Source organism: Hymenobacter defluvii, assembly GCF_017589435.1.
GTDB lineage: Bacteria > Bacteroidota > Bacteroidia > Cytophagales > Hymenobacteraceae > Hymenobacter > Hymenobacter profundi.
Window position 1 is genome coordinate 230,686 of record NZ_JAGETX010000005.1, and the last position, 56,450, is coordinate 287,135.

A 56,450-nucleotide genomic window follows, 5' to 3' on the forward strand; every position below is an offset into this window, starting at 1 on the left:
GGTCGTTGGTGGGCTCATCAAGCAGCAGCAGGTTAGCGCCTTGCTTGAGGGTCGTGGCCAGGTGCACGCGGTTCCGCTCCCCGCCCGAGAGGCTACCTACTTTCTTTTCCTGGTCGCCGCCGCGGAAGTTGAAGTTGCTTACGTAGGCGCGGGCATTCACGGGGCGGCCGGCCAGCAGCATGGTTTCAGTACCACCCGAAATCGACTCAAACACCGACTTGGCTGGGTCCAGCGTGTCGTGCTGCTGGTCTACGTAGGCGGTCTGCACGGTAGGGCCTACCTCGAACGTGCCCGCATCGGGTTGCAGTTGGTCAGTGATGAGGCGGAACAGCGTGGTTTTGCCGGCGCCGTTTGGCCCGATGATGCCCACGATGCCGCCCTGGGGTAGGGAGAAGCTCAGGTTCTCGAACAGCAGCTTATCGCCGAAAGCTTTGGTCAGCCCCTCGGCCTCAATCACCTGGGCGCCCAGGCGCGGGCCGTCGGGGATGAACAGCTCCAGCTTCTGCTCCTTCTCCTTGGCGTCTTCACTCACCATTTTGTCGTAGCCAGCAAGGCGGGCCTTGCTCTTGGCCTGGCGGGCCTTGGGCGCCATGCGCACCCACTCCAGCTCGCGCTGGAGGGTTTTCTGGCGCTTGCTCTCGGTTTTCTCCTCCTGGGCCAGGCGGTTGGATTTCTGCTCCAGCCAGCTGCTGTAGTTGCCCTTCCACGGAATACCTTCGCCGCGGTCCAGCTCCAGAATCCAGCCGGCCACGTTGTCGAGGAAGTACCGGTCGTGGGTGACGGCAATGACGGTGCCTTTGTACTGCTTGAGGTGCTGCTCCAGCCACAGCACGCTTTCGGCGTCGAGGTGGTTGGTGGGCTCGTCCAGCAGCAGCACGTCGGGCTCTTGCAGCAGCAGGCGGCACAGGGCCACGCGGCGCTTTTCGCCACCCGAGAGGTTGCTTACCACGGCATCGGCCGGGGGCGTGCGCAGGGCGTCCATGGCACGCTCCAGCTTGCTATCCAGGTTCCAGGCATCGAGTTGGTCGAGGCGTTCCTGTACTTTTCCCTGTCGTTCGAGCAGTTTATCGAAATCTGCATCCTCGGCACCAAATGCCTCGTTAATTTCGTCGAATTCCTTAAGGAGGGCCACGGTTTCGGCCACGCCCTCTTCCACTACCTCCTTTACCGTTTTGGAGGCATCCAGCTGCGGCTCCTGCTCCAGATAGCCCACCGTATAGCCCGGCGACCACACCACTTCGCCCTGAAACTGCTTGTCGACACCGGCAATGATTTTCAGCAAGCTGGATTTACCGGAGCCGTTCAGACCCAGCACGCCGATTTTGGCACCGTAGAAAAAGGATAGATAGATGTTTTTGAGAACCTGTTTCTGGGGCGGAAACACCTTGCTAACGCCCGCCATCGAGAAGATAATCGTCTGGTCGCTCATATGACTAAAAAAAGTGGAAATGAAACAAATGATTAGCGGCACTGCCGGAAGTAGCTCTTACCCTGGCAGCAACTCCGGTACCACAGCCCGCAACCGGGTTTTGCAGTGGCTTCTGCGGAAGTATACTACAGATGCCCTATTTTGCGTATGATTGATTTGAAACAATAACATGACAGGAGGTTTTCTCCACTCATTTTTCACCTTATTGCCTGATCTACAAATGCTGTTTGGCTGGCTGGTAGTACCTTGCCGGCATACCACCTGATAGGGCCGGAGTTGCCGCAAAGGTAGCGTCCTGCGTGGCTTTTTGCCCTATATTATGCTAAGCGCGTGGGCATTTCTGCCCGGCATGCCGTAAACTTGTGCACTTAGTCTAGCTTCACATTCCGCTCGCTCCTCCCTCCACTTATTCGCTTCCGCGCTATCCCAATTATGGAACAACACGACCACCTCCTCGCTACCGCCCGCCAATACGGCTATGTCGAGGATGACCAGGTGTGGCTCCGTCCGTTTATGACGCTGCCTGCCCGCCGGGTAGGTCAGGTTAAAGACTCTCCCGACACCTCCCTCATCTACTTCGCCCAGCGCTTCGAGCTGTTTCGGGCCAAGGTAGAAGACCTGCTGGCCAAGATGGCTGCCTCCGACAACAAGGGCTCTTTCCTGATGAAGGCCCTGCACCTGAAAGAACAGATAGCCAGCTATGATGGGCTAGGCGATTTTGAGAGCCTTTACCACCGCCTCACCGAGGCCGAAGAAGGCATCAACGTAACCATTGCGCAGAACCGGGAAAAAAACATGGCCACCAAGCTGGGCGTGTTGCAGGAGCTGGAAGAGCTACGCGATACCCTGGATTTTCAGACCGCTACGGAGCGGGTGAAAGCCCTGCGCCAGGTCTGGATCAAGACTGGTCCCGTTGACAAGGATCTGATTGAGGACATGGAGGACCGCTTCCGGGCGGCTGTGGATGCCTTTATGCAGCGCAAGCGCGATTTCCTGGCCGATAAAAAGGCCATGACCAACCGTGTGCAGGACAAGTACATGGCGCTCATCCGGCAGTCGGAAGCCTTGCAGGATTCCGACGACTTCGAGAATACCACCCGCAAGCTCAAGCAGCTGCAACAGGAGTGGAAAGACATTGACGCCTCCCTACCCCGCAAGCAGGCCAACGACTTGTGGACGCGTTTCCGGGCAGCGCACAACCACTTCTTCGAGCGCCTGAAGGTGCACATCAACACCAAGCGTACTGAAAATCAGCCCGAAGACAATCTCGCCCGCAAGCGTGGTCTGGTGGCGGAGGCGGAGGCCCTGCTGCACCGCCCCATGTCGGAGGCGGTGGCCCGTGCCAAGGAGCTGCAAGCCGCCTGGAAGAAGGTAGGCCCCGTGCGCGGCGAAGAGTCGGACCGAGTGTGGGAGCAGTTCATTGCCGCCTGCGACAAGGTGTTTGAACTCAGCTCGTTGGAGCACTACATCCGCAAGCGCCACGGCGGCGCCCCTGAGCCCGGCACCCGCGACGACCAAATAGCCGCCCGCGTGCAGGCCCTGCGCGAGTTCGTGAAAAGCGACCGGCAGGAGCAACTGGTGCTGGAAGAAAACCTGAGCAAGCTCAACGTGTCGCCCGGCAATGAGTCGTTTCGGACCATGTTACAGGGGAAAATCCGGGCGTTTGAGCGGAAAATCCGCACCAAAAATCATTTAATTGAGCTTCTACAAAAAGGAGTGCTTGTATAAGCAACCTTCAGTTGTATTTTACGTTGTCGGCAAGGAGCAACGTTTTGCCGGCCTCCGTGTCTACCTTCACATCGTCGTAGACCAGCGAGCTTGCGACGTGCCACCTTTTGCCAACCTTTTTTTATAGTACACGACTATGTATTGGACGCTGGAACTGGCTTCCTATCTGGAAGATGCCCCCTGGCCTGCCACCAAGGATGAACTCATCGACTACTCTATCCGTTCGGGCGCCCCGATGGAGGTAGTGGAGAACCTGCAGGCCTTGGAAGACGATGGTCAACCCTACGAGAACATCGAGGAAGTATGGCCCGATTATCCGACCAAGGAAGACTTCATGTTCAACGAGGACGAATACTAAGAACTGTTGAATATTAAGTGTTGAGTACTGAATGAGTGATTTTGAATTAACCGACAATCATTCCTCACGCAGCATTCAACATTCAGCACTCGACATTTCCGGATTGGTTGCGGGGTACGAACAGCGCGTTCTGCTCCGCAACCTTTTTTTTGTGGTACCCGAGCCGGCTTTCGTGGCAATTATCGGGCACAACGGCTGCGGCAAAACCACACTGTTTCGGGCCCTCACGGGGCGCATTCCCTACCAGGGCACCATCCGGGTAGCGGGGCGTGATTTGCGCACCGTAGCGCGGCCCGCCGCCGAAGGCCTGCTGGCCTACCTACCCCAGCGCACTACCGTAGGCTTTCCCATTGCCGTGCGCGAGTTGGTAGTGATGGGGCGCTACCGCCACCACCGTTTCCTAGGCGGCTACTCCCCTACCGACTATGCCCTCTCCGACAGCGCCTTGCAACAGGTAGGCGCCGCCCACCTCGCCACTCGTGATTTCACGCTGCTTTCCGGCGGCGAACAGCAGCTGGTGTGGCTGGCGCAGCTCTCCTTGCAGGAAGCAGGGTTGTACCTGCTAGACGAGCCCACCCAGCAGCTGGATGTGTACTACCGGCGTCGCGTGTTTGCCTTGCAACAGCAGTGGGTAGCCGAGCAGGGCAAAACCATCCTCTGCATTACCCACGACCTAGACAACCTCACTGCCTTCCCACCCGGCGGCCACCTGCTCAACCTCTCCCGCCCCACGCCTACCCTCCTCCCCCTCACGCCGGAGGTAGTGTTAGCCGAGAAGGCGTATCTAGAAAGTGAGGAAAGCTTTGTGAAGAGGTGAGTAGTGAGTAGAAAATACGACTGTCATCCTGAGCTTGCGAAGGACCTTCTCACGTTAGGACGAGTCGTTATCATGCTTGTCGTTCCAGCGTAAGAAGGTCCTTCGCAAGCTCAGGATGACAGACGCTTTGCATTCACAACTTCACAAACTCACAATTTCACTACTCACCATCTCACCGCTTCCCCGGCCGGCCGCGGAGCACGTGCCAGATGGAGCGCAGAAACGGCCACGGCTGCACCGAATTCATGATCTGGAAATTTTCCCACCAAGAGGTGCGCTCGTCCAGAAACCGTAGTACGCGTTCCAACGGGTTGTTGGTAAACAGATCGGAGAAGATGCGGCTGGTGATTTCGCCGCGGCGCTGCATGATGTCGAGTAGCAGGGTGTCGAACAGGTGAAACTGCCACCGGTCGCCGGTGAGGTGGCGGGGCGGGGCGCCCGTTTCGGCCAGGGCCGCCACCAGCCGGGCTGTGTGCGCCTGAATGCGCTGGAAGGCGTAGCCGGTGCTGGGCTTGGCCCGTCCCGCGCGCGTGCCCAGGTTGATGATGCGGGCACCCGCCCGCGCCGGCAGTGGGTGGTCGGTCATGGGAATGGCACCTACCTCTTCGGCCTCAATCTGAAAGTTCTCTACCCCCAGCGTATCGCGCAGATAGCCGCGCATGGCTTCTTCGTACTCGGCTTTGGGCAGGACTTCGGCCGAAAACAGCGTGTACTCCACCAGCGCTTTGGTAGGGCTGAAGGGTAGCACGTAGATGAAGCGCGCCTCCTGGTGCTGCGCCCCCCGGAAGTCCATGAACTCCACCGTGGCCGGATCGAACACGGCGCGGTCGGTTGTTACTTCCCAGCCTACAAAGTGCTGGAGCAGGTAGCGGTGCTTGTCGGGCCGGCGCGTGAGGGTAGGCGGGCGACTATCGAAAGCGTAGCGAGCCGTGAACTCGCCGGCCGTGGTGGTAGCGCGCACGCCGTTGGGCAGCTCCGTAAGTGTTTCTACCCGGCCGCGCACTTGCGTTACTTGGGGAGCCGTACCCAAAGCCTTCCGCGTAAACTGGTAGAAATCCAGCCCCCGAATCATTTTATACGTGTACTCCTCCAGCGGAAACACCTGGTTTAGCCAAGGACTGCGGAACGCCAGCCGCCGCCATTCGTGGGCCACGATACTGTCGAAGGGGGTAGGCGCGGCCGTCCAAAACGACCACGTGCGGTCGTTCTGGTCTTTGGCTTCGGGCTCAATCAGCAGTACCCGCTTGCCGCTAAGGCGCGGCTCTTGGGTAATGGCATAGGCCAGGCTGAGCCCAGCGGCACCGCCACCCACCAGCATGTAGTCGAAATCAGAGCTTTCCAAACGCAAACGGCGGCCGGAGTAGACCGGCCGCCGCTGCAAGTTAGACTTCCTGACGTAACTACTACGCCATCATGGGGTACAGTTTAAGGCCGCCGGCCAAGTCGCGCACGGCGTCGCGCACGTCCAGGTCCAGTTCAGCGCTGAAGTGCTGTCGCCCTGACAGGATGCTTACCTGCGACTGGAGGCGCTCCACCCACAGCTGCTCGTTTTCTTTGTAACCGGAGGTATACGGGTCGTCGTCAGAGAGCAATACCATCAGCTTGTCCTGCGGAATCAGGGTGCGGGCCGCCTCGTAGTCCACGGGGGCGTGCATCCAGTTCAGAATATCCTGCCAGGGACTATCTACCGAAAACCAGCCGGCTACACACAGCACACCGCCTATTTTCCGGGGTTTTTCTTCTTCTTTCGCCACGCTGGCCAGATAGTGCAAAATAGCTAGGCAACCCACGCTATGGCCTACCAGAATCACGTTTTCGTTGAGTTGAGATGGGGGCAGCACCTCGCGCAGATACTCCACGGCCCGCTCAATTACGGGTAAATCCCAAGCGGGCATATTTAGCGCCCGCACTTGGTAGTTAATGTCATCTTCTTCGGCAGCCGCCGCCAGTTGACTGCCCAGCCAGGGGTACCAATCGTTGTTGGCAGCACCCGCCCAGCGCGGAACGATATAAACGGTTTTAGTTATAGGAGTAGTGGTAGGCATGGTGGGTACAGTTTGTTTTAGAGGACGTATATACTACAAAACCATTACGGTCGGATTCCCGCTTTGCAAAAAAGATTCCATTTTTGAAGTAGAAAACTTAATAAAGTTATCCGCTTAAAATCCTGTTTCCCACTTTTATAACCTGAAAAAAACGGACTTTCCATACTTAAAATAATAACTTATCAGCATTAAGCTAGTTGAATATCTTTTTATAATTATATAAAAGCAACAAAGCCTACTATTCTTCATACCAGAAGAATAGTAGGCTTTTTCCTATACAGAGAAATAGACTTCTGCTTAGAAGTTGGGCGAAAGCAGGTACTTGGAGTAGAAGTCGTCGATAATCTTCACAGCCGATTCGGCGTCGTCTACGATCTGCACCAGTTGCAAGTCCTCAGGCGAGATGTTGAACTCCTCATGCAGCATCACGTCTTCAATCCACTTAAACAAGCCATTCCAATAAGCCGAGCCTACCAGCACGATAGGGAAACGGCCGATTTTCTTGGTTTGAATCAGCGTCATGGCCTCAAACAACTCGTCGAGCGTGCCGAAGCCGCCGGGCATGCCAATGAAGCCCTGCGAGTACTTCACGAACATCACCTTGCGCACGAAGAAGTAGTCGAAGTTGATGATCTTGTCGGAGTCGATGTAGACGTTGTGGAACTGCTCGAAGGGCAGTTCGATGTTGAGGCCCACCGACTTGCCGCCCTCGGAGCGGGCGCCTTTGTTGCCGGCTTCCATGATGCCGGGGCCGCCGCCCGTAATCACGCCGTAGCCGTGGCGCACCAGCTTGGCCGCAATTTCCTCGGCCATCTTGTAGTAAGGATTCTCGGGCTTGGTACGTGCCGAGCCGAAGATGCTCACGCACGGGCCGATTTTGCTCAGCTTCTCGAAGCCCTCTACAAACTCGGCCATCACCTTGAAGATCTGCCAGGAGTCGGCAATCTTGATTTCGTTCCAGTCCTTGTCTACAAACGCTTGGCGGATACGCTGCTCGTCATCAACCTGCACCGTGCGCTGGCCATGGGTTTGCTCGCGGATATCGCTGATGGTCTTGGCCTTATTGTCGTTTACATCGGGCCTTACAATGGTTTTGCCGCTACCCGCATTCAGGGTTTCATCGGCAATCTTGGTTTTGCTGTTCTTAGTAATCTTTGACATAGCCTGTACTGAAAAACCGTCGGACCGGGCTTAATCGGCCAGATGGCAAAAGGGGTAAAATAAAAACCGCCCGCGCTGGGGCGGGCGGCCAAATGTAGGCCTAGGCAAGTTAACAATTTGTTAACAATAGGTGGCCGATTTGTTACGGGTAGACTGATAGGGGCAAGATGGTAGAATGTCATGCTGAGCGCAACGGAGCGAAGTCGAAGCATCTCGCGCGCAACGGTACTCCCAACTATCAGGAATTACTTACGGTAGAGATGCTTTGACTCCGCTCAGCAGACGGCCTACTACCTTACCCCGCTTACTGCTTGCTACTCTCTAATTCACTCTCTACCCTATTTCGCCCGGATGGCAATAACGGGGTCGAGGTTAGCAGCCAGCACGGCGGGGATGATACCGGCCAGCATGCCAATCACCACCGACACGGTGAGGCCCAGCGTGATGTTGCCGGCCGACAGGAACAGTGGCATGGCATCCTGCGGAATGGCCGTTATCAGAAATACCAGGAAGATGCCGGCGCCACCACCTAGCAAGCACAGGAAAACGGCCTCAAACAAGAATTGAAACAGAATGAAGTAGTTCTTGGCGCCCAACGACTTCTGAATGCCGATGATGTTGGTACGCTCCTTCACCGACACAAACATGATGTTGGCAATACCGAAGCCGCCTACCAGCATGGCAAAGCTGCCGATAACGGCCCCGGCCACGCCAATTACCGAAAACAACGAGGTAATGGCGTTGGCCAGCATCTCGGGCCGGTTGAGGGAGAAGCTGTCTTCCTCACGCGGCTTAAGCCCCCGGATATTCCGCATCAGCCCCTGCATCTCCGACTCTAGGTTGAGTAGACCGGGGTCGGAGTCGACGCCTTTCACGCCGATGGTAGGCGTGACGCCACCCCCGCCCCCGCTGGCAATGGCAAATATCTTGGTGAACATACCAAACGGAATCAGGCAGTTGGCGTCGTTGCTGGGTGTGTCGAGCAGCTTCTTGCCTTCCTTCTGTAACACCCCGATAACGGTGAACGTGAGGCCCTTGGCCTTGAACGTCTGCCCCACGGCCGAGGTATTAGGATACAGGTTAGCGGCAATATCAGCCCCGATGATAGCCACACTCCTAGCCGACTCTACCTCCTGGGGCGTGAAGTAGCGCCCCTCGGCCAGTGGCACGTCCGACACAATGTAGAAATCGTAGCTAACGCCCTCCAGGCTACAGCTTGTCATGCTATTGCTGCCTGCTTTAAAGGTGTTGCCGCTGGTGTTGGCGAAGATGGCTACCCCACGGTTGCTGCCGGGGCTGAGGTTGCGCTGCAACGCCCGGAACTCGCGCACGGTAGGCACGGGGCGGTTGAAGTATTTCCACCACGGGACGCCCGGCCCGAAGGACCACGGCCACTTGTTTACGTAAATCACCTTATCTCCCACAAAGCTCATGCTCTGGCGCACGTTGGCCTCCAGCGAATCGACCACCGCAAACACCGAGATGATGGAGAAAATACCCACCGTGACGCCTAGCAGCGACAGAATGGTGCGCAGCAAGTTGCCCTTCAACGCGTCCCACGCAAACCGAAAACTCTCGAAGGTCAAACGCAAGGCTTTCATAGGATATAGGTAGAAAAGGACCGATGGAAAAATAAAGATGGCTGCAAGGAATGAATTTATAGCACAAAGCGCCCTGCAATCGTGTTGAATACAGTAGAGCTTGGCAGGCAAGCGCTGTGAAAGCCATTGCCTACCTGCCTGGCTCCGTGCTTATCCGGCGAATTTATGTACTTTTGCCGGCTCAAATTTTCGTTACTTCCCCTACTATTGCCCATATCTGCCCATGAAACTTTCTGAGTTCAAATTTGATCTGCCCGAAAACCTAGTGGCGCAGCATCCGGCCAAAAACCGCGACGAGTCGCGCCTCATGGTGCTGCACCGCGACAGTGGCAAGATCGAGCACCGCGTTTTCAAAGATATTATCGAGTATTTCGACGAAGGCGACGTATTTGTACTCAACGATACCAAGGTATTTCCGGCCCGCCTGTACGGCAACAAGGAAAAGACTGGTGCTAAAATCGAGGTATTTCTGCTGCGCGAGCTGAACCGGGAAATTCACCTGTGGGACGTGCTGGTAGACCCCGCCCGCAAAATCCGGGTAGGCAACAAGCTGTACTTCGGCGAGTCGGATATGGTGGCTGAGGTGATTGACAACACCACATCGCGCGGCCGTACCATCAAGTTTTTGTTTGATGGCTCCGACGAAGAATTCTACAAAGCCCTGCACGACCTGGGCGAAACGCCCCTACCCCGCGAAATCATCACGCGCGATGCCGACGCCCAAGACAAGGAGCGTTACCAGACTATTTATGCTGCGCACACGGGTGCCGTGGCCGCGCCGTCGGCAGGCCTGCACTTCACCCGCGAGGTGATGAAGCGCCTGGAAATCAAAGGGGTAGACACTGCTGCCGTAACGCTGCACGTGGGCTTGGGCACTTTCCGTCCGGTAGACGTGGAAGATCTAACCAAGCACAAGATGGATTCGGAGAACTTTATTGTACCTCAGGAGGCCGCTACCATCGTGAATAAGGCGCTGGATGCCAAGAAACAGGTGTGCTCGGTGGGTACTACCACCATGCGGGCGCTGGAGTCGTCAGTATCGGCGCACGCCCGCCTGAAGGCCAACCAGGGCTGGACTGACCGCTTCATATTCCCTCCCTACGAGTTCAAGATTGCTACCTCGCTGCTTACCAACTTCCACACTCCGGAGAGCACGCTGATGATGATGGCCTCGGCCTTCGCCGGCCACGAGTTCCTGATTGAGGCCTACCAAACAGCCATTAAGGAGAAGTATAAGTTCTTCAGCTACGGCGACGCGATGCTGATTCTGTAGTAAGATTTTAGATTTCAGACTCGTTGTTCTGATTCTTTAACCTGACTTATATTCCGCCTGTCATTCTGAGCTTGCGAAGGACCTTATCACAGTAGAACGATTATCGAAATAACGACTCGTTCCACTGTAATAAAGTTCTTCACAAGCTCAGAATGACAGGCGGTTTTTATTTTTGCTACCCTACCCGATTTTATGCCTACCGATAGCCAAGGTCCTGAGACCTTAAACACCCAAGACCCACGCGAAGCGCCCCGATTCGCTATCCTCGTGGCCGGTGGTAGCGGCACGCGCATGGGGGCTGCCAAGCCCAAGCAGTTTCTGGATTTGTTAGGCGAACCAGTATTGCTGCACACGCTGCGCCGCTTTGCCGAAACGCCCTTGCGGGTGCAGCAGTGCGTGGTGGTGCTGCCAGCCGAGCAGTTCTCCACCTGGCACCAGCTCTGCGCCGAGCACAATATTCATATACCGCACACGGTGGTGGCGGGCGGCGCTACCCGTTGGGCCTCGGTGCGCAACGGCCTCGCCTACCTCGCCGACCAAAAAAGCGGCACAGTAGTGGTGCACGATGGCGTGCGGCCCCTGGTGCCGGCCTCGGTGATTGAAGAATGCTTTGCCACGGCCGAGGAGCACGGCACCGCCGTGGCGGCAGTGGTACCCAAAGACTCGGTGCGCAACTTGTCGCAGCAGGGCTCCTACGCGCTGGACCGCGCCCGCCTGCGCCTCGTGCAAACGCCCCAGTGCTTTGAATTGGAGCTGCTGCGTCGTGCCTACCAGCTCCCCGAGCTGCCTACCTTCACCGACGACGCCAGCGTGGTGGAAGACCTGCACGCCATCCACTTGGTGCCCGGCGACTACCGTAACCTGAAGATTACCACGCCCGAAGATTTGCTGCTGGCCGAAGCTATTCTGCGCAGCACTACGTAGGTAGTAAAAATCCCCCCCCTACCCCCTCCCCTCCGGAGAGGGAGAGCCCAATGGTTTAGCTGTTAGCTAATAGCTCTTATCCAATGAAAAGCCAATAGCTAACACCCATCCGCTAATGTCCCCGGAAAAGGCTCCCCCTCTCCCGGAGGGGAGGGGGTAGGGGGGGGGTCAGCGCCCGCACGAGGCCCCTGCCTCCTTTGCAACGACGAGACACAACAGATTGTGCCTCTACACTGTGTATAGCCCAACCCTACCCCTTCACCATGAAAAAGCTGCTCGAAAAGCACCCGCTGGCTATCCGCTGGTTTCACTGGATAAACTTTCCGGTGCTGGCTATTATGATGTGGAGCGGCCTGCTGATTTACTGGGCCAACGATGTGTACCGCATTGGGTGGGGCGACACTACCTTGCTGAAGTTTTTCCCGAAGTCATTTTATGAAGCTTTACACGTGCCGTTTCAGTTGGCGAAGGGCATGGCTTGGCATTTTGTGGCGATGTGGCTGTTTGTGCTGAACGGCATAGCGTACGTGCTCTACACGCTGATTTCGGGTGAGTGGCGGTACTTGGTGCCAGGCCGACACGCTTTGCGCGAGGCGTGGCAGGTGGTACTGCACGACCTGGGCATTCGCAAGGCACCGCTGCCGGTGCGCAAGTACAACGCGGCCCAGCAGATTGCCTACTCCGCCGTGGTGCTAATGGGGGTAGGCTCGGCCCTTACCGGCTTTGCCATTTACAAACCCACCGAGCTGGCAGGGCTTACTACCCTATTGGGCGGCTACGAGTGGGCACGGGCCGAGCATTTCATCCTAACGCTGGGCTACGCGCTGTTCTTCGTGGTGCACGTGGCACAGGTGGTGCGCGCCGGCTGGAACAACTTCCGCTCGATGATAGCCGGCTTCGAACTGGTAGACACGCCTACTTCCTCCTCCAACTCTACCCGCCCATGACCGCTCCCCAACGCCCTACTCCTACCCCCAACGACGAAGCTGTGGAGCAAGAGGCTGCCCGCCGCTCCCGCCGGGCTTTCCTGACGGCTGGCTTGGCCTCGCTGGCGGCGCTGGGCGGCTGGCGCTGGCTGGCAACGCGCCCCACCGACGATGGCGCCCTGTGGCCCCTGCGCCGCGTGCTGGACGTGAACGGGAAGATTTCCAAAGAATTTCTGAGCAACGCCGACCTAGCCCCGGTGTTTCCGCGCAGCCGCGCCAAGGAGCCGCGCATCAACGGCAGTCTGGGCCTGAAGAGCCCGCTGGATACAACGGCTTGGCAGTTGCAGGTGCAGGGTTTACGCGCTGATGGTCCGGCGCCGGTACGCACGTTTTCGCTGGCTGATATTCAGGCCCTACCCCGCGTGGAAATGACCACTGAGCTGAAGTGCATTGAGGGCTGGAGCGTGGTAGTGAACTGGGCTGGAGCGCGCTTTTCCGATTTTGTGACACACTACCAACTAGCATCGGCAGCCGACTTGGCGCCCTACGTGCACTTGGTAACACCCGATCAGAAATATTATGTGGGTATGGACATGCAGAGTGCCTTGCACCCCCAAACCCTACTGTGCTACGAGATGAACGGCCAACCGCTAACGTTGGAGCACGGCGCACCGCTGCGGCTGGTAACACCCCTGAAATACGGTATCAAGCACATCAAGCGCATTGGCAGCATTGCGTTTACCGCCCAGCGCCCGGCCGATTACTGGGCGCAGCGTGGCTATGACTGGTATTCAGGCTTGTAACAACACAACCGTAGTAGTCCACATCGGTTTTGCCTCAAGGCCCGAACCAAACTACCACACCCAGAGGTGCGTATAGCAGGACATGACTCTCCCTACCCCCCTCCCACGCCATCGTCGTTTGCTGTGCCTGCTTGTGGTAGGCGGCTGCTTCGCGTCGCTTAGTGCCTGCTCGCCGGGTACCAACAGCGACAACCCCGTAGCCGCGGCTCTTGCGCAAAACGAAAAGCGCATCGACGACCTCGATATTACCGCAAAACAGAAGCAGGACGCTGAGTTCATGGTAAATGCTGCGGCCGATGGCATTCTCAACCAGCAACTGGCCACTGTGGCGCTGCAGCGCGCCGCTACCCCCAGTGTACGCAACTTGGCGCAGACCCTGCTCAATCAGTACATTAAAATGACTGGGGAGTTGAAAACGCTGGCTGGTCGGAAGGGCATTACGCTGCCTGAGGCCCTGGGCTCGGAGCGCAAGGAACAATACGATAATATATCGGCCCTCACGGGCACTGCCTTCGACAAAAAATACAGTGCGGCTATAGTCGATGGCCAGAAGAAAGCCGTAGACTCCTACGAAGACCTCAGCGAAGACGCCTACGATGGCGACATCCGGGGGTTTGCCGCCAAGTACTTACCCATGCTGCAACAGCAGGTGACCCAAGCCCAGCAGGTGCAGGATGAGGTTGAAAAGCTACCGTAATTCCATTCTACCCTCCGCTCTTTTCCACACCATTTCACTTTTCTTTTCTGATGACGTACCGTATCCTGACCGGCCTAGCTTTGGCCGCTGCTCTCTCCCTCTCGGCTTGCAACGACGCCGAAAAACGCACTGATGGCACCGCCGGCGAAGCGGTAAGTGACATTGATAAAGCTGCTGAAGAAGGCGGCGTGCAGGCCGATGCCGTGGTAATCGACGATAACGCTGGCCCTACCGTTACACCCTCGGCCGCCGACTCGGCCGCGCTAGATAAGAGCGGCACGACGCAGCCCTAAGTTACCCTTCCCCTCCACCTATTCTTTTCTTTCCGATGAAACGCATATTGCTAGCTCCGCTTTGTGCGGTGGCTTTGCTGGCAGCTATGGCCAGTTGCACATCCAACGGCGACTCCGTAGAGCAAGCCCAGAAAACCAACGAAGCCCGGCACGAAAATGCCACTGCCAACACGGACATGGGCGACATGAAACAGGATAAGAAGGATTTCGACTCCGATTTCATGACCAAAGCGGCTAGTGGCGGCATGTTAGAGGTGGAATTGGGCCGTTTGGTGGCCCAACGAGGTGCTACCCCCGAAGGCAAGCAATTTGGTCAGCATATGGTGGATGACCATAGCAAAGCCAACGAAGAACTGAAAGCCCTAGCTGCCCAAAAGAACATCACGCTTCCCAGCACACTCGGCGAAGACCACCGTGAGGTGCTGGACGATGTGACCGACGAGAAAGGCGTGGACATGGACAAGAAGTATCTCAAAGAGATGGTGAAAGACCATGAGGAGGATGTAAAAGAATATACGGAAGCTTCCACCAATGCTAGCGACCCAGATATTAAAGCTTTTGCGGCCAAGAATGTCCCCATTCTGAAGCAGCATTTGGCGATGGCTCAGAAGATGTACGCAGCCGTAGAGCAAAGAAAATAACGATACTGAGAGCGAAGCCCACATTGGTTATCCATGGGTAGGCTTTGCACCAGTGTCTTTCTCACCAGCCCTATTCCTTCCTAATCCTATATGAAAACTTCCTTTCTAACGCTGACCTACGTTACTGCTTTAGTAGCAATGTCGGCGTGCAGCCAAGACAACACGGCCACTACTGATACAGCCGCTGGAAACGTGAGCAATACGGACTCGGGCCCTATGACTATGCACGTCCCTGATACCAGCAATACAGACGTTACTACAGCGGCGGAGGCTCGTACAGCACCACCCATGCTCAACGGTTCTACCATCACGGGTAAGGATTTTGTGCTGAAAGCAGACCAAGGCGGCCACAATGAGATTGGACTGAGCAAGCTGGCCCTAGAAAAAGGCGTTACTGGCGATGTAAAAGCCTTTGCAACCAAAATGATTGACGACCACACCAAGGCCGGCAATGAGTTGAAGGCGGTGGCACAGAAGAAAAACATAGCTCTACCGGGAGAAATGGATCCGTATCACAAATCCCTTTACGACCAGATGAGCAAGATGTCGGGCAAGCAGTTTGAGCAGGCCTATGTAAGCCAGATGGTAAAAGACCACCAACAGACGGTGGATTTACTGAACGGTGAGATTCAGGCTGGTTCTGATCCAGATGTGAAAGCTTGGGCTCAAAAAACGCTACCCGTTGTGCAACAGCATACAACGATGGCGCAGCACAACGAAGGCATGAACATGTAACAACGCAGGGGTGTAGAAGGCCTACTTCTCTGTAGTGGTTTCGTATTGCTTCTGTTACTACCCTATCCATATATCAACATGGTAGGCAAAGACTTACTTTCCTTTTCCAATAACTATTCTTTCTCATGAAAATCATTTTCCCTAGCCTGCTATGCGCGGGCGTGCTGTTGTTTGCTACATCTTGTGGTAACGACACCACTTCGAACAACGAAACTGCAGCTGCTGATTCCGTGGCTACTGAAAACACCATGGAGTCAGCAGACGCCCCGGCCATGAACATGGCCTCCGATACGGCCACTGCTCCCCACGCTACCGACGAGGAGTTCATGAAATCGGCCGCACACAGCGACCAGAACGAAATTCAGCTCAGTAAATTGGTGCTTGAGAAAGGCGTAACAGGAATGGCCAAGGACCACGCTAACCAAATGGTAACGGACCACACCAAGTCGACGGCCGATCTAAAGGCCATTGCGCAGAAGAGAAACGTGACCCTCCCCACGGACATGGACGCTGCGCATAAGGCTATAGCTACTACCATGCAAAAGCTTTCCGGCAAAGACTTGGAGACGCAGTATATGCAACAGATGGTATTAGATCACCAGAAAACGCTAAACACTATGCAGGCCCACGACAAAATGACGCAGGACGCTGATCTGAAAGCATTCATCGCTAAAACAGCACCTGTGGTACAGAACCACCTGACCATGTTTAAGCAACACGCTGACACCGGCGCAATGTAAGGCTACCTACCCGATGCTTTACAGGAAAAGCCGCTACCATCTGGTGGCGGCTTTTTTTGGTTAGAAACAATTGTGCTTGGCTGACGCGTAGTGCGTATTCATATACTAATGATATGTCATTCAATTATTTATAAATCAATTAATCAAATCATGTTGCAACATATATTGAATACGATCAGTATACTTTAGCTGTTGTATGCTACCATGCAGGTAGCAACACCTTTTTCAGTTGCACATGAAATTGACTACAAAATATATTCTTGGCGCCCTTCTAATTGGCTCTTTCTCTTTTGCTACCACCCCGGTAGCTCAGGCGCAAAAGAAGCCGGTGAAAGAGGCAGAAAAAATCAATAAGAAGCGCAACCGGCTAAAAGCTGATTCCTCACCTTACTCCAAAGATCAGCTGCAATACGATGCTGAGTTTGCCGTAGCGGCTTCTAGTAGCAACATGCTGGAAATAGCCTTAGGCAAGCTGGCTCAGCAAAAGGCCATTGCCACGGAGGTGAAAGAGTGGGGCAAACGCATGGAGCAGGAGCACGGCCAGGCCGAGCAGCAACTCCAAGCCATTGCCGAGCGCGCCTGCATTACTCTACCCCAGATGATGGGCAAAGATGACCGCGGCATCTACGACGATATCGACGACCGGAAATACTTCGGCTTCGACAAAAAATACATGCGCGACCTACAGGAGTTGCATGAGCGCACCATTGCCCGCTTTGCGGATGCGGCCGCAAAAGCCTCCAACCCAGAACTGCGCACCTACGCCGCCGAAATGCTACCCAAGCTGCGCGAGCACGAGGAAATAACAGCTCAGCTATTTGAGCGAGCTAGTGACCGGAAGTAGAAGGTATTGTTTGTATATCATCACATAATTCAGACCCGCACTGTAATAGTATGGGTCTTGCTATATCAAAACCTACCTATATTTAAACCGGTAGCGTAAGCCAATGCTAAGCCCCGGTTGAAGACCATAAGCGGCGCTAAGCAGCGGCCTGATAAACACCCCCTCGGCCGTGACCTGTACCCGACGGGTGCGCCCAAAGCCATAGGCCAAGCTCAGGCCCAGCATGGGGTTGACAGCGGATTGCTTCTCGCGGCCACCAGTAATAATCGTTGGTTCAATTTGGCTGGGCACGTATTCCTTACGCTGGTAATGCAGACGATAAAAAACTAGCGCAGCCCCCGCTACCACGTCTACCTGCACGCGCTGCTGCGGTAGTTTGGTGAGGGCATAGCGCAACAGCACAGGAACTGCCAAGTTGTATTCGTTTTGAGAAGTCTCGTAGTAGCCCTGGCCCGTAGGATAGAAGTTATCGTTGTATTGTTTATGGTCATACTGCAAACCCAACTGCACTGCTAAGCGGGGCCGCAAATAGTACCCTACGTACAGATAGGGACCGATTATAGTGCCCCTCCTATATGAGTAATAATTTCCACTGCTGCGCACGGCGTAGCCGTACGCACCCACTTGTGCACCTACGTACCATTGCGGAGTCAATACACCATCCATCACCTCGGGCACGTAAGGACTTGCCACGGCAGCGCCGCCCAGTACCAAGCCTACGCGTACGCTACCGGTAAGCTGCTGCCGAAACGAACCTTCATTCGTCAACAGACGCACATAGCCTGCATTAACATCAACAAAACCGTATCGCCCCAAACGCCGCTGTAGACCGTAGAGCAGTGCGACCTGCGCGTGTACGCGTCGTCCACCTAGCGGGGTTAGGAAGAAGGGTAGGTCAGAATAGCGTCCGAAACCGGCACCCAGCGCTGCTGATAGGTAATTAGCAGAGAAGTTTCCCGCGTTATGGCCCTGCCGGATGCGGCGTTCCAAGTTATAGTAGAATCTCCCAGCTAGTTGTGCACGCACGCTCGGTCCTGATTGTGCCTGCCTACTGTTATAATCGTATCGATAGTAATGTAGCCAGGCAGGACTGATTTCGCCCATCACTGACCAAGCCCTACCCACTTTTCGCTCGTAAATCAAATGTATCCCGTAACGCTGGTAGCCGCCGCCGGGTGTAAAATTGTTAAGACCTACCTTCAACAAAGCACGCTCTTCACGCTGCACGCGCAGTGCCATGGTATCCACCTGCAACGGTTGCCGAAGCACTTCTTCGGAGTAGCTGATACGAGTAGAATCAGGCGCCGTTTGCCCAGCTACAACGACGGGAGTTAGAACTATTCCTACCAGGAAACAGCGGCGCACAAGCAGTAATATATCCAGCATAGATAATAAGTAACAGGCTATGGTTGAAAAACGAATTCCTGAGTCTGGAGCCTAAGGGGGGCATACGAGGTGCTCACGCGCACTACCGGCCGTAGCTGTGTTGCCATTGTAGTCAGTGTAGCCCGCCCCCCAGCACTACGTTGGTTGGCTTGGTACACTGCGGGTACTTGCAGCGTACCCTGTTGTACACTAAGTTGATAAGTAAACTGCTCCGGCTGTGGCGCACTCACTACGACTTCCGTGCGGTCGGCCTCTACTGTCAACTTGCGCAGGTCGGCAGTGGGCTGGGCGTGCACACTGCCGTATTGATTATGAATGACAGTTGTGCCCCCTATCCGAAATAATTGCACCGCCGATTTATTAGCCTCACAAGTAAAATTAGCTTCTACATCACTCGCCGTCATATCGGCGTAGCGGGCAGTTATAGCCACAGTACCTTGTAAATTTTGTAGGGTAATCTTTCCAAAGTCTTGCTCCAATTGCTGCCAACCATACAGGTCGATTAAGCTAGTTTGGCCGTAGGTATTGGCCGCTACTAAGTGATTACCAGCGGGCATCATTACCGTATACTCAGCCCGCAAATCACTTTGCACAGCGGGCGCCCCGGCGGGTAAGGAGAAAAAGTTGACTAGGTTGATGGCGCTGACGTTCTGCTGCAAGCGATACTGCGCCGCTGCCAAGTCACGCTCGGCTACGGCGCGGTCGGGGTGGCGGGCGCTCAGGCGCAGCACCACCTGCACAATGGGCTTGTCCCAGCCTTGCACCCGCAGCGTGGCTTTCTCGGCCCGAATGCGTACTGGTGTATTGGGCTTGCACACCCAGCGCTGCTCCAGCGTGCGGGTTACTACCTGTACTTTTTGCTGCGCCTGGGCACCGAGGCTACTCAGTAGCCAAAGCAGCACCAGCACGCCCGCCCGACAACGATTCTGCACCGTGTTGCTCATGAGATAAGAAGTTGAACCAACTCGCGGGTGAGCGTGGCGCGCAACGTGGTCAGCTGCACCTGCTGCCGTACCAGAACCGGTGAGGCCCCAAACCGCTGTGCATCCTGCCGCAGTTGCCGCTCTTGCTCCTCCACTTCCGATAGTTGCGCCCGCAGTTCCCGAAATTCATCTGACTGGCACACGGTGGGTAGTGAGGTGCAGTGCGCATCAATAAAGGCCTTTCCCTCCTGCGCCAATGGGTCAGCAGCTGGGGCAAGCCGTACAGTGGCAACCGGTGCGGCTACCTCCTCTTCACTGAACGTAACCGTTTCGCGGGGAGCGGCTGCTACCTGTTTGTCCGGCACCCTAGGCCGCAGCCACCACATGCCAAGTAACAGTAGCACAGCGGCGGCTATACTTGCTACCCGGCGCCACGCATCGGCAGGCCACAGGGGTCGGAAGACAACGGCCGCTGCTGGTGCTTCCGCTTCATCGAGCCGACCAGCAATAGCGTTCCATAACGCTACATCGGGCTCATGCGCGGGCAAGTTGGGCATAGCCTGGGCAATAGCCTGCTCAGCGTCCAGCTGCGCCGCAACGCGCAGCCAGGTAGCCACTTCGGGCTCGTGCGAGGGTAGGTCGGCTATGGCCCGGCGCAGGTGCTCACGTCCGGCTTCCTCGGGTGGTTTAGAAAAATCACTCATCGGTACAAATGCTGAAGTTTGCGTTGTAGCAACCGCTTGGCGTGGTATAGTTGCGACTTGCTGGTGCCCTCCGTGATGCCCAGCAGCTCGGCGGCCTCGCGGTGGGAGTAGCCCTCTACCTCTAGCAGGCAGAAGGTGGTGCGGTAACCGGCCGGCAACTCGCCGATGGCCTTTTCCAGCGCCTCGCCGGTCAGGCTGTCGTGCCAGGCTACCAACGGCTCGGGGTGACTACCGGGGTTGTAGAGTTCCATGCGCTGCTCGTACCGGAGCGTGAGCAAGGCCCGCCGCACCACAATGGTGCGAATCCAGGCACCCAGTGCCGACTGCTGTCGGAAGCTGCCCAACTGCTGAAACACCTGCACGAAAGCGTCCTGCAACGCATCCTGCGCCAAATCCCGGCTGTTCAGAATGCGCAGGGCACACGAGAACATAGCGGTTTTGTAGCGCTGGTACAGCTGGTACTGCGCTTTCCGGTTGTGGGCCAGGCAGGCAGTGAGCAACTGTTCGTCGGTGAGCGGCAAGGTAGGGGAAGCTAGCACGGGGCGGATAGTTGCCCTAAAGTGCTGCGCCGCCGGGAGAAGGTTGGTTAGGGCAGGAAAATTATTTTAAAACTTACTTTTCTGGAGCAGCATTCGACCAGTTGGAGGAAAGTAGTGGACATAAAAAAACCGTCACACACTTCTGCATGACGGTTTTGTATGGTTTACTTGTTTTACTCTACCTCCGCATATTTACTCGTCCTCAACTCCTCAGCCAGGAACTTGCTCGTATAGCCTTTCTTCGACTTGGCTACTTGCTCGGGTGTACCTTGGGCCACGATGGTACCGCCGCCGGCGCCGCCCTCGGGGCCGATGTCGATGATGTGGTCGGCAACTTTGATTAGGTCGAGGTTGTGCTCGATGATGAGGACCGTGTTGCCCTTATCGACTAGCTTTTGCAGTACATCGGAGAGATGGTTGATGTCCTCGAAGTGCAGACCGGTGGTGGGCTCGTCGAGGATGTAGAATGTCTGGCCGGTGTCTTTCTTGCTGAGCTCGGTGGCCAGCTTCACACGCTGGGCTTCGCCGCCGCTGAGGGTAGTGGCCTGCTGGCCCAGCGTGAGGTAACCCAGACCTACATCATTCAGCGTCTGAATCTTACGTAGAATACGTGGCTGATACTCGAAGAACTCCACGGCCTTTTCCACCGTCATATCGAGCACGTCGGTGATAGATTTGCCTTTGAAGCGCACTTCCAAGGTTTCGCGGTTGTAACGGCGGCCTTTGCAGGTTTCGCAGGGCACGTGCACGTCGGGCAGGAAGTTCATTTCGATGGTGCGCAGGCCCGCGCCCTCGCAGGTTTCGCAGCGGCCACCCTTCACGTTGAAGGAGAAACGGCCGGGACCGTAGCCACGGATTTTTGACTCGGGCAACTCGGCAAACAGCTGGCGGATTTCGGTCATCACGCCGGTGTAGGTAGCCGGGTTGGAGCGCGGCGTGCGGCCAATCGGCGACTGGTCTACCTCAATTACCTTGTCGATAAAGTCCAGACCCTCAATAGCCTCATATTTCAGCGGCTCGCGCTTAGCGTTGAAGAAGTGCTGGTTGAGGATGGGGTAGAGCGTGTCGTGAATGAGCGACGACTTGCCCGAGCCCGACACGCCCGTAACGGCAATGAGCTTGCCCAGCGGAAACTTGGCCGTTACGTTTTTCAGGTTGTGGCCTTTGGCGCCCTTCAATACCAACTCCTGGCCGGTGCCCTCGCGCTTTTTCTTGCGTAGCTCAATGTGCTTTTGCCCGCTGAGGTACTGCGAGGTAAGGGAGCCGGAATTGAAAATCTCGGTGGGTGAGCCTGCGGCCACAATGTGGCCGCCGTGGATGCCCGCGCCGGGACCAATGTCCAGCACGTGGTCGGCATGCATGATCATGTCCTTGTCGTGCTCCACCACAATCACAGAGTTGCCGATGTCGCGCAGGTGCTGCAAGGCCTTGATTAGTCGCTCGTTGTCGCGCTGGTGCAGACCGATGCTGGGCTCGTCCATGATGTACAAGACGCCTACCAGCTGGGTACCAATTTGGGTAGCCAGACGGATGCGCTGGCTTTCGCCGCCGCTCAGCGTCCGCACCGAGCGGTGCAGGTCGAGGTAGTCGAGGCCTACCTCCAGCAGGAAGCCGATGCGCTTGCGGATTTCCTTCAGCAGCTCGCGGGCAATCAGGTTTTGGCGCTCCGAGAGGCGGTCTTCCAATCCTTCAAACCACGCCGACAGCTCCTTCACGTCCATTACCGACAGCTCCCCAATGTGCTTATCGGCAATCTTAAAGTGCAACGACTCCTTTTTCAGACGGTAGCCGTGGCACTCGGGGCACTCCTTGGCCTGAGTGTATTGTTGAATCCAGTCCCGAATGTTGTCGGAATCAGAATCCATCTGACGCCGCAGGAAGGGGATAATGCCCTCAAACGGCTCCGTGTAATTGGCCTTCGTAGTGTCGGCGTCCTCGTCTTCCAGAATGCCGTGCAAGAGGCGTTGCACCAAGTCTTCGGGCAGCTTTTGGATGGGCGTACTCAGCGAAGCTTTGTGTTTTTTGAGAATGAGCTGGAGCTGCTGAAAAATCCAGATGTCGCGGTACTCGCCCAGCGGCGCTATACCGCCCCGGCTGATGCTCAGCTTCTTATCCGGCATTACGGTTTCCTCCGTAATTTCCTGCACCTCGCCTAGGCCATTGCACACGGGGCAGGCACCGTAGGGCGAGTTGAACGAAAACGTATTGGGCGCGGGGTCGTCGTAGGCGATGCCGGTGGCCGGGTCCATCAAGAAGCGGGAGAAGAACTGGGTGTTGTCCTTCTTCTTGCTGTCGGGGTCGAGCACGAGCATGGTGCCTTTGCCCTGCGTGAGGGAATTCTGCACCGAGCCCGCCAGACGGTGGCGGTCCTCGGCTTTCACCACCAAGCGGTCAATCACGATTTCAATGTCGTGAATCTTGTAGCGGTCCACCTGCATCTTGGGCGTGATGTCGAGCAGCTCGCCATCGACACGCACTTTCGTGAAGCCCGACTTAGCCACCTGCTGAAACAACTCGCGGTAGTGGCCCTTCCTACCCTTCACTACGGGTGCCAGCACTACCAGCTTCTTGTTGTCGTAGTGCTTCAGGATGTAGTTGATAATCTGGTCGTCCGACTGCCGGATCATCTTCTTGCCCGTCACGTAGCTGAACGCCTCGGCGGTGCGGGCATAGAACAGGCGCAGGAAGTCATAAATCTCGGTAATGGTGCCGACGGTGGAGCGCGGGTTGCGCGAGGTGGTTTTCTGCTCGATGCTAATCACCGGCGACAAGCCTTCGATTTTATCCACATCGGGCCGTTCCAGGCCGCCCATAAACGAGCGGGCGTAGGCCGAAAACGTCTCCATGTAGCGACGCTGGCCCTCGGCGTAGATCGTATCAAACGCCAGCGACGACTTGCCTGAACCGGAAATACCAGTGAACACCACCAGCTTGCCCCGCGGAATCTGAACGGAAACGTTTTTCAAGTTGTGCTCGCGCGCGCCGTATACTTCGATGAACGGTGCTTCGGCGGCGGCCGGGTTGGAGTGGGCGTGGCCGTTGGAGGGTAGGGCTACGGCCGCGGCCGTCAGCTCGGCCTCCGCCGTAGCTATTTGTGAAAGGGGAGAAATCGTAGCGGCCGCAACGGCCGGGGCTTTTTTCTTAGCCATGCAAAGCGGATCGAATAAGTCTGCAAAGGTACGCAAAACGCAGCCGGATGGCTACTCCGAATAGCTTCTTAGCCAGTGGCATTAGCGAATAACGAAGCGGTCGAAGTATGGATGCGTTTGTGGCAGATAGGATACAACAACGCGCTGCCCCGAAATGTCCCGCTTTACCGAAAGTTCTTATTCGGGACCGTAGTAGGATTATGCTGTGGTGAACTTGGCCTTGTTCTTGTCAAAAGCCTATGAAATTGATTCGTTTTCTCCACATCCCACTGCCTCATGAAAAGATTCACAACTTTCGCTTTCTCGGCTCTCTTAGCCCTGGCTTTCTCGGGACCATCTGTACAGGCACAACAAGTAACAATCAACATTAATACGCCTTCGTGGGGACCTTCGGCTCCGGCGGGCTCGCAGTACTACTACATCCCGGAGGTAGGCGGCTACTACGACCTGCGCGACCAGAATTATGTGGTAGAGCGCCAGGGCAAGTGGCAGCGTCTGAAATCCATCAGCGGCTATGCGCCCAGCAGCTTCCACCCTGTCGTGATTGATTACCGGGGCGCGCAGCCCTGGGTGCAGATTGGACGGCACCGGCAGCTCTACCCCGTGGCCCTACCCCCCGGCCAAGTGAAGCGCCTGCAAAACGGCAAGGGCCTACCCCCCGGCCAGGCCAAAAAGCTGTACGGCGGCAACGGGCACGGGAAAGGTAAAGGCAAGCATTAAGCAGCAATAACTTAAAAAGGGCGGCGCGAAGCATGTACTTCGCGCCGCCCTTTTTAAGTTATTGATTGGCGAGATGTTGCCAGTTAGTTTCCTCACTGATATCAGCAGGGGCAGGCATTTTATTGGCGGCTAACAGGACTTCTATGTAAATCATGTCCGGGTCGTGGTTCATGCCGGCGGCGGCCTTCACTTGGCCATCCTGCACGTAGAAAGCCAGGAAATCCTGCTTGGCTACATCGCCTAGGTAGCGAATGTCATCCCACTTTTCGGCGTGGCCGGCGTAGCGCAGGCTCTTGCCGTATTGCTGGGTCCAGAAGTAGGGCGCGGCGGTGTAGGGTACTTGCTGGCCCATCAGATTACGGGCGGCCAGACGGCCATGCTGCTGGGCTACGCGCCAGTGCTCAATGCGCAACGTGTCGCCGATTGTGGCCGGGAAATGGGCGATGTCGCCGGCTGCGTAGATGTTGGGGGCAGCTTGTAAGTATTCGTCTACTTGCAGGCCGCCGTCTTTTTCCAGTTGGAAAGTTTCTTTCAGAAAGTCGGTAGCCGGGCGTACGCCTACCCCCAGCACCACTAGGTCGGCGGGCAGGTCTTTGCCTGATTTCAACCGAACGCCCGCTACGCGGCCGTTCTGGCCGGTTAGCTCGGTCACCTCGGCTTCTGCCTCAAATTGCACGCCTTTCTCCTGGTGCATGGTGCGGAACATCTTGCCTACCTCAGGCCCTAGTACTTTCTCAAATGGCTCCTTTTCCTGGGCAATTACCGTCACGGTGCGGCCGTCCTGGCCGGCGAGGCTGCTAGCCGCTTCCATTCCAATAAAGTTGGAACCAATAATGACCACGTGCCGGGCTTCTTTGGCAGCCTTCAATAGCGCGTCGGCATCGGCCTGGGTACGTAGGAGCAGCACGTTTTGCAGATCGTGACCAGGCAGCTTGGGGAGGGAGTTGGGCGTGCCGCCGGGTGCCAGCAGCAGTTGGTCGTAAGACAGTGGAGCCGCATCGGCCAGCAGCACCTGCTTCTTTTCCAGATCCAGGCCGGTGGCGCGGGTGTTGGTCAACAGCTCGATATGGTGCTTCGCATAGAAGTCTGCTTCGCGCAGGGGTAGGCTCTCGGGTTTGGCCTTGCCTGCCAGGTAGGCTTTGCTGAGCTTGGTGCGGTCGTAAGGAGCTGCTGCATCGGCCGATACCAGTACTACGCGGCCGGCAAAACCTTCTTCGCGTAGCGTTTGGGCAGCCATTTGCCCGGCCGCGCCGCAGCCTACTATCACAATGGTGGATTGCGCCGCGGCCAAGCTTGGAGCAGCAGGCACGGGCGCACCGCCTACCTCGGCGGTGGGCGTTTCGTCGGGCTTGTCGGTGCTGGCGGGCGGGTTGTCGGGCACCGACACGTATACCCTACCCTCTGCCTCGCGCACCGCAAAGGTGGGTAGGGCATCGAGGGCGGGCGGCTCGCACAAGCTGCCATCGGTGGCGTTAAAACAAGCGTGATGCCACGGACATACAATCTGCCCCTGTACCAACCGTCCTTTTTCGAGGGGGGCGCCGTAGTGCGGGCAATGCGCAGCAAAAGCACGATACTGCCCCTGGTGCCGGACCAGCAGCACCTCGGGGCCATCATTGGGGGTAGGGAAAGCGCGCAGTTCGCCTTCTTGCAGGGCGTCAAGTGGGGCCAGGTTGATTTCAGTGGGCATGATATGGAGCTTGATCTGTTTTTCACAACGCACACCAGCACGGCCGGGTTAGCCCTGTGGCACGTATGTATAGAACAAACCTTTTTCTACCACCCTTTTTATTTTTCGCATGGCTACGCCCTACACGCCCATCAGCTGCTCGTTTTATGATGAGCTGGAAGCGCTGGCTACCACCCGCCAGCCCTGCCAGCTCGTCTACCGCACCCAACCCGACTCGCCCCCGGTCACCTACCAGGGCATTATCGCCGACCTGTTCATCCAAGATAAAGTAGAGTACCTACGCCTCACCGACGGCTTCACTCTCCGCCTAGACAACCTTCTGGCCGTAGACCAGAAAGAGCGCCGCGACGTGTGCTAACGAGTGAGGGAGTAAATAAAACGGCGTCTGTCATCCTGAGCAGCGCGAAGGACCTTATGCCAGTTGAACGATAAACGTAACAACGTCTTGTTCTACTGTGATAAGGTCCTTCGCAAGCTCAGGATGACAGGCGCTTTTGCTATTCACTCAGCTACTCCCTCATTCAGTCGCTCTTCAACTTAAACAAATGCGGGGTGCTGGTGGGCTCGTAGCGGCCGAAAGCGGCGGGCAGCTTGTAGCGCAGTTCGGGGAGCAGGTTGCGCTCGTCAATGAGGTAGGCCGGAGGGTGGCGCATGTTGTGCGCCAGCCGGAAGGCGGCGGCGTACTCGTTGAGGTGGCCGAAATCCTGCTGCGCTAGGCGCCAGTCGAGGTAGGGTGTGACCAAGCGGTTGGAGAGGTAAGGGCGGCGGTCGAAGCCCAGTACCAATAGCGTTTGGTTGCGTACGCTGGCATACGCGGGGTTGGGCTGCACGGCAAAGGATTCTTCGGCAGGAATGGGTAGTAAGTTGCCGAAGGGCAGCACACTCCGGTAGCGGATGCCTACCACAGTTCCTATCAATACCACGAGCAACAACTCCAGCAGCCATGGCCGCTGCGCCCGCTGCCACAGAAACAGCCCGAAATAGGTGAGGGGCGGCAGTGCCAGCACCAGCGTACCGGGCGCCCTACCATCACCGACAATGATAATAGCAATGGTAACAACCAGCCAGACCAGCATCAGCTGCAGGAACTTCACCTGAAATACCAGCCCCAGCGAGGTAGCAAACGTGCGTAGCAGCGCCGCCGCCAGTAGCACACCCGGCAAGATCAGCAGGCGCAGTTGCACCAGGCGAGGCATGCCATCGGCACCAGCCGTAAGGCCCGTCAGGGTAGGGTGCAGATGGAACTGTGAGAAGGCCGGCAGCGCATCAACATACAGCAGCACTGTGCCCACTACCACGTACGGAAAAAAGAAGCCGCACAGCAGCAGCAAAAAGCTACGAAACGAGTTGGCAGCGAAGATGATAACCGCAAACAGAGCCAGTATCAGAAACAACGCCAGCGGCAGGTAAAACAGTGCCGCTAACCCCAGTAGGAACCCTGCCTGAAACAGGCGGCGGTTGTCGTAGCCCTCGCGCGAGGTGGGCAACAGCGCACTGAGCGCGTACACCACCAGCGTGTGCCCCACCAGCAACGGCGACAAAATATCCAGGTCAGACGTGACGCTGGCTACCAGCAGGTAGGTTAGGGCGGCTACGTAGCCGCGTTCGGGGTGCACGTCGGCGCGATTCAGAATGCGGTTGAGGCGCACGGCTTGCACCACCAGCAGCGCCAGGGCCAGCGCCCGGTACAGCCACAGCGGCCGGCTTCCTAGGGCTTCGAGCAGGCCATACAAGGTGCTGGCCAGCGGGGCCGTGCTGTCATACAGGTCGCGGTAGGGCACTGCGCCACTGTGCAGCCGCTCGCCTATCAGGAAGGCGTGCAGCTCCACGGCCGACAGCGGCACGCCCAGCCACAACAAGGGTAGGCGCACGGCTAGCACCAGCAGCAGCAACACCACCAGACGCGAGGGAAGCGGACTTTTGAAAAACTGAAGCAGGATGTTGGGGTCTTGGGGTCGTGGGGACTTCGGGGTCGTGGTTGCTACGCTGGCAACCAAACAGACTCCTGGTTCGCAAAAGTAGCAGGTGCGCCAGCAGTAGCCTAACCAACCCAACGCCTAAAGTCGATGCGGCCACGTAGAACCGAGTAGGGATTCAGGATGTAAAAATAAAATTCAAGCCCCTAAGACCCCGAGACCCTAAGACCCTAATCACCTATCTTTGCCTGTTCTATGGAAAGCAAACGACAGCAAAAAGTAGCCAGCGTACTACAACAGGAACTGGCCGCCGTATTTCAGCGCGACCTGCCGCACTTGTTCCCGGGCCTGGCGCCTGGCATCAGCACGGTGCGCGTATCGCCCGATTTGGGTATTGCCCGCGTGTATCTGAGCCTGCTCTTGGTAGGCGATGGCGAAGCGATGCTGGAGTTAGTACGCGACAGCGGCAAGGAGATTCGCATGGCCCTAGCCAAGCGCATCCGCCAGCAACTGCGCGTGGTGCCGGCTCTGAGCTTCTTCCTCGATGACAGCGCCGCCTATGCCGCTCACATGGACCAGGTATTTGGTGGCCTCACTATCCCGGCCACCGACCCCAACGCGCCCACCGACGAGGACGACTCTGCCAAGCCTACCCCTCCCCGCCCCCGCCTGTTTGCCGACGAAGATGAGTAACAAGGTGAAGTTGTGAATGGTGAATTTGTGATTTTTCAGATATCCTTTTCCCTTCCGCCTACTCACAACTTCACAACTTCACAACTTCACCATTTATCCCCTTGCATTACGACCCGATTAAACGCTCGCTGGGCAACGTGTTTAACCGCACGCCGTGGCTGCGGCGCCTGTTCTATCACCTGCTCGACCTGCTGCTGCTGCGCACCTGGCACGTGCATCGCGAGCTGCGGCAGTGGTCCAAAGGCCGCACCCAGGACCCGCTCACCATTCTGGATGCTGGTGCCGGCTACGGACAGTATACCTACTGGCTGAGCAGCATGAGTCCCAAATGGCAAATCCTGGCCGTGGATGTGAAAGAGGAACAGGTAGCCGACTCCAACAACTTTTTCCGGCAGATTGGCCGGCCACAGGTACAGTTTGCCGTGCAGGACCTAGTGCTGTACCAGGAGCCTAACAGCTTCGATCTGGCTTTGTCGGTGGATGTGATGGAGCACATTCTGGAAGACGTAGAGGTGTTCCGTAACATTCACGCCTCGCTCAAGGATGGCGGCATGCTGCTTATCTCTACCCCCAGCGACCAGGGCGGCTCCGACGTGCACGGCGACGGCGAAACCAGCTTCATTGAAGAACACGTGCGCGACGGCTACAACATCCACGAGATTCAGCAGAAGCTGCGCACGGCCGGTTTTGAGCGCATCGAGGCTCGCTACAGCTATGGGGAACCCGGTCAGGTTTCCTGGCGCCTGAGCATGAAATACCCCATTCTGATGCTGGGCAAGTCACGGCTGTTCTTCCTGCTCCTGCCATTTTACTACCTCCTAGTCTTTCCCTTCTGCCTGCTGCTCAATTGGTATGATGCCCGTACCACCCACGACTCCGGCACCGGCCTGATTGTGAAAGCTTGGAAGTAGCTGTTTTGCCTGGGGTAGCGTATCTTGGGAATCGATTCTTAGGCCGAAAGATTATGGAGGAAGAAAACGATATAGCCAGCATGCCTTACCGCTTAGACTGCTTACAAATGCAAGCCACACACGATATTGCATTTACTGCTTCTGAACCTACCCCAAAGAATACAATACAAGAACACGAAGAGCGCCTGCGCCGCCTCGAAGAGTTTATGCGTCGCGCCATCTAGCTTTACTTTATCCGCCTCCCGCTTCGCCCTACCCACGCCCGCACGTGAACGTTCCTTTGCTCATTGCCCGGCGCTACTTTTTCTCGAAGAAGAAGCGCAACATTATCAGCATTATCTCCAACATTTCGATGGTAGGGGTGGCCGTGGGCACAATGGCGCTTATCATTGTGCTGTCGGTATTCAACGGGCTGGAAGACCTCGTGCGCGGCCTCTACGGCAAATCGGACCCCGATCTGATGATTTCGGCGATGCAGGGTAAGTCCTTTCCGGTGGATAGCGCCTTCATCGACCGCATCACGGCCGTGCCGGGCGTGGCGCTGGTCACGCAGGTGATTGAGGATAACGCCCTGCTCCAGTACCACGACCGTCAGATGGTAGTCAAGATGAAGGGCATGAGCGAGAACTACTTCGCCCAGAGCAACATCGACTCGGCTATTGTGGAAGGTGACCACCGCCTCGTGCGCGACGGCCAAGACTATGCTCTACTTGGGGCCGGCGTGCAGCACGAACTCAGCATTGCCCTCGACAACCGCCTCTCGCCCCTGCGCCTGCTTTACCCGCGCAACACAGGCAAAAAATTGCTGTCGATGAATCCGGAAACTGCCTTCAACGAGCAGGCTATTTTGGCCGGCGGCGTGTTCCTGATCGAGCAGCGCATCGACGACAGCTACATTTTTGTACCCCTGGGGTTTGCTCGCGACCTACTGCTTTATGGAAACCGCCGCACCTCGCTGGAAGTACGCGTGGGCGACGAGCACTCCGTAGATGACGTGAAGGACGAGCTACGGCAGCTACTTGGTACCAAATTTCAGGTGCTCGATTCGGATGAGCAACACGTAAGCCTGCTGAAAGCCATCAAGGTAGAGAAGATGTTCGTATTCATCACCTTCGCTTTTATCCTGCTCATTGCCTCGCTCAACATCTTCTTCTCCCTGTCGATGCTGGTGATTGACAAGAAGAAGGACGTGGCTATCCTGCGGGCTATGGGCGCCACTACCCAGCTCGTGCGCAATATTTTCTTATTTGAAGGCGCCATTGTCGCCATGGTAGGCGCCATTACGGGGCTGGTGCTGGGGGTGAGCATCTGCTGGCTGCAACAAACGTTTCACCTCGTTTCGATGGGCATGGCTACGGCCGTGGTAGACTCCTACCCCGTGAAGATGCAGGCCACGGATATTGTACTGACGGGCCTCGCCATTATCGTGATTACTATTTCCGTGTCTATCCGGCCGGCTCTGAATGCGGCGCGTCTGGACGTGCGCGATAATTTGTAACCTACTTTTTGCGGCTGCAGTATCTCAGATGATATCCAGTTTTGCCTACAGCAAAACGGTAAGGAAATTTTATGGTTTTATATAATTATTCTAATAATAAATTATCGGAATAACCACATTTTACCATTTGTCCTTACTTTCATCTTTGCATCCTTGCCGCCAATCATGAAAGTCTCTACGTTACAGCCCTTTCAGATCGTTTATTCACTGCTCGAACACGAATACCTAGGCTACCTGTTTGAGTCGTACGTAGTGCAGCGCAACGCGCGCGGCCAGCTTACGCTGCAACACCAAACCGTATCGGCCAAGAACGCTCCGGAGTTTGCGGATGGCCTCGACGAAACTGATTTTGAGCTGGTAGGCCTGACCGACCAGATTCAGCAGGATGTAGTGATTAAGGAGTTTTGGCCCAAGAAGAAAACCACTGCGGCCGACTTCTTCCTGAAGATATTTGACGGGGAAAAAGGCGACAAGAACCTGCAAAACGCTATTTGCAATTACGTGCAGGAGCGCATGGCCCAAATTCTGGAGCGGCTAGCGGGCAAACAGGTGTTCATTATGGGCAAGGATGGCGAGCCTACCTGGCACGAGATTGAGGTAGCCCCCGAACCGGCCAACGTGCTCTTCCACTTCCGCCGCAACGAGGACAACACCCACTACTTCCCTACCATTCAGTACCAGGGCCAAAAGCTCGATTTCCAGTATAAAAATGCCGTGATTGTGTGTGCGCAGCCGGCCTGGCTGCTGCTCAACGACCGGCTCTACCACTTTCGCAACGAGGTAGACGGCAAGAAGCTGCAACCCTTTCTGAATAAGAAATTCATCGTGGTGCCGCGGCAGGTAGAAGACAGCTACTACCAACGCTTTGTGGCGCCGCTAGTAGAGTCCTTTGACGTACACGCACGCGGTTTCGATATCAAATCGGAACGCTACCTAGCGCGGCCCCGCCTTACGTTTTCGGACGTGGCTACTGCCGTGGTAGTGGAGCAGGAGCCGCCTACCCGTGGCCCTGGCCGGCGGCCGGCGACGGTGGCCGAGACGGCGTCGGCTGTGGCCGCGCCCACCAGCCACATTCACTTCGACCTTTCTTTTCAGTACGGTGGTCATACAGTGCCCCGCGGCCACGACAAAAAAGTGTGCGTACGGCTGGAGAAAACGGACGACAGCTACGTGTTTCACCGCCTGATTCGCAATTTGGAGCGGGAGCAGGAGCTCATTCGAGCGTTACAGGACCGCGCTCTGGAGATGCGCGACGGCCACGCTGTGCTGGACAAGGCAACAGCCTTCCGCTGGCTACACCTGCACGCCGACGACCTCGCCCGCCTGGGCTTCACAGTGCAGCAGGGTGATACATCAAGCAAGGACTATTTCATTGGGGAGGTAACGGTGCAGGTAGGCATCACCGAAACCAACGATTGGTTTGATGTGCACGGCACGGTGCATTTTGGCGAGTTTGAGGTGCCGTTTATCAAGCTGCGGCCCTACATTCTGAATAAGCGCCACGAGTATCGCCTTCCCAACGGGCAGATTGCCATTATTCCGGAGGAATGGTTTACGCAGTACTTAGAGCTGTTTGCTTTTGCCGAGGAGCACGAGCAAGGCCTCTCGTTGCGCAAGCACCACTTGGCCCTGGTAACCGACTTGCAGAGCGGCAACCTGGCCGAAGTGACCATGACCCGCAAGCTGGAAAAGCTGCGTGAGTTTGAAGCCGTGGAAGACAAGCCCATGCCCGAGGGCTTCCGGGGCACATTGCGCCCCTACCAAAAAGCCGGCTACAACTGGCTGCACTTCGTGCAAGACTACCACTTTGGTGGCTGCCTGGCCGACGATATGGGCTTGGGCAAGAGCGTACAAACGCTGGCTTTGCTGCTTCAGCGCAAGGAAAGCGGGGCTGCCAGTGGCGCGGCAACGCTGCTCGTAATGCCTACCTCCCTGATTTACAACTGGCTCAGCGAAGCGCAAAAATTCACGCCGGCTCTGCGCGTGCTCACTTACACGGGCACCTACCGCGACAAAAACGTGGAGCAGTTTCAGGGCTATGACCTTGTGCTGACCAGCTACGGCATTGTGCGCCTAGATATCGAACTGCTGAAAACTTACAGGTTCGATTACGTGATTCTGGACGAGTCGCAGGCCATCAAGAACCCCAGCTCCACTACCTCGCAGGCTGTGCGCGGGCTGCACTCGCGCCACCGCCTGATTCTGACAGGCACGCCGGTGGAAAACAGCACCATGGATTTGTGGTCGCAGATGTCGTTCATCAATCCGGGACTATTGGGCACGCAGCACTTTTTCCGCAAGGAATTCCTCAAGCCCATCGAGAAAGGCAAGGATGAAGGTAAGATGCGGCGTTTGCATACACTCATCAAACCATTTATCCTGCGGCGCCACAAAGCTCAGGTAGCCACCGAGTTGCCTGATAAAATCGAAAACCTGAGCTACTGCCCCATGACCGAGGAGCAGCAGCAGTGTTACGAAGAAACCAAGAGTTACTACCGCAACAAGATTCTGCAAAACATTGAGGAGCACGGCACGGCCAGCACCCAGTTTATGCTGTTGCAGGGCCTCACCAAGCTGCGCCAGATTGCCAACCACCCCCGCATGGCCCACGAGGACTATGAGCACGAGTCGGGCAAGCTGCGCGAGGTGGTGCGCATGCTGCGCAACGTGGTAGCCGAGGGACACAAGGTATTGGTGTTCAGTCAGTTTGTAAAACACCTGGATATTATACGCCACGCGCTAGACGAGAAAAGCCTACGCTACGCCTACCTAGACGGCAACACCCGCGAACGGCACAAGGAGGTAGCGCGCTTCCAAGAAGATGAGAAGCTGCGCATTTTCCTGATTTCGCTGAAAGCGGGCGGCGTGGGCCTCAACCTCACCGCCGCCGACTACGTGTTCATCCTCGACCCGTGGTGGAATCCTGCCGTGGAAGCCCAGGCTGTAGACCGCGCCCACCGCATTGGGCAGGAGCGCACGGTATTCACCTATAAGTTCATCACCAAGAACACGGTAGAGGAAAAAATCCTGGCCCTGCAAAACAAGAAGATCCAGCTCGTCACGGATCTGATTACGACCGATGAAGCCATCATCAAGTCGCTGACCAAGGAGGATATTGAGGAGTTGCTGGGGTAGGAGTAAACTATCTTCCCACGCTTCTTATTAGTTAATAAATTGATTTTTAAAGATTTATATGTGCAATCCTTCTACTACTAACACATTCTTTTCAACCGCAACTCTAGCGCTGTTAAGCTGGGGGCAGGCTGCTCAAGCTCAGGAAGCGCCAACGACGCGTCGTTTCGCGGTGCAGGTACACTATGGGGCGGCAGGCAACTTCTTTGCGTCGTCCTTTAAGGATACTCCCTATGAGCTGCAACACGTTAATTTTCTGGGCACTGCGGGCGGCGCCGAAGTTTCGTACCGGGTAGGTAGGGCTGGAGCCGTGGCGCTAGCCTACACACGCAGCGTGAATATGGACGAAAAGCACATTGCCTATCTTACTAATTGGGGTGCTACCCGCTATGTCGATTTCCGCCTGCGCTACGTCAATAACGCTTTCCAAGCCATCTACGAGCGCGCCCTAACGCCCGATTTCAAAGTGCACGCCGGACTATTGTATATAACTACTGCCTCACAAACTCTCTACCCAGGCCCTCCCAATTCCTACGGCGCCCCCTACACCACTATCGACGAGAGCAACATGGGCAACAGATACCCCGAAGAAGGTGGCGTCGTAGCCGGATTAGAATACTCTCGCCCCATTGATACCCGCCTGCGCTTGGGGATAAAAGCGCGGGGTTACTACTTAACATCAGGCAGAACCTTCGAAATGCTGACTCTCACCCCTACCCTATCCTACTCACTATAAGACGTATATACATTATAGATGCCGGTTGAAGTACGTTTCTAGAATGCCTTCTACCTTTTCTTTGGTCAACGGCTTACTGAGAAAACCATCGACCTGTAGCTTTTGCACGCGCTCCATATCCTGCGGGTGCAACGATGTAGTAAGCATCACAATGATAATGGCGTGCTTGCGGGGTAGGGTCAACTGCGCGTAGGCTTCCAGGAACTCGAAGCCGTTCATGACGGGCATTTTTACATCCAACAGAATAAGGGCGGGGCACGAGGGCGAGGCATCGCGGCAATGTTCCTCTACCAACGCCAGCGCTTCCTGACCGTTGAGGGCAACTAGTAGCTTATCCGTGACTTGAAGACGCCTAAGTAATAGCTTATTGAGGTAATTGTTTGTCTGGTCATCATCTACCAGAAGGGCGCAGGTCAGCTTTTCCATGTGTATGCGTATAGGATATATCTTGCTTATACAGAAGCAACTGCATTATATATACTGCCGTCGAAAATAGGCCGAGAACAGGGAGCCAACGCCCACCTCACTCTGAACTTCGATGCGTCCGCCGGCATTTTCCATGATTTTCTTTACCATATAGAGTCCAATGCCACTACCCTCTACATGGGTATGAAACCGCTCGAACATGGCAAATAGCTTGTGCTGATGGGTAGCCAGATTCAAGCCCAACCCATTGTCTTGTACCGAGAGGATAAGGAAATCGTCGGTCGTTTGACACCAGATACGCACGTGCGGTACCCGATCAGGCGCCCGGTACTTGAGGGCATTGCTGAGCAGATTGTAGACAACACTGCGCAGGTTTTTTTCGGAGAATAACACCGCCGGACAATCCGTAATCTCCACTTCCAGCTGTACCCCCAATTCCTGAATCAGCGGTGCCAGGTCCAGGCACACGTCCTGGATGGTGGCGCTCAACGGCAGCCAGGCCGTGGGTGCAGCGTATTCTTTTTGCAACTTGGTGACTTCCGTGAGGTGGTCGAGCGTGCGCTTAAAGCGGTCTACCGAATCTTGCATCATCGTCAGCAGCGCTGCTACCGGCTGCGCCGATGGGCTACTGTCGTCGGCACTGGGCAGCTCCTCCAGGAGCGCATGCAGCAGGCCCTCTATGTTGCTGATGGGTGCTTTTAGATCGTGTGAGGCCGTGTAAATAAAGTTGTCCAGGTCGATGTTAGCGCGTTGCAGCTGGGCATTATTTTCTTGCAACTGCTTCTGCGCCTGATCGATACGCACCTGCGTCATTTTCTGCTCGTGAATATCCGTGCAGGTTCCAATCCACTGCATTAGCTCCCCGCGCTCGTTGTAAGAGGGTAGGGCACGGTTGAGCATCCATCGGTACGTCCCCGTATGGTCAAGCAAGCGAAATTCGGCTTCAAATACGTGCCCGGTTTCTAGACTTTGCTGCCAGCGGGCAGCAGCAGCGTCCCTGTCGGCCGGATGCTGGTAGTCGCGCCACCACGCCTGCTCCAGCTGGTCAGCGGTACGGCCAGTGTAGTCAAACCAGCGACGATTGAAGTACGTGGATACGCCCTCTGAATTGGCAGTCCAGGCAATTTGCGGAATGCCTTCCAGCAGGCGGCTCACTTCGGCGGCGGCCTGCTCGACGCGCTGCTGGGCAGCTTCCTGAATCTTCAGGGCTTGCTGTTGCCGACTGATTTCAATATTCTGCTCCGCCACCAGCGCCCGAATGGCTTTTATCTCGTGGTGAGCGGATAAATCGGTCAGAATACAAGCCAGCACCAACCCGCCGTTGAATTGCAGCACATTGGCTGACAACGACAACGGCAATAACTGCCCCGCCAACGTACGGAGTGGCAGCTCCCCTTTGCTTTTCCCGATGCTCCACCCTTTCGTCCATATGGCCTGCCATGAGGGCTGAAAATCCGCTGGCACGAAAGCGGCGAAGTTAGTACCAATGATATCCTCCAGTCCCTGTTGCAGCAGCTCGGCCAGCGCCGCGTTGCCGTACAGAATCATGCCTTCCTGACTTAGCAGCATGGCACCTTCGTTCATCTGCTCAATCAGGGTGCGGTAGCCCTGGTCGGCGCCTTCCAGCGTGAAGATGCGCGGCCCATCGGCGCCCTGAATGGCCAGGGCATCGACGGCACCCGTGCGCACGGCCGAAATCAAGTCTTCTGCTTCCTGCAAACGCAAGAGTAGCTCTTCCTTTTCGCGCAGTAGTGCCGCTACGGTCATCTCAGGTTCAGCCATTCCCGTCGTCAGTAGTAGGTGGGTCGGGTAGGCCCAGCGTGGCTAGCACCGTGGCCCGTTCCGATAAGTCGCCAATTAGCCGGCGCACCGGCAGAGGACGTTTGCGCACCAAGGTAGGGGCCGCAATAATCTGTTCTTCCTTCGCCAGCAACGGTTGCTGATAGATGTCAATAATCTGTAGTTCGTAGCGGCCCGCCAAATATTGCTCGCAGATGTCTTTCAGGTTGCGCACAGCGCGGGTAGAGTTGGGCGTAGCTCCGGTGATAAATAGTTGAAAAACGTAGTCAGCCTCGGCAAGCGTCGGCGGTTGCTCCGTTGCCATTCTATTGCTCGGGGCTCTCCAGCGGCCGGATATCCAGCCCTACTAGCACCCGCTCCTGGTTCGACAGGTCGCCGATGATGCGACGAATGGGCGAGGGTACTTTGCGCACCAGGGTAGGGATGGCCAGAATCTGGTCGCCCTCCGCCAACTGCGGATTTTTCAGTAAGTCAATCACTTCCAGCTGATAACGACCTTTCAGGTACCGCTCGCAGTATTTCTGTAGATTATTCAGGGCAGTTACCGATTTGGCAGTTTGTCCGGCTACGTAAAGGCGCAGCTCCCAGGTTTCCTTTTCCATACTGGGGGTAGTGGTAACAAGTGCATTTTCCACGGATAGCTGCTTATGGCTGATCGTCGGGCGGGGTAGCAATTCGCCCGATAGAGAGATTGGCAATGTGCTGCCGGCCCTTGTGCAAGGCTTCGCGGCGCGTAGCTTCTTCGTCGTTGATCTGGCGCAGCTCCTCCTCTACCGACTCAAACTCGGTGCGCAGATTGGCAATCGTTGCTTCCAATACGCGGCGTTTGCGTTCTAGTTCGCGGTCTTTGCGGATCAGCTCTTGCTGCCTAACCACGGCTTGTGCCTGCTCCTGCAATTCCTGAGTGAGGCGCCCGGCGCCGGTTACGATGCCGCCTGGCCCAATAATCACGTCGAGCAGCTGAATGCCATTGTCGGTTACCAGAAATTCGCGTACCTGGTTGGAGTGTCCCATCCCGCGCGATTTCAGGATGCTGAGCCCCCGGTTTCGCTCGCCCACGCCTTCCAGATCGCGCACGTTGATCCACGTATCCACCAACGAAGACACGCCTTCTTCCGTCATTTCGCTCTGCCCATTGCGAGGACTGGTGAGGGCCGTGAACAGCGCCGTAATGCCATTCACCTTCAGATAGTCGATCAGGCGCGTGAGCATACTGCGCACCTCTGACAGACTACCCACCGATATCAGATTAGTGATGGGGTCGATGACCACCGTTTGCGGCTTGTGCTTGCCGATAAGCTTGTGCACCGTAACCAAGTGCCGCTCCAACCCATTGAGGGTAGGCCGCGAGGCTTCGATGTACAGTAGACCCTGATCCAGAAACGGTTGCAAATCCAACCCAACAGACCGCATGTTGCGCACCAGCTGCTTCGGCGACTCCTCGAAAACAAACATCAGGCATTTTTCGCCACGACGACAAGCGGCGGCGGCGAAAGCAGCCGATAGCGTAGTTTTGGCCGTGCCGGCCGTACCCGTTATCAGCACGCTGCTACCACGGTAGAAACCGCCCCGCCCAAACATCTCGTCCAGCGCCACTACCCCCGACGACACGATGTCGTTGGACACTTCGTGCTGCAAGTTCAGGGAAGTGATGGGCAGCACCGAAAAACCTTCCTCGGTGATGAGGTAGGGATATTCGTTGGTGCCGTGGGTGCTGCCGCGGTACTTCACAATGCGCAGGCGGCGGGTAGTAATCTGGTCGATGACGCGGTTATCGAGCAAAATCACGCAGTCCGACACGTATTCTTCCAGGCCCTGGCGTGTGAGCGTGCCCTCGCCCCGCTCGGCAGTGATGATGGTGGTCACGCCTTTGTCTTTCAGCCAGCGAAACAGCCGCCGAATCTCGGAGCGCAATACGGCCTCGTTGGGAAAGCCCGAAAAAAGCGCCTCCACTGTGTCCAGCACCACGCGCTTGGCCCCAATGGAGTCGATGGCGTAGCCTAAGCGAATGAATAAACCTTCGAGGTCGTACTCGCCGGTTTCCTCAATCTCGGAGCGGTCTACGTGCACGTGGTCGAGACGTAGCAGTTTGTCGGCCTGCATTTGGGGCAGGTCGAAGCCCAACGATGCCACGTTGGCCGACAGCTCGGCGGCGGTTTCCTCGAAGGTCATGAGCACGCCCGGCTCATTGTAGTCGAGAATGCCGCGCACCAGAAACTCGATGGCCATCAGGGTTTTGCCGCAGCCGGCGCTGCCGCACACCAGGGTAGGCCGCCCCTTGGGCAAGCCACCTTCCGTAATCTCATCTAAGCCATCAATGCCGGTCAGCGACTTGGGCAGGGTAGGCAAGGTTGATAAAGAAGCAGTATCCTCTAGCATAGAGTTGATTTTCGAACGAAGAATTCTACCACAAGATACGTGTGTTCTCGGAGAACGGCCCGGCTTGCGTCGCAACTCTTGTTCAGCAGCACAAGTTGTTTTCTGCCCTTCAACCAAACCGGTGCTACGTCCGTTTGGCAGATATGCATCTCCTCCTTCGCACCCGGGTAGCCCAACCACCGGCCCGCGTACTGGCCGGCTTCGACCGGGCCTTGTTCGTATCCCTGGCGCCCCCTTTTCCTACACTGCACCTGCTCCGTTTCGACGGCAGCCGCCCCGGCGACCGGGTGGAGATTGAGCTGGCCGTGGGGCCCAAACGCTGGCGCTGGACCAGTCTCATCACCGAAGCCGGCCAGTTGCCCGATGGCAGCCAGTATTTTATAGATGAAGGCCAGGAGCTGCCTGCGCCATTGCGCTACTGGCGCCATCGCCACCTTATAGAGCCTAATCCGCGCGGCTTGGGCAGCGTGATTGTGGAGGATATCACCTACCGTACCGGCTCGCGGATACTGGATGTGCTGCTCTATCCCGCCATGTGGGCGCAGTTTGCCTACCGCCGGCCGGTGTACCGGCGCGTGTTTGGTCGGCCGCAAGGGTAGGGCTTTATTGCTCCGCACGCGGCGGCAACGCGCCATCTTGCCCGCGCCGCCGTATACGCCTGAACCGTACGTTTCTTCGCCTGTCAACTGCTTATCCTAATGTCGATTGCTACCCTCCGCCGCCTGCGGCTGCTTTCTACTTTGCTTGTCGGTTTCGTGCTGCTCACCCTGACAGTGGGCTGCCAGAGCGCCCGGCCTACCCCCACAGCCTACCAGGTACGGCTGACCGAGCCAGCGGTAGCCTTGGCCCCTACCCCCCCCACGCTTGCCACAACGGCCGAAACGCCCTCAGCTACAGCGGAGCCACTAACCACTGATGCGCCGCCCAGGCCTCGTGCTAAGGTACGCGTACTACACTCAACAACGCGGGCCACCGTCCCGATGGCTGCTACTAAACGCCTACCCCAACGCCTAATGCGCGCAGTGCGGCACACTGCCCACCGCCCGACAGGCGTGCGCCCCAACACCGCCGAAGTGGGCCTGGGCACTACCGTACTGGGCGTGTTGGGGTTGGTTGTGGCCCCTATCGCGCTGATTGGTCTGTTGATCTGGGGCGGTTTGGTGTGGGCCATTCTCCTAGGCCTTGCTGCCCTGGCCGTGCTGATAGCCTATATCGACCCATATTGGTAGGCGTGCAGCGGGAGCAGTCGGAACAGGTTATCTTTGTGGTCCACTTGCTTGTTTCAGCCCATGACTTCTGCTACCATCACGCTCAAACCCGGAAAAGACCAATCCTTGCGCCGCCGCCACCCGTGGGTGTTTTCGGGGGCCATTGCCCGCTTGCAGGGCGAGGTAGTAGAAGGTGAAGCCGTGACGGTGCTAGCCCACGGCGGCGAGGTGCTGGGGGTAGGGCACTACGCGCCCGGCTCCATTGCCGTGCGGATGCTGGATTTTGGCCCCAATGCGCAACTACCGGAGGCTGCCTTCTGGGAAGAAAAGCTGCGCAATGCCTACCAACTGCGGCAAGGCTTAGGCCTGACCGGGCAAGGCAACACCAACGTCTACCGCCTCGCCCACGCCGAGGGCGACGGCCTCCCCGGCCTGATTATCGACGTGTATGGTGATGTGGCTGTCGTGCAGGCGCATAGCGCCGGCATGTACCGCGCTCGGCCACACATTGCGGCGGCCTTGCAGACAGTGGTACCCGGTTTGCGGGCGGTATATGATAAAAGCGCCGAAACCGTACCCGCCAAAGCCGCGCCCGGCGCTCAAAATGGCTACCTGTTCGGCGCAAGCAGCGGGCAGGAACACATTGTGCACGAAAACGGCCACCGCTTCGTGGTGGATTGGGAAACGGGCCAGAAAACCGGCTTCTTCATCGACCAGCGCGACAACCGCAGCCTGCTGGCCCGTTACGCCCCCGGTCGCCGCGTGCTGAATACGTTTTGCTACACCGGCGGCTTCTCGGTGTACGCTCTGGAAGCCGGCGCCGAGTTGGTGCATTCCGTCGATTCCAGCAAGAAAGCCATTGAGCTAACCGACCGTAACGCCGCCCTCACTGACCACGCCGACCGTCACGAGGCCTACGCTCAAGACGTGTTCAGCTTCCTGAAAGACCGCCACAACCAGTACGACCTCATCGTGCTGGACCCGCCGGCTTTCGCCAAGCACCTCTCGGCCCGCCACAACGCTCTGATGGGCTACAAGCGCCTGAATGTGGCCGGTATCAAGCAGATAGCGCCGGGCGGGTTGTTGTTCACCTTCAGTTGCTCGCAGGTAGTGAGCATGGAGCTGTTTGAAGGCGCCATCATGGCCGCGGCCATCGAAGCCGGGCGGCCGGCGCGCATCCTGCACCGCCTCACCCAGCCCGCCGACCATCCCGTGAGCCTGTTTCACCCAGAAGGCGAATATCTGAAAGGGCTAGTGCTGGCCGTGGAATAGAACAGAATAGATGGCTGCCGGCTTCTTTGTGCGCGCAATTTTAATTTTTAATTGCGCACAAATGTTTGCAGGTAGACAAGTGAAGCTAGTTTGACTCGCTTACCTAATCAAGCTAGTTTCACTACCCAGCGCCTACTAGCCTCCTATGCTGGCTACCGCCTGGCAAACGGGAAGTAGCGCAATCCTTCTTCCATCAGTCGCTCTGTGATGCCGCCTACCGTTGAGTAGCTCATATACGTAGTGCCTCGGTTGTTGTATTTCCAGAGTAATTGCCCGCGTTGGTCGTAGAGCGCTAGGTCGAGCATCACTTCATCGTGTGAAGACACGGCAGGCGCAGTGTTGGTAGTGGTAGTAGCCGCAGGACTCTGTACTAAAACGGTAGAAGCTGCCACTGCTTGTAGCCGTTGCGTGCGGTATAGACGGGCCACCAAGATCGACTCAACCCCAAATTGCTGGGCCAGCGCGCCGAATGGCAACAGCGAATCGGCGGGTAGCTGACGGCGCTCTACGTTACGAACAGTCAGCTGCTTATTGCGTCCGTGCTGCAATAAGGTAGCGAAGAGCATCTCCTGCAACATCGATTCCTCGCCGGGTGTGGAGTTGGATGCGTAGTTTCGATTGCCCGGAAGATCATCTATTACTGAAACCAGCTCCAAAGGCACAATGGCAACCGAACGCGGTCGTTGTTGGGTTTGGTGTGCTGCCGGGCTGGTATACAGGCGCGCCGGCATACTGCACCCAGCTAAGAACAGAAAACCTATATACAGTGTTACACGGTGCCACGGCTGCCTTAAGAAAGTAAACATAACGAAGGTATAAGAGTAGAAAAATGATGTTATATATTCAAAATCTACTATCATGCCATATTACTGGTAGCATCGATTTTTAACGCTTTGCACACTACCTCACACAACAAAACGTCAAAGGCTCCGGCCCTCATCATCGGTGCCGGTATTGCGGGTATTGCCACAGCCGTGCGGCTGGCGGCAGCCGGGCATCCCGTCACGGTGCTGGAAGCCCAGGAGTCGTTCGGGGGGAAAATGCACCAACTGACGCTGCCCGGTGGCTACCGCTTCGACGGCGGACCGTCGTTGTTCACCCTACCCCATTTGGTGGATGAGCTGTTCCAGTTAGCTGGGCGCCTCCCCGCAGACTACTTCCGCTATGAGCGTCTCGACCCCATCACGCACTACTTCTTTGCCGATGGCGCCCGCGTAACCGCCTGGGCCGACGAGGCCAAATTTGCGCAGGAAGTAGAAAATAAGCTCGGTACGCCCGCCGCTGAAGTGCGGCAGTTTCTGGCGCAAAGCGGCAAGTCCTACCGTGCTACGGAGGGCACCTTTCTGCACAAGTCGCTACACAAGGCCAGCACCTACCTTAGCCCGGAAGTGCTGAAAGCCGTGGCGGCCCTACCCCAACTGGGCCTGCTCAGCACCATGCACCAGCGCCACACCCGCGCTTTCCCCAAGGCCCCGCGCCTAGTGCAGCTCTTCGACCGATTTGCTACCTACAACGGCTCCGACCCCTACCAGGCCCCAGCCACGCTTTCCCTGATTCCGCACCTGGAGCACGGCATTGGCGCTTACTACCCCGAGGGTGGCATCTATGCCATTGCGCAGAGCCTGGTACGGCTGGCGGAGGAGCTGGGCGTACAGTTTCGGTACAACGAGCCAGTAGAGGAAATTCTAGTGGAAAACGGCCGCGTGATTGGTGTACGCACCGCGCAGGCTCAGTACCGCGCAGCGTTGGTAATCAGCAACATGGATGTAGTGCCTACCTACCGCAAGCTGTTGCCTACGCAGCCCGCGCCGGAGCGCACGCTTGGGCAGCCCCGCTCTTCCTCGGCCCTGATTTTCTATTGGGGGGTAGGCACGGAGTTTCCCGAGTTGGGCGTGCATAACATCTTTTTCTCCCGAGATTACAAGCAGGAGTTCGATGCCATTTTTCAGCAGAAAACCATCAGCCCCGACCCGACCGTTTACGTCAACATCACCTCCAAAAAAACACCCGAAGACGCGCCCACCGGCCACGAGAACTGGTTTGTGATGGTGAACGTGCCCCACGACCAGGGCCAGGACTGGCCCGCGCTGGTAGACCAAACCCGCGCCGCCGTACTCGCCAAAGTGAGCCGTGTGCTGGGCCGCGACGTAGCGCCGCTGCTGCGCGCCGAGCACGTGTGGGACCCGCCGGGCATTGCCCAACGCACGTCGTCGTTTGGGGGGGCGCTCTATGGTAGCTCCAGCAACAACATGCTGGCGGCGTTTTTGCGGCACCCCAACTTTGCGCGGCAGTTGCCGGGGCTGTATTTCTGCGGTGGCTCGGTACATCCGGGAGGCGGCATTCCGTTGTGTCTGCTCTCGGCGCGCATCGTGGCCGATCTGGTCGCTCAGGCCGGCTAATCTCCGACGACGCGTAATTTTTTACGGGGCAGGGGCTGGGCAAGCCGCCGCTACGCTCTATCTTCGGCGGCTCAACCTTTGCTGACTGCCGGCCGTTTGCTTCTGATATTGCCGTTGCGCTACCCGCCGCGGCTCTTCCCCTCGTCATGCCTCATACCGATCCTACCTACTCGCCGCCCGCAGCACCGGTCGTAGACCCGGCCGCCCGGCGCCGTCGTTTGCGGCTCGCGCAAGGCGTGCTGCTGCTGTTTTATGTTACGGGCTTTCTGGGTCTGGCTTTCTCGCAAGACCCCTCGTTTTTTCTGCAATTTGTTCCGCTTAATCTGTTACTGACAGCGGCCTTGTTATTTGCTTTTCAACCCAACAAGAGCGGAGTTTTCATTGCGTTTTCCATTACCACAGCGGTAGTTGGCTTTTTGGTGGAGGTCCTGGGCGTACGCACCGGCCTGCTGTTTGGCGAGTACACCTACGGGGCTACCCTGGGCTGGAAAGTACTGGAAACGCCCCTCATCATCGGCGTCAATTGGTGGATACTCACCTATGTAACCACAGTGCTAAGCCGCTACGTGCCGGCCCCGGAGTTTGTGCGGGCGCTGCTGGCTGCCCTGCTGATGGTAGGCTTAGACGTGTGCATCGAGCCGGTAGCCGTGCGTTTCGACTTTTGGGAATGGCGCTACCACATTATCCCATTCCAAAACTTCAAGGGCTGGTTCGCCATTGCGCTCATCCTGCAAGTGTATGCCAACCGCACCAACTTCACGAAGCGCAACGAGCTAGCGCCGTTCGTGTATTTGCTGATGCTGCTGTTCTTCTTCGGGCTAGGCTTCTTTTTAAAATAGTAAAAAGGAAAAGGCTGTTAATAAAAAGCGTTTGTCATCCTGAGCGGAGCGAAAGACCTTATCATATCTGAACCAGTCGTTGTTACGATGGTCATTCAATCGTGATAAGGTCCTTCGCTCCGCTCAGGATGACAAACGCTTTTTATTAACTATTTCACAACTTCAACACTAATTAATCGACACGCGGACTTTCTTGGTGTAATCGCGCAGGGCGGTTTTGAAGTCGGCGCCGTGGTCGCGCATGTGGTTGAGGATAAAGATGGCCGCGAATACGTGCGTGAGCTGTTCGCCTTCGTCTTCGCCAGCTACCTCAAAGTCGGGCTGACGCTCGTCTAGCAAAGCCTCTTCGGCTTCTACTAGGCTTTGCAGCGTTTGGGTTTCTACCAACTGCTTAATAACGGGCATTTTCATGGCTGCGGAGGCTAGTTGAGGCGGCTAATGAGGCCGGCAACGGCTTCTTCCTTGCTGGCCGATACGGTTTCCAGCAGCTGGCCATCTTCGAACACGGCGAAGAAGGGCAGCGTGGTTACGTTGGCGCGCTTGCGGGCTTCGGGGCTATGCTCGGCATTCACATCCAGAAACAGAATATCCTGGTTTTGCTCGGCCTCCGAGAGGCGCTTGAACTTGGGCGTGAACAGGCGGCAGTTGCCGCACCAGTCGGCGTAATACTTCACTACTACTTTTTTATTTTCTGTCAGCAGTTGCTGAAAATCGGCGTCGGTTGCTTTCGTTACGGGCATCGTCTGTATGGTTAAGGAACCACAAAGGTAGGTACGGATTCGCAGACGCGAATTCTGTGGAGTAGCCCTCCAACGAAAAACGCCCTTGCTCCCACCGGGGACAAGGGCGTTCTAACGGACCTATTGCTTACTCGCTAATTCCTTGATTGGCAGCTAACTCAGCATTAAGTTTCTTCGTAGCGTCGCGACGCACGCGGCGGGCTATGTGGATACTCAACTCGTAGAGCAACACAATCGGAATCGTAACGATGATCTGGGAGGTGATTTCCGGGGGTGTAATGATGGCCGCCACAATCAGGATAATCACGATGGCGTGCTTGCGGTACACCGTCATGATTTCGGACGTAATCAGCCCGGCTTTGGCCAGGAAGAACACAATCATGGGCAGCTCAAACACCAGTGCGCACGATAGCGACATAGTTGTGAGCGTGCTCAGGTAGCTTTGCAGGTCAATCTGGTTTTCAATGGTCGGATCGACGTTGTAGGCCGCCAGGAAGTTGATACTCAGTGGTGCGGCTATATAGTACCCAAATAGTAGGCCCGTCAGAAACAGGATAGAAACAAAGAATACTGCCCCGCGCGAGTTTTCCTGTTCTTGAGGGTAGAGGCCTGGCTTTATAAAACGCCACAGCTCCCAGAAGAGGTAGGGAAAGCCTAGCACCAGCCCCACAATAAAGGAAGTGCTGATATGCATGGAGAGCTGCCCGCTCATCTCGCGGTTCTGAATCACGAAGCCAATTTTATCGATACACAGATCTGGTGTACCAATGGCCTGCCCTAGCTCACAAAACTTGCGATAGGTCCAGAAATCCGGCCGCGACGGCCCCAGAATCAAATCGTGAAACAGGAACTCCTTGGAAAAAAAAGCAGCCAGCGAAAATACAACCACTGCAATGGCCGCCCGGATGATGTGCCAGCGCAGCGCCTCCAGGTGGTCGATGAAGGACATTTCCTGCTCGGCCTGCCCTGATTGAATATATTGTTGATCCACGAACTAGTGAATGAGTGAATGAGTGGATGATAGCGTGTGCCGGGGAAACAGCAACGAGAGACAAACGAAAACGGCCGTCGTTAGGATGTTGACGGCCGGTTTTCTCTATTGATTCATCTTTCGACCCGCACGCATCCCCTAAAATTAGGCAAACAGCGGGAACTGTTGCATCCACTCGTTTATCTCGCCGCGCACCCGCGCCAGGTAGGCATCGTCGGCGTTGTGCATCAGCACGTCGTCGATGAAGGCCACGATGCGAGCCATGTCGGGCTCGCGCAAGCCACGCGTAGTCACGGCAGCCGAGCCAATCCGCATGCCGCTGGTCACGAAGGGCGACTTATCATCGAAGGGCACCATGTTTTTGTTGATGGTGATATCGGCCTTGATGAGGGTGTTTTCGGCCAGTTTGCCAGTCAAACCCTTCGAACGTAGGTCAATGAGCATCAAATGGTTGTCGGTGCCGCCAGAAATGATCTGGTAGCCGCGCTCCAAAAAGCCATTCGCCAGCGCCTGAGCGTTGCGCACCACTTGCTGGGTGTAGTCGGTGTAGGCGTCGGACAGGGCTTCGCCGAAGGCCACAGCCTTGGCACCAATTACGTGCTCTAGCGGGCCACCCTGCGTGCCAGGGAATACGGCCGAGTCGAGCAGGGCAGACATCATCCGGATTTCGCCCTTGGGCGTCTTCAGGCCGAAGGGGTTCTCGAAGTCCTTGCCCAGCATAATCAGACCGCCGCGCGGACCGCGCAAGGTCTTGTGGGTGGTGGTGGTTACGATGTGGCAGTGGTCGAACGGATTATTCAGCAAGCCCTTGGCAATGAGGCCCGAGGGGTGCGAAATATCGGCCAGCAGCAGGGCGCCTACCTCGTCGGCGGCTTCGCGCAGGGTTTGGTAGTCCCAGTCGCGGGAGTAGGCCGAGGCACCGCAGATGATGAGCTTGGGCTGCTCGCGACGGGCGGTTTCTTTTACCTTCTGCCAGTCGATGAGGCCGGTTTCGGGCTCTACACCGTAGAACGACGGTTTGTAGAGCTTGCCCGAGAAGTTGACCGGCGAGCCGTGGGTGAGGTGCCCACCGTGCGAAAGGTCGAAGCCGAGAATTTTGTCGCCGGGGTTGAGCACAGCCAGCATCACAGCGGCATTGGCCTGGGCACCGGAGTGCGGCTGCACGTTCACCCACTCCACGCCAAACAGTTCCTTGGCCCGATCAATGGCTAGTTGCTCAATTTGGTCTACCACCTCGCAGCCGCCGTAGTAGCGCTTGCCGGGCAGGCCCTCGGCGTATTTGTTGGTGAGGATAGAACCCTGCGCCCGCATCACCTGCTCCGACACGTAGTTTTCGGAGGCAATGAGTTCGATGCCATGGGTCTGGCGCTGTTTTTCTTGTTGAATCAGGTCGAACACGATGGTGTCCTGGGCGATGGCGGGGGCTTTCGTTTCCATAGCTCAAAGGTAGGACGAAGCCGGGGAACTAGCAGCACAAAGCCAGCAGCAATCCGGGTAATGCTTTATCAATACCAAAAAGCTATTTTTGATTACGCACAGTTTTTGCCTAGTGCCTTTTACCCCTGGTGCGCACCACGCTCCTACCCTGTCCTTTCGTCTTTTCTATGGCTCAACCACTGGCCGACATCCTGCCCCAGCTGCGCATTGGCAACCAAGCCGCGTTGGTTGATTTTTACCGCCAACACCGCGCCCACTTTGCCCGGTGGGCGAATCAGCAACAGCAACTGACCGACACGCAGGCACACCAGCGCCTGCGCAATGCGCTGCTGCTGTTCTACGACCAGGTAGCCGACGGCCGCCTCACGAAAGCCCCAGACGATTTGCGCAACTACATCTATGCGCTGGCCCTACAAGAATCAGTTAAGGAAATTGAAATGCCTCCCGAACTGCTCCCCGCCGCCGAGGCCGGGCGCCGCCGCCGGCTGATTCTCTTTTTCCGCCAGCTCAGCGACGACAGCCAGAAGATCCTGATGTACTTTTATTTTCGGGGCTACAACTTCACGAAGGTAGCCGGCAAGATGGGCTACCCCAATGCCGCCGTGGCTCGCCAGCAAAAGCTCAGCAGCCTGCGCACACTCGCCGATTTGCACCTTCGCAGCCGGGGGGCTACCCCAGCGTAGCCACCGCTTCGCCCGGCTGGATTCTGCCTACTTTTAGCATCTACCTCCTCACTCGCTCCGCTTCCTTTCGTTCGCTATGCCTTCTTCCATCGACCTACGCCCGTATCTGGACGACCTGGAACGCTTTTCTGATGGGCAGATGACTTTGGCCGAACAGGATGCCTTTGAGGAGCGCCTAGTACACGACGCTGATCTGCAACAGGCCTACCTCGCCTACCAGCAACTCACAGCCGATCTGCGCTGGGTGGCGGGCCACGAAACCCTGCGCCTGCGTCTGCTTAACCTCGATAAGACCCTGGACGAGCGGGAAGCCGCGCTGATCCGCATCAAGGAAGACATCCGGCGGCGGCGCACACGCTGGGGCGGCGGCATTGTGATAGCCGCCTTGGTAGTGCTGGCGGCCGCGTTGGCCTACCTGCTCCTGCGTCCGGCTCCTACCACTACCTGGGCCCGCTACTACGTGCCCGACCCCGGCCTCACCGATTCGGCGCGGCTGTTTGTGCGCCGGCCGCTGCTGGCTGAAGCCATGCACCAGTACCGCCACCAGCAATATCCGGCGGCACTGCGAGTACTGCGCCGCCTCTCCACCGACCGCCTGGGGCAGGATACCTTACTGTATTTCAATGGTATCTTCTTGCTACAACAAGGGCAGGCCGTGCAGGCCCGCCCCTACCTTCAGCGCGTAAGCGAGCAATCAGAATCTGACCTAGCTGGCAAGGCGCTCTACCACTTGAGCATGGCTACCTGGCGGGCCGGTCAACCCACCGAAGCCCGCAAGCTGCTCACGCAAGTAGCCGCCGATTCGCTTAACCCTTATCAGAAGGCAGCCCAGCAAGTACTGCGCGCCAAGGTGATAGGGAAAGAGTGAGATGGTAAATTGTGAAGTGGTGAGCTAGAAAGACGCCTGTCATCCTGAGCTTGCGAAGGATGACAGGCGTCTTTCTAGCTCACCACTTCACAATTTACCTCTTTCGCACGGCAATGGGGTAGGGTTCTTCCAGATTAGGCTGCAACGTTAGCTGAAGCGAATCCAGCTCCAACACGGCCAGGTGCGCTAGTTCCGGGTTGTGGCGGTAGACGCAACCAGTGTCTAGCCCAATGCTTTCCTGATGGTTGTGCACGTGGCGCTCTACCTCGGCGGTGGGGGTAGGCACGTGTCCATGCAGCAAGCGGCGCCCCTGCATCCGCGAGGCATCAAAAGTAAACTGCTTGATGGTCATCATGGTGTGGTGGTCGGCGCGCATCTTGTCCGGGGGTTGGTGAAAGTCGAAGCCGGCGTGTACCAGGGTATAGTCGGCGAGGTCGTGCTGAAAGGGTAGGGCTGCTAGCCAACGCAGGTATTCGGGGGGTATTTCGCTTGGTTGCGTAACTCCGAAACTTTGCAACGTGAGCTGATAGTCGGGGTCAGAAGCCCACTCCATTTTGCCTTGGTCCGTGGCAGCGTCTAGCAAATCCTGGTCGTGGTTGCCGCGCAGGCACAGCACCTGATAGCCGCGCTGGGGAAGTTGCATCAGGTAGTCGAGCACGCCCTGGCTATCGGGTCCTTTGTTCACGTAATCGCCTAACACATACAGCTCGTCGGTAGGGCGCAGATGCAAAACGTCTTCTACCGTGTGGCGCAATGTGACAGCGCAGCCGTGAATATCCGTTGTGACGAAACGAGCCATAGCAGATCTTTGTGTATGTAAATAATTGAACGAATGGCCATTGCCATAAAGTATAGAAGCACCCGTGGCAGCTGCTACGGGTGCTTCTTACTTAGTCAATAAGCTACTCTCAGCTTAGCTGTACGCCGGCTTGTCTAGGTCGGGCTTATCATAGTTGCGGTTGGGGTTGTTCACCAAGTGCGCAGGCACTTCATCTAGGCCATCGTTGGTGTACTCGTCGGCAAGGCGCTGCTCTTCTTCCTGATTTTCTACGGGCAGATTGCCTGCGCCTTTTGCCTGTTCGGACTGCGAAGGGCTACCGTGGTTTTCCTTCGACGCTTGGTTATTGTTATCTCCTTGATTTGCCATGATCATTAGCTATTTAGGGTACTCCAAAAATTATTTTACTCTACCTATCAAGAGTTTATCTTGATACGCTATACTTCCAACCCCGAGTCCTCAGCATTGCGGTCCAGCAAGTCGGCGTTGGTTTGAGGGGTAGCCGTGTTAGGGAAGTCGCCACCACTGCTGTGGCCGGGCGCTTTGGGCTCCATTTGGCCCAAGCCCACGCGCGAATCGGGGTCTTCCATTTCATCGGGACCCTTGCGCATGTCGTCGGCCTCCAGCTCATCGGCGGGGCCATTGTTCACGCGGCGGTGGTCGGTGTCTTTGGGGGCAGGCAGGTCCTGGTCGGCGCGGTCCGAACGACGCTCATCTTCCGTGAGCATATTGTCGCCGGTGGTGCGCAGTTGGTCTTCGTCCTCGTTCATCGAGGTAGCCGTAATGCCGTTCGAGCTGTCCGTGCCGTAGCCTTCTTTGCCGTCGCGGTTACCGTAGCCACCACGGGCATCAGCGTTTTTGGGCGGGTCGGCACCGGGCGTAATGTTGCTGGCGCGTAGCTCCTGCTCGTCAATCTGGTCGTTGGGTTCCTGCCGCACGGGCCGGTCTTTCGGGTCAATAGCCATAGGATGGTTGGTTGCGGGTGATGGGGTGGGTGGAATTATACTGATATGTACTTGCTTTCTGAAAACAGGGTTGTATTCCACCCACGACCAATCCGTTTTCATTGCCTGACGCCCACGCTCCGTACCTTTGCTTTATGTCTGACGCCGTTGCTACCCCTACCCTGCTCTACCTCGTACCCACGCCCATCGGCAACCTGGAGGATATCACCCTGCGGGCCATTCGGGTGCTGGGCGAGGTAGATACCGTACTGGCCGAGGACACCCGCACCAGCGGCCGTCTGCTTCAGCACCTGGGACTGAAAAAGCCCATGCTCAGCTACCACCTGCACAACGAGCACCAGCAAGTGCAGCGCCTCCTCGACCGCCTGGAGCGAGGCGAGCGAATGGCGCTGGTGTCGGACGCCGGCACCCCCGGCATTTCCGACCCTGGATTTTTGCTGGTGCGCGAGTGTCTGGCGCGGGGCCTAAAAGTGGAGTGCCTACCCGGCGCCACGGCTTTCGTGCCGGCCCTACTCAAGTCGGGCTTCGGGGCCGAGCGGTTCACATTCGAAGGCTTTTTGCCGGTGAAGAAGGGTAGGCAAACGCGCCTCCAGGAGTTGGCGCAGGAAACGCGCACCATGATTTTCTACGAGTCGCCGCACCGCATTGTGAAGACGCTGATGCAGCTAGCCGAGGTGTTTGGCCCAGAGCGCCCGGCCTCCGTGAGCCGGGAGCTGACCAAGCTGTTCGAGGAAACTGTGACCAATACTCTGGCAGAGCTGGCCGCTGATTTTGGCAGCCGTACGGCCATTAAGGGCGAAATTGTGCTGGTGGTGCAAGGCGCCAAAATCGAAAAGCCCAGCAAGGCAGATAAATATGATGAAGAGTGAGTTATGAGTTGCGAATAGAAAACGCGTGTCATGCTGAGCATTCCGCGCAGCATGACACGCATTTTTTACTCACAACTTCGCAACTTCACAAACTCACGACTACTCATTAACAACTGATACTTAAGCTATGGCTACGCAAACTGCTCCTACCTCTGCTACCCTGCGCCAGCCGGCGGCAGTGCCGGCCTGGCAACCTGCTTCGCTAGCGCTGCTGAGTGCCGCCTTGTTGTGGGCGGGCTGGCCTGTGCATCCGGCGGGATTGGCGGCGCTGCTGCTTGTGGGTTGGGTACCCTACCTACGCATGGAGCAGTTGCTGGTGCGCAGCGGTGCCAGCGGCTGGCGGGTGTTTCGGTATACCTACCTCACGCTGGTGCTCTGGAACGCCTTCACTACCTGGTGGGTGAGTTATAGCACTTTGGGCGGCGGCATCGCAGCCGTGGTGCTCAATGCCCTGCTGATGTGCCTGCCTACCATGGCCTTCTACCACACCAAGCGGCTGTCGGGGCCGATGTTGGGCTACCTTTCCCTACCCATCTACTGGATTGCCTTCGAGCAACTGCACCTGCACTGGGACCTCACTTGGCCTTGGCTGACGCTCGGCAACGGCTTCGCCGAAGCCAACCAGTGGGTGCAGTGGTATGAGTACACCGGCTTTTTGGGCGGCTCTTTGTGGATTTGGGTGGTGAATCTGTTGGTGTTCCGGGCGTGGTTTGGAGAGAAAAAGACGGTGGCTTCGTGGTCATTTAGCTCGGAGCGCTGGCGGTGGGTAGCGCCTGTGCTGGCGGTAGTTCTTCCAATTAGTATTTCGCTGCTGATTGGCCGCAGTTACCAGGAAAAGGGCAAAGTAGCCGAGGTACTGGTGATTCAGCCCAACGTAGACCCCTACAACGAGAAGTTCTCCAGCAATCCGAACTTCATTCCGTACGACCAGCAACTCACGCGCCTGCTCACGCTCACCGAGCAAAACATGACGCCTCAGACACGCCTGGTGTTTTGGCCCGAAACAGCTTTAGAAGAACATTATTTTGAGGATTCATTTGATGCCAACCCTAAGATTCAGCGCCTGCGGCAGTGGCTGGGGCAGCACCCTGGCATAGAGCTGATTACGGGCTACACGGGCGTCCTGCGTTACCCCGACGCCATTACACCCACCGCACGCTACCGCGACGACATGGGCTGGTATGACGTGTTCAACGCGGCGACGTTTCTGCCGGGGCCTACCGGCGCGCCTACCTTCTACCATAAGTCGCGGCTGGTGCCGGGCGTGGAGAAGATTCCGCCGGCACTTACGTCCATTATTTCGCACATCGACCTGGGTGGCACCGTGGGCAGCTACGGCAGCCAGGAAGAGCGCACTGTGTTCCGCTCCGTGCACGAGCCGGCGCTACGCGTGGCACCCCTGATTTGCTACGAGTCTATCTATGGCGATTTCACGGCCGAGTACGTGAAGAACGGCGCTACCTTGCTCGGCATCATCACCAACGACGGCTGGTGGTCCGATTCGCCCGGCCACTTGCAGCACATCCAGTACGCTACCCTGCGTGCCATTGAAACCCGCCGCGATGTAGCCCGCTCGGCCAATACGGGCATTTCGGGCTTCATCGACCAGAAGGGCCAGCGTGTGAGTAGCACTGGCTGGTGGGTGCAAGCCGCCCGCCGCTACCCCGTACACCTCAATACCGAGCAAACTTTCTACGTGCGCCACGGCGAACTACTTGGCCCATTGATGCAGATTTTGACGGGTTTGTTGCTGGCCTGGACCATCGTGGCTGCCGTGCGGCGTAGGAGCGCCTTGCAGGCGCCCACCGTTGGCACAAGACCCTACTAATCAACTACAACCATCGGACGCCTGCACGGCGTCCTCACCTTTATCACCAAAACCGGGCGCATACCACGCGCCCCTACCCATGGATTTCAACCACCTCAGCTTGCAAGTAGCCGATATAGCCCGCCGGGCCGGCCAGTTTATCCGCCAAGAAGCCGCCAACTTCGACCGCGGCCGCGTCGAGAACAAGGGCCTGCATGACATGGTATCGTACGTAGATCAGCAAAGCGAGCGGCAGTTGGTGGCCGAGCTGAGCGCCTTGTTGCCCGAAGCTGGTTTCATCACCGAAGAAGGCACCACCACCATCGGCCGGGCCGAGGAGTTCAACTGGATTATCGACCCACTGGACGGCACCACCAATTTCATCCACGGACAGCCGGCCTACTGCGTGAGTGTGGCCCTTATTCAGCGTGATACGCTGGTAGTGGGCGTGGTCTATGAAATTAACCAGGATGAGTGCTTCCGGGCAGCGCGGGGCGTGGGGGCTTTCTGCAACGAAAAGCCCATTCGCGTGTCCTCGGCCGATGATCTGCACGATTCGCTGCTGGCCACGGGCTTTCCCTACTATAAGTTCGACCAGCTCGACAACTACTTAAAAATCCTAGCCTCGTTCATGCAGAACACCCACGGCCTGCGTCGGGTAGGCTCGGCGGCCCTGGACCTGGCCTACGTGGCTGCCGGCCGCTTCGATGGCTATTTCGAGTTCAACATCAATTCCTATGACGTAGCTGCGGGCATCCTGCTGGTGCTGGAAGCCGGCGGCCGCGTGACGCAGTTCTTGGAAGAAGGCGACCCAATTTTTGGGCGTGAGGTGATAGCCAGCAACGGCGCCCTGCACCCAGCCATGATGGCTACGGTGAAGGAATATTGGGGGAAGTAGGGTAGCTGATTTTTTGAAATAAGTCTGTCATCCTGAGCTTGCGAAGGACCTTCTTCCGGTAAAACGACCATCGTACCAACGACTCGTTCTACCGGGAGAAGGTCCTTCGCAAGCTCAGGATGACAGGAAAATAGAAAGTCAAACTTTTCCTACCCTACCGCAGTTATAAACCCGCTATGCTTCTGACTATCACCTCCGTCGAAATTCAGTATTTCATTATTGCAGCGCTGTTTGTGGCGGCGGCGTTTTATGTGGGGCGCCTTTTCTGGCGGGCTTTCTTTACCAAAAGTGCGGCTGGCTGCGCAAAGGGCTGCGGTGCGTGCAGCACTATTGATGTAGATGCCTTGCAACGCACCATCGAAAAACGTCAGGCAATCAGTCAATAACGAGCCTCTTCGCGAGTTTCCGACTCTTTGTAACAACCTGCCCCCGCCCTGGCTGCGTATAGCCGGAGCGGGGGTTTCTTTTCCTGCTCCCATACCCTCTCTACCAGAACTCCTACTCCCATGCAAGACAAAGAAGAAGAACGCTCGATGACTTCGGTTGAAAAGAAACTCAACCAAGAAGGATACACCGCTGATTTTGTGGTAACCGATGGCCGCCTGCATGCCATGAGCGACGACAAAAAAACCTACGCTCCCGAGGATGTAACCATTGTGGACTTCTACCGCTTCGAGGGCGAGAGCAACCCCGATGATATGTCGATTCTCTACGCTATAGAAGCCAAAGATGGTGTAAGAGGCACCATTTCTACAGCTTTCGGCACCTATGCCGACGCCGATGTAGACGGGTTCCTAAAAACGGTTGAAGACCTAGGCAAGAACTTGGTAAAAGGCACCAAGTAGTTAGCTGTCAGTAAATACTGAACAACTCGCATTTAAAAAGTGCGTTCCGAATACATTCGGGGCGCACTTTTTTTGCTTTTAACCTACATCATATCAGCGCTGTAAGTACGTCCTACCCTCTTCGTTCTATCACTGACCTCGACCCGCTATTGGTCGCCATTGGCGCGGGTGGATAAGACTTTTGATACTGTTTCGGGGTGAAGGCTAGCTTCCCGTCAGGAGGTAGGACTTCAC

57 protein-coding genes (1 of these 57 running past the window's edge) are annotated in these 56,450 nt (G+C 56.8%); 32 read left to right on the top strand and 25 right to left on the bottom strand.

Annotation, left to right across the window (positions count from 1 at the left end):
• Positions 1-1,429, bottom strand: partial view of an energy-dependent translational throttle protein EttA gene (gene ettA, locus J4D97_RS11330; RefSeq protein WP_208307681.1) — the 5' portion only. It extends 236 nt beyond the left edge of the window; 1,429 of the gene's 1,665 nt are visible here — the first part of the coding sequence; its start codon is at positions 1,427-1,429; its stop codon lies off the left edge, out of view.
• 432 nt (positions 1,430-1,861) lie between these two features.
• Between ettA and J4D97_RS11335 the strand changes: the two genes are divergently transcribed.
• The 3 genes from J4D97_RS11335 (at position 1,862) to J4D97_RS11345 (ending at position 4,332) form a co-directional block, all read left to right on the top strand.
• Positions 1,862-3,157: a DUF349 domain-containing protein gene (locus tag J4D97_RS11335; RefSeq protein ID WP_208307682.1), complete on the top strand. Its 1,296-nt coding sequence runs from the start codon at positions 1,862-1,864 to the stop codon at positions 3,155-3,157.
• 136 nt (positions 3,158-3,293) lie between these two features.
• A complete protein-coding gene (locus J4D97_RS11340; RefSeq protein ID WP_019948259.1) occupies positions 3,294-3,515 on the top strand; it encodes a DUF2795 domain-containing protein in 222 nt (73 codons plus the stop codon).
• A 31-nt stretch (positions 3,516-3,546) separates the two neighbouring features.
• Positions 3,547-4,332 (top strand): ABC transporter ATP-binding protein, encoded by a 786-nt coding sequence (locus J4D97_RS11345; RefSeq protein WP_208307683.1) that lies wholly within the window; start codon positions 3,547-3,549, stop codon positions 4,330-4,332.
• A 172-nt stretch (positions 4,333-4,504) separates the two neighbouring features.
• Here J4D97_RS11345 and J4D97_RS11350 read toward each other — a convergent pair whose 3' ends face one another.
• The 4 genes from J4D97_RS11350 to J4D97_RS11365 form a co-directional block, all read right to left on the bottom strand.
• Entirely contained in the window at positions 4,505-5,674 is a 1,170-nt protein-coding gene (locus J4D97_RS11350; RefSeq protein WP_208307684.1) for a lycopene cyclase family protein, read from the bottom strand.
• A gap of 61 nt (positions 5,675-5,735) precedes the next feature.
• Positions 5,736-6,377: an RBBP9/YdeN family alpha/beta hydrolase gene (locus tag J4D97_RS11355; protein ID WP_208307685.1), complete on the bottom strand. Its 642-nt coding sequence runs from the start codon at positions 6,375-6,377 to the stop codon at positions 5,736-5,738.
• 297 nt (positions 6,378-6,674) lie between these two features.
• Positions 6,675-7,538 (bottom strand): TIGR00730 family Rossman fold protein, encoded by an 864-nt coding sequence (locus tag J4D97_RS11360; RefSeq protein WP_185282068.1) that lies wholly within the window; start codon positions 7,536-7,538, stop codon positions 6,675-6,677.
• A 338-nt stretch (positions 7,539-7,876) separates the two neighbouring features.
• Entirely contained in the window at positions 7,877-9,139 is a 1,263-nt protein-coding gene (locus J4D97_RS11365; protein ID WP_208307686.1) for an ABC transporter permease, read from the bottom strand.
• A gap of 223 nt (positions 9,140-9,362) precedes the next feature.
• Here J4D97_RS11365 and queA point away from each other — a divergent pair, with 223 nt between their 5' ends.
• The 10 genes from queA (at position 9,363) to J4D97_RS11415 (ending at position 17,015) form a co-directional block, all read left to right on the top strand.
• A complete protein-coding gene (gene queA, locus J4D97_RS11370; protein WP_185282064.1) occupies positions 9,363-10,412 on the top strand; it encodes a tRNA preQ1(34) S-adenosylmethionine ribosyltransferase-isomerase QueA in 1,050 nt (349 codons plus the stop codon).
• 192 nt (positions 10,413-10,604) lie between these two features.
• Positions 10,605-11,336, top strand: coding sequence for a 2-C-methyl-D-erythritol 4-phosphate cytidylyltransferase (locus J4D97_RS11375; protein ID WP_208307687.1), 732 nt, complete (start codon positions 10,605-10,607; stop codon positions 11,334-11,336).
• 263 nt (positions 11,337-11,599) lie between these two features.
• Positions 11,600-12,283 carry a cytochrome b/b6 domain-containing protein gene (locus J4D97_RS11380; protein WP_185282061.1) on the top strand — a complete coding sequence of 228 codons (684 nt, stop codon included), beginning with the start codon at positions 11,600-11,602 and terminating at the stop codon, positions 12,281-12,283.
• A complete protein-coding gene (locus J4D97_RS11385; RefSeq protein ID WP_208307688.1) occupies positions 12,280-13,065 on the top strand; it encodes a molybdopterin-dependent oxidoreductase in 786 nt (261 codons plus the stop codon). The genes J4D97_RS11380 and J4D97_RS11385 overlap by 4 nt, the downstream gene beginning before the upstream one ends.
• A gap of 82 nt (positions 13,066-13,147) precedes the next feature.
• Entirely contained in the window at positions 13,148-13,762 is a 615-nt protein-coding gene (locus tag J4D97_RS11390) for a DUF4142 domain-containing protein (RefSeq protein WP_208307689.1), read from the top strand.
• Between the two features lie 50 nt (positions 13,763-13,812).
• Entirely contained in the window at positions 13,813-14,055 is a 243-nt protein-coding gene (locus tag J4D97_RS11395; protein WP_185282058.1) for a hypothetical protein, read from the top strand.
• Positions 14,056-14,090: 35 nt separating this feature from the next.
• Positions 14,091-14,696 carry a DUF4142 domain-containing protein gene (locus J4D97_RS11400; RefSeq protein WP_208307690.1) on the top strand — a complete coding sequence of 202 codons (606 nt, stop codon included), beginning with the start codon at positions 14,091-14,093 and terminating at the stop codon, positions 14,694-14,696.
• A gap of 90 nt (positions 14,697-14,786) precedes the next feature.
• Positions 14,787-15,431, top strand: a complete 645-nt coding sequence (locus J4D97_RS11405; protein WP_208307691.1) for a DUF4142 domain-containing protein — start codon at positions 14,787-14,789, stop codon at positions 15,429-15,431.
• A 125-nt stretch (positions 15,432-15,556) separates the two neighbouring features.
• Positions 15,557-16,171 carry a DUF4142 domain-containing protein gene (locus tag J4D97_RS11410; protein ID WP_208307692.1) on the top strand — a complete coding sequence of 205 codons (615 nt, stop codon included), beginning with the start codon at positions 15,557-15,559 and terminating at the stop codon, positions 16,169-16,171.
• A 235-nt stretch (positions 16,172-16,406) separates the two neighbouring features.
• Positions 16,407-17,015 (top strand): DUF4142 domain-containing protein, encoded by a 609-nt coding sequence (locus tag J4D97_RS11415; protein ID WP_208307693.1) that lies wholly within the window; start codon positions 16,407-16,409, stop codon positions 17,013-17,015.
• Positions 17,016-17,087: 72 nt separating this feature from the next.
• On the opposite strand, the gene J4D97_RS11420 is transcribed toward J4D97_RS11415, so the two are convergent.
• From J4D97_RS11420 to uvrA, 5 genes are all read right to left on the bottom strand, one after another.
• Positions 17,088-18,401 (bottom strand): hypothetical protein, encoded by a 1,314-nt coding sequence (locus J4D97_RS11420; RefSeq protein ID WP_208307694.1) that lies wholly within the window; start codon positions 18,399-18,401, stop codon positions 17,088-17,090.
• A 17-nt stretch (positions 18,402-18,418) separates the two neighbouring features.
• The gene (locus tag J4D97_RS11425) at positions 18,419-19,345 is read right to left on the bottom strand and encodes a hypothetical protein (protein WP_208307695.1); all 927 of its coding nucleotides are present in this window, start codon (positions 19,343-19,345) and stop codon (positions 18,419-18,421) included.
• Positions 19,342-20,028: a hypothetical protein gene (locus tag J4D97_RS11430; RefSeq protein ID WP_208307696.1), complete on the bottom strand. Its 687-nt coding sequence runs from the start codon at positions 20,026-20,028 to the stop codon at positions 19,342-19,344. Before J4D97_RS11430 ends, J4D97_RS11425 begins: the two co-directional genes overlap by 4 nt.
• Positions 20,025-20,567: an RNA polymerase sigma factor gene (locus J4D97_RS11435; RefSeq protein ID WP_347879339.1), complete on the bottom strand. Its 543-nt coding sequence runs from the start codon at positions 20,565-20,567 to the stop codon at positions 20,025-20,027. The genes J4D97_RS11430 and J4D97_RS11435 overlap by 4 nt, the downstream gene beginning before the upstream one ends.
• Positions 20,568-20,740: 173 nt before the next feature.
• Positions 20,741-23,716 (bottom strand): excinuclease ABC subunit UvrA, encoded by a 2,976-nt coding sequence (gene uvrA, locus J4D97_RS11440; protein ID WP_243900265.1) that lies wholly within the window; start codon positions 23,714-23,716, stop codon positions 20,741-20,743.
• A gap of 276 nt (positions 23,717-23,992) precedes the next feature.
• Here uvrA and J4D97_RS11445 point away from each other — a divergent pair, with 276 nt between their 5' ends.
• Positions 23,993-24,436, top strand: a complete 444-nt coding sequence (locus tag J4D97_RS11445) for a hypothetical protein (RefSeq protein WP_208307697.1) — start codon at positions 23,993-23,995, stop codon at positions 24,434-24,436.
• Between the two features lie 58 nt (positions 24,437-24,494).
• Here J4D97_RS11445 and J4D97_RS11450 read toward each other — a convergent pair whose 3' ends face one another.
• Positions 24,495-26,126, bottom strand: coding sequence for an FAD-dependent oxidoreductase (locus J4D97_RS11450; RefSeq protein WP_208307698.1), 1,632 nt, complete (start codon positions 26,124-26,126; stop codon positions 24,495-24,497).
• A gap of 109 nt (positions 26,127-26,235) precedes the next feature.
• Between J4D97_RS11450 and J4D97_RS11455 the strand changes: the two genes are divergently transcribed.
• On the top strand, positions 26,236-26,484 hold the full coding sequence (locus J4D97_RS11455; protein WP_185282045.1) for a hypothetical protein: 249 nt from the start codon (positions 26,236-26,238) through the stop codon (positions 26,482-26,484).
• Between the two features lie 163 nt (positions 26,485-26,647).
• Here J4D97_RS11455 and J4D97_RS11460 read toward each other — a convergent pair whose 3' ends face one another.
• Complete coding sequence (locus J4D97_RS11460; protein WP_208307699.1) at positions 26,648-28,123, bottom strand: hypothetical protein; 1,476 nt, start codon at positions 28,121-28,123, stop codon at positions 26,648-26,650.
• Positions 28,124-28,297: 174 nt separating this feature from the next.
• Here J4D97_RS11460 and J4D97_RS11465 point away from each other — a divergent pair, with 174 nt between their 5' ends.
• The 5 genes from J4D97_RS11465 to J4D97_RS11485 all read left to right on the top strand — a co-directional run bounded on the left by J4D97_RS11465 (position 28,298) and on the right by J4D97_RS11485 (position 35,012).
• Positions 28,298-28,735, top strand: a complete 438-nt coding sequence (locus J4D97_RS11465) for a ribosome-binding factor A (RefSeq protein ID WP_185282043.1) — start codon at positions 28,298-28,300, stop codon at positions 28,733-28,735.
• A gap of 101 nt (positions 28,736-28,836) precedes the next feature.
• Positions 28,837-29,646 (top strand): class I SAM-dependent methyltransferase, encoded by an 810-nt coding sequence (locus J4D97_RS11470; RefSeq protein WP_208307700.1) that lies wholly within the window; start codon positions 28,837-28,839, stop codon positions 29,644-29,646.
• Positions 29,647-29,914: 268 nt separating this feature from the next.
• Positions 29,915-31,144, top strand: coding sequence for an FtsX-like permease family protein (locus J4D97_RS11475; protein ID WP_208307701.1), 1,230 nt, complete (start codon positions 29,915-29,917; stop codon positions 31,142-31,144).
• A gap of 165 nt (positions 31,145-31,309) precedes the next feature.
• Entirely contained in the window at positions 31,310-34,279 is a 2,970-nt protein-coding gene (locus J4D97_RS11480) for a DEAD/DEAH box helicase (protein ID WP_208307702.1), read from the top strand.
• Positions 34,280-34,337: 58 nt separating this feature from the next.
• On the top strand, positions 34,338-35,012 hold the full coding sequence (locus J4D97_RS11485) for a hypothetical protein (protein WP_208307703.1): 675 nt from the start codon (positions 34,338-34,340) through the stop codon (positions 35,010-35,012).
• A 12-nt stretch (positions 35,013-35,024) separates the two neighbouring features.
• On the opposite strand, the gene J4D97_RS11490 is transcribed toward J4D97_RS11485, so the two are convergent.
• The 5 genes from J4D97_RS11490 to kaiC are packed head-to-tail and all read right to left on the bottom strand — an operon-like array spanning position 35,025 to position 39,617.
• Complete coding sequence (locus tag J4D97_RS11490) at positions 35,025-35,438, bottom strand: response regulator (protein WP_208307704.1); 414 nt, start codon at positions 35,436-35,438, stop codon at positions 35,025-35,027.
• A 45-nt stretch (positions 35,439-35,483) separates the two neighbouring features.
• Complete coding sequence (locus J4D97_RS11495; RefSeq protein ID WP_208307705.1) at positions 35,484-37,220, bottom strand: PAS domain-containing sensor histidine kinase; 1,737 nt, start codon at positions 37,218-37,220, stop codon at positions 35,484-35,486.
• Entirely contained in the window at positions 37,213-37,542 is a 330-nt protein-coding gene (locus tag J4D97_RS11500; protein ID WP_185282036.1) for a circadian clock KaiB family protein, read from the bottom strand. The genes J4D97_RS11495 and J4D97_RS11500 overlap by 8 nt, the downstream gene beginning before the upstream one ends.
• Position 37,543: 1 nt before the next feature.
• Positions 37,544-37,840, bottom strand: a complete 297-nt coding sequence (gene kaiB / locus J4D97_RS11505) for a circadian clock protein KaiB (RefSeq protein WP_185282035.1) — start codon at positions 37,838-37,840, stop codon at positions 37,544-37,546.
• A 43-nt stretch (positions 37,841-37,883) separates the two neighbouring features.
• On the bottom strand, positions 37,884-39,617 hold the full coding sequence (gene kaiC / locus J4D97_RS11510) for a circadian clock protein KaiC (protein ID WP_185282034.1): 1,734 nt from the start codon (positions 39,615-39,617) through the stop codon (positions 37,884-37,886).
• A gap of 143 nt (positions 39,618-39,760) precedes the next feature.
• Between kaiC and J4D97_RS11515 the strand changes: the two genes are divergently transcribed.
• From J4D97_RS11515 to J4D97_RS11525, 3 genes are all read left to right on the top strand, one after another.
• Positions 39,761-40,216, top strand: coding sequence for an SRPBCC family protein (locus J4D97_RS11515; protein ID WP_208307706.1), 456 nt, complete (start codon positions 39,761-39,763; stop codon positions 40,214-40,216).
• A gap of 99 nt (positions 40,217-40,315) precedes the next feature.
• Positions 40,316-40,846, top strand: a complete 531-nt coding sequence (locus J4D97_RS11520; RefSeq protein WP_208307707.1) for a hypothetical protein — start codon at positions 40,316-40,318, stop codon at positions 40,844-40,846.
• Between the two features lie 60 nt (positions 40,847-40,906).
• A complete protein-coding gene (locus tag J4D97_RS11525; protein ID WP_208307708.1) occupies positions 40,907-42,097 on the top strand; it encodes a class I SAM-dependent rRNA methyltransferase in 1,191 nt (396 codons plus the stop codon).
• Positions 42,098-42,249: 152 nt separating this feature from the next.
• Here J4D97_RS11525 and J4D97_RS11530 read toward each other — a convergent pair whose 3' ends face one another.
• Positions 42,250-42,828 (bottom strand): hypothetical protein, encoded by a 579-nt coding sequence (locus J4D97_RS11530; RefSeq protein WP_208307709.1) that lies wholly within the window; start codon positions 42,826-42,828, stop codon positions 42,250-42,252.
• A gap of 162 nt (positions 42,829-42,990) precedes the next feature.
• Here J4D97_RS11530 and crtD point away from each other — a divergent pair, with 162 nt between their 5' ends.
• Positions 42,991-44,496: a 1-hydroxycarotenoid 3,4-desaturase CrtD gene (crtD, locus tag J4D97_RS11535; protein ID WP_208307710.1), complete on the top strand. Its 1,506-nt coding sequence runs from the start codon at positions 42,991-42,993 to the stop codon at positions 44,494-44,496.
• A gap of 146 nt (positions 44,497-44,642) precedes the next feature.
• A complete protein-coding gene (locus J4D97_RS11540; protein WP_208307711.1) occupies positions 44,643-45,335 on the top strand; it encodes a carotenoid biosynthesis protein in 693 nt (230 codons plus the stop codon).
• Positions 45,336-45,503: 168 nt separating this feature from the next.
• Here the strand turns inward: J4D97_RS11540 and J4D97_RS11545 are convergent, their stop codons facing one another.
• The 4 genes from J4D97_RS11545 to glyA all read right to left on the bottom strand — a co-directional run bounded on the left by J4D97_RS11545 (position 45,504) and on the right by glyA (position 48,503).
• Positions 45,504-45,746, bottom strand: coding sequence for a DUF6952 family protein (locus J4D97_RS11545; RefSeq protein WP_208307712.1), 243 nt, complete (start codon positions 45,744-45,746; stop codon positions 45,504-45,506).
• Between the two features lie 11 nt (positions 45,747-45,757).
• Positions 45,758-46,075 (bottom strand): thioredoxin family protein, encoded by a 318-nt coding sequence (locus J4D97_RS11550; RefSeq protein WP_208307713.1) that lies wholly within the window; start codon positions 46,073-46,075, stop codon positions 45,758-45,760.
• A gap of 127 nt (positions 46,076-46,202) precedes the next feature.
• On the bottom strand, positions 46,203-47,066 hold the full coding sequence (gene tatC / locus J4D97_RS11555; protein ID WP_343217129.1) for a twin-arginine translocase subunit TatC: 864 nt from the start codon (positions 47,064-47,066) through the stop codon (positions 46,203-46,205).
• A 144-nt stretch (positions 47,067-47,210) separates the two neighbouring features.
• Complete coding sequence (gene glyA, locus J4D97_RS11560) at positions 47,211-48,503, bottom strand: serine hydroxymethyltransferase (RefSeq protein ID WP_208307714.1); 1,293 nt, start codon at positions 48,501-48,503, stop codon at positions 47,211-47,213.
• 167 nt (positions 48,504-48,670) lie between these two features.
• On the opposite strand from glyA, the gene J4D97_RS11565 reads away from it, so the two are divergent.
• Together J4D97_RS11565 and J4D97_RS11570 are read left to right on the top strand one after the other, a co-directional pair.
• Positions 48,671-49,186 carry a hypothetical protein gene (locus J4D97_RS11565; protein WP_208307715.1) on the top strand — a complete coding sequence of 172 codons (516 nt, stop codon included), beginning with the start codon at positions 48,671-48,673 and terminating at the stop codon, positions 49,184-49,186.
• 76 nt (positions 49,187-49,262) lie between these two features.
• Positions 49,263-50,054: a tetratricopeptide repeat protein gene (locus J4D97_RS11570; RefSeq protein ID WP_185282023.1), complete on the top strand. Its 792-nt coding sequence runs from the start codon at positions 49,263-49,265 to the stop codon at positions 50,052-50,054.
• A 94-nt stretch (positions 50,055-50,148) separates the two neighbouring features.
• Here the strand turns inward: J4D97_RS11570 and J4D97_RS11575 are convergent, their stop codons facing one another.
• From J4D97_RS11575 to J4D97_RS11585, 3 genes are all read right to left on the bottom strand, one after another.
• Positions 50,149-50,853, bottom strand: a complete 705-nt coding sequence (locus J4D97_RS11575) for a metallophosphoesterase (protein WP_208307716.1) — start codon at positions 50,851-50,853, stop codon at positions 50,149-50,151.
• Positions 50,854-50,967: 114 nt separating this feature from the next.
• Positions 50,968-51,201: a hypothetical protein gene (locus J4D97_RS11580; protein ID WP_185282021.1), complete on the bottom strand. Its 234-nt coding sequence runs from the start codon at positions 51,199-51,201 to the stop codon at positions 50,968-50,970.
• Positions 51,202-51,269: 68 nt separating this feature from the next.
• Positions 51,270-51,797 carry a hypothetical protein gene (locus J4D97_RS11585; protein WP_208307717.1) on the bottom strand — a complete coding sequence of 176 codons (528 nt, stop codon included), beginning with the start codon at positions 51,795-51,797 and terminating at the stop codon, positions 51,270-51,272.
• 134 nt (positions 51,798-51,931) lie between these two features.
• Between J4D97_RS11585 and rsmI the strand changes: the two genes are divergently transcribed.
• From rsmI to J4D97_RS11610, 5 genes are all read left to right on the top strand, one after another.
• On the top strand, positions 51,932-52,666 hold the full coding sequence (gene rsmI / locus J4D97_RS11590; RefSeq protein WP_208307718.1) for a 16S rRNA (cytidine(1402)-2'-O)-methyltransferase: 735 nt from the start codon (positions 51,932-51,934) through the stop codon (positions 52,664-52,666).
• 127 nt (positions 52,667-52,793) lie between these two features.
• Positions 52,794-54,494: an apolipoprotein N-acyltransferase gene (lnt, locus tag J4D97_RS11595; RefSeq protein ID WP_208307719.1), complete on the top strand. Its 1,701-nt coding sequence runs from the start codon at positions 52,794-52,796 to the stop codon at positions 54,492-54,494.
• A 79-nt stretch (positions 54,495-54,573) separates the two neighbouring features.
• Complete coding sequence (locus J4D97_RS11600; protein WP_208307720.1) at positions 54,574-55,371, top strand: inositol monophosphatase family protein; 798 nt, start codon at positions 54,574-54,576, stop codon at positions 55,369-55,371.
• Positions 55,372-55,547: 176 nt separating this feature from the next.
• Entirely contained in the window at positions 55,548-55,757 is a 210-nt protein-coding gene (locus J4D97_RS11605) for a FeoB-associated Cys-rich membrane protein (RefSeq protein WP_243900266.1), read from the top strand.
• Between the two features lie 120 nt (positions 55,758-55,877).
• Positions 55,878-56,216, top strand: coding sequence for a hypothetical protein (locus J4D97_RS11610; protein WP_185282016.1), 339 nt, complete (start codon positions 55,878-55,880; stop codon positions 56,214-56,216).
• The last annotated feature ends 234 nt before the right edge of the window (positions 56,217-56,450 follow it).

Bases quoted from the DNA above. Each gene is read 5' to 3' on its own strand.
- uvrA (WP_243900265.1), bottom strand. From the start codon at position 23,716: ATGGCTAAGAAAAAAGCCCCGGCCGTTGCGGCCGCTACGATTTCTCCC.
- J4D97_RS11430 (WP_208307696.1), bottom strand. From the start codon at position 20,028: ATGAGTGATTTTTCTAAACCACCCGAGGAAGCCGGACGTGAGCACCTG.
- J4D97_RS11355 (WP_208307685.1), bottom strand. From the start codon at position 6,377: ATGCCTACCACTACTCCTATAACTAAAACCGTTTATATCGTTCCGCGC.
- J4D97_RS11480 (WP_208307702.1), top strand. From the start codon at position 31,310: ATGAAAGTCTCTACGTTACAGCCCTTTCAGATCGTTTATTCACTGCTC.
- J4D97_RS11410 (WP_208307692.1), top strand. From the start codon at position 15,557: ATGAAAATCATTTTCCCTAGCCTGCTATGCGCGGGCGTGCTGTTGTTT.
- J4D97_RS11550 (WP_208307713.1), bottom strand. From the start codon at position 46,075: ATGCCCGTAACGAAAGCAACCGACGCCGATTTTCAGCAACTGCTGACA.
- J4D97_RS11605 (WP_243900266.1), top strand. From the start codon at position 55,548: ATGCTTCTGACTATCACCTCCGTCGAAATTCAGTATTTCATTATTGCA.
- J4D97_RS11585 (WP_208307717.1), bottom strand. From the start codon at position 51,797: ATGGCTATTGACCCGAAAGACCGGCCCGTGCGGCAGGAACCCAACGAC.
- J4D97_RS11395 (WP_185282058.1), top strand. From the start codon at position 13,813: ATGACGTACCGTATCCTGACCGGCCTAGCTTTGGCCGCTGCTCTCTCC.
- J4D97_RS11405 (WP_208307691.1), top strand. From the start codon at position 14,787: ATGAAAACTTCCTTTCTAACGCTGACCTACGTTACTGCTTTAGTAGCA.
- J4D97_RS11490 (WP_208307704.1), bottom strand. From the start codon at position 35,438: ATGGAAAAGCTGACCTGCGCCCTTCTGGTAGATGATGACCAGACAAAC.
- J4D97_RS11540 (WP_208307711.1), top strand. From the start codon at position 44,643: ATGCCTCATACCGATCCTACCTACTCGCCGCCCGCAGCACCGGTCGTA.
- J4D97_RS11600 (WP_208307720.1), top strand. From the start codon at position 54,574: ATGGATTTCAACCACCTCAGCTTGCAAGTAGCCGATATAGCCCGCCGG.
- J4D97_RS11365 (WP_208307686.1), bottom strand. From the start codon at position 9,139: ATGAAAGCCTTGCGTTTGACCTTCGAGAGTTTTCGGTTTGCGTGGGAC.
- J4D97_RS11570 (WP_185282023.1), top strand. From the start codon at position 49,263: ATGCCTTCTTCCATCGACCTACGCCCGTATCTGGACGACCTGGAACGC.
- J4D97_RS11565 (WP_208307715.1), top strand. From the start codon at position 48,671: ATGGCTCAACCACTGGCCGACATCCTGCCCCAGCTGCGCATTGGCAAC.
- J4D97_RS11345 (WP_208307683.1), top strand. From the start codon at position 3,547: ATGAGTGATTTTGAATTAACCGACAATCATTCCTCACGCAGCATTCAA.
- J4D97_RS11340 (WP_019948259.1), top strand. From the start codon at position 3,294: ATGTATTGGACGCTGGAACTGGCTTCCTATCTGGAAGATGCCCCCTGG.
- J4D97_RS11610 (WP_185282016.1), top strand. From the start codon at position 55,878: ATGCAAGACAAAGAAGAAGAACGCTCGATGACTTCGGTTGAAAAGAAA.
- kaiC (WP_185282034.1), bottom strand. From the start codon at position 39,617: ATGCTAGAGGATACTGCTTCTTTATCAACCTTGCCTACCCTGCCCAAG.
- J4D97_RS11390 (WP_208307689.1), top strand. From the start codon at position 13,148: ATGACTCTCCCTACCCCCCTCCCACGCCATCGTCGTTTGCTGTGCCTG.
- J4D97_RS11515 (WP_208307706.1), top strand. From the start codon at position 39,761: ATGCATCTCCTCCTTCGCACCCGGGTAGCCCAACCACCGGCCCGCGTA.
- J4D97_RS11525 (WP_208307708.1), top strand. From the start codon at position 40,907: ATGACTTCTGCTACCATCACGCTCAAACCCGGAAAAGACCAATCCTTG.
- glyA (WP_208307714.1), bottom strand. From the start codon at position 48,503: ATGGAAACGAAAGCCCCCGCCATCGCCCAGGACACCATCGTGTTCGAC.
- J4D97_RS11375 (WP_208307687.1), top strand. From the start codon at position 10,605: ATGCCTACCGATAGCCAAGGTCCTGAGACCTTAAACACCCAAGACCCA.
- J4D97_RS11455 (WP_185282045.1), top strand. From the start codon at position 26,236: ATGGCTACGCCCTACACGCCCATCAGCTGCTCGTTTTATGATGAGCTG.
- J4D97_RS11575 (WP_208307716.1), bottom strand. From the start codon at position 50,853: ATGGCTCGTTTCGTCACAACGGATATTCACGGCTGCGCTGTCACATTG.
- J4D97_RS11385 (WP_208307688.1), top strand. From the start codon at position 12,280: ATGACCGCTCCCCAACGCCCTACTCCTACCCCCAACGACGAAGCTGTG.
- J4D97_RS11380 (WP_185282061.1), top strand. From the start codon at position 11,600: ATGAAAAAGCTGCTCGAAAAGCACCCGCTGGCTATCCGCTGGTTTCAC.
- J4D97_RS11360 (WP_185282068.1), bottom strand. From the start codon at position 7,538: ATGTCAAAGATTACTAAGAACAGCAAAACCAAGATTGCCGATGAAACC.
- lnt (WP_208307719.1), top strand. From the start codon at position 52,794: ATGGCTACGCAAACTGCTCCTACCTCTGCTACCCTGCGCCAGCCGGCG.
- J4D97_RS11415 (WP_208307693.1), top strand. From the start codon at position 16,407: ATGAAATTGACTACAAAATATATTCTTGGCGCCCTTCTAATTGGCTCT.
- J4D97_RS11420 (WP_208307694.1), bottom strand. From the start codon at position 18,401: ATGCTGGATATATTACTGCTTGTGCGCCGCTGTTTCCTGGTAGGAATA.
- J4D97_RS11485 (WP_208307703.1), top strand. From the start codon at position 34,338: ATGTGCAATCCTTCTACTACTAACACATTCTTTTCAACCGCAACTCTA.
- J4D97_RS11520 (WP_208307707.1), top strand. From the start codon at position 40,316: ATGTCGATTGCTACCCTCCGCCGCCTGCGGCTGCTTTCTACTTTGCTT.
- J4D97_RS11445 (WP_208307697.1), top strand. From the start codon at position 23,993: ATGAAAAGATTCACAACTTTCGCTTTCTCGGCTCTCTTAGCCCTGGCT.
- J4D97_RS11530 (WP_208307709.1), bottom strand. From the start codon at position 42,828: ATGCCGGCGCGCCTGTATACCAGCCCGGCAGCACACCAAACCCAACAA.
- J4D97_RS11545 (WP_208307712.1), bottom strand. From the start codon at position 45,746: ATGAAAATGCCCGTTATTAAGCAGTTGGTAGAAACCCAAACGCTGCAA.
- J4D97_RS11465 (WP_185282043.1), top strand. From the start codon at position 28,298: ATGGAAAGCAAACGACAGCAAAAAGTAGCCAGCGTACTACAACAGGAA.
- J4D97_RS11335 (WP_208307682.1), top strand. From the start codon at position 1,862: ATGGAACAACACGACCACCTCCTCGCTACCGCCCGCCAATACGGCTAT.
- J4D97_RS11450 (WP_208307698.1), bottom strand. From the start codon at position 26,126: ATGCCCACTGAAATCAACCTGGCCCCACTTGACGCCCTGCAAGAAGGC.
- kaiB (WP_185282035.1), bottom strand. From the start codon at position 37,840: ATGGAAAAGGAAACCTGGGAGCTGCGCCTTTACGTAGCCGGACAAACT.
- J4D97_RS11400 (WP_208307690.1), top strand. From the start codon at position 14,091: ATGAAACGCATATTGCTAGCTCCGCTTTGTGCGGTGGCTTTGCTGGCA.
- J4D97_RS11425 (WP_208307695.1), bottom strand. From the start codon at position 19,345: ATGAGCAACACGGTGCAGAATCGTTGTCGGGCGGGCGTGCTGGTGCTG.
- rsmI (WP_208307718.1), top strand. From the start codon at position 51,932: ATGTCTGACGCCGTTGCTACCCCTACCCTGCTCTACCTCGTACCCACG.
- J4D97_RS11495 (WP_208307705.1), bottom strand. From the start codon at position 37,220: ATGGCTGAACCTGAGATGACCGTAGCGGCACTACTGCGCGAAAAGGAA.
- J4D97_RS11500 (WP_185282036.1), bottom strand. From the start codon at position 37,542: ATGGCAACGGAGCAACCGCCGACGCTTGCCGAGGCTGACTACGTTTTT.
- J4D97_RS11580 (WP_185282021.1), bottom strand. From the start codon at position 51,201: ATGGCAAATCAAGGAGATAACAATAACCAAGCGTCGAAGGAAAACCAC.
- queA (WP_185282064.1), top strand. From the start codon at position 9,363: ATGAAACTTTCTGAGTTCAAATTTGATCTGCCCGAAAACCTAGTGGCG.